At 39.7% G+C, this 57671-nt stretch carries 50 protein-coding genes (1 of these 50 running past the window's edge); 25 read left to right on the forward strand and 25 right to left on the reverse strand.

Translation table 11 applies throughout. The annotated features are described in order from the left end of the window. Positions 1-97 precede the first annotated feature (97 nt). Together Q0954_RS00005 and Q0954_RS00010 are read left to right on the forward strand one after the other, a co-directional pair. Positions 98-568, forward strand: coding sequence for an SRPBCC domain-containing protein (locus tag Q0954_RS00005; protein WP_299452034.1), 471 nt, complete (start codon positions 98-100; stop codon positions 566-568). Positions 569-1002: 434 nt separating this feature from the next. After that, positions 1003-2205: a pentapeptide repeat-containing protein gene (locus Q0954_RS00010; RefSeq protein WP_299452036.1), complete on the forward strand. Its 1203-nt coding sequence runs from the start codon at positions 1003-1005 to the stop codon at positions 2203-2205. A gap of 4 nt (positions 2206-2209) precedes the next feature. Here the strand turns inward: Q0954_RS00010 and Q0954_RS00015 are convergent, their stop codons facing one another. Continuing rightward, positions 2210-2608: a hypothetical protein gene (locus Q0954_RS00015; protein WP_299452039.1), complete on the reverse strand. Its 399-nt coding sequence runs from the start codon at positions 2606-2608 to the stop codon at positions 2210-2212. A gap of 27 nt (positions 2609-2635) precedes the next feature. Then, entirely contained in the window at positions 2636-3061 is a 426-nt protein-coding gene (locus Q0954_RS00020) for a hypothetical protein (protein ID WP_299452042.1), read from the reverse strand. A 236-nt stretch (positions 3062-3297) separates the two neighbouring features. On the opposite strand from Q0954_RS00020, the gene Q0954_RS00025 reads away from it, so the two are divergent. Both Q0954_RS00025 and Q0954_RS00030 read left to right on the forward strand, forming a co-directional pair. Beyond that, the gene (locus Q0954_RS00025; protein WP_299452045.1) at positions 3298-3864 is read left to right on the forward strand and encodes a hypothetical protein; all 567 of its coding nucleotides are present in this window, start codon (positions 3298-3300) and stop codon (positions 3862-3864) included. Positions 3865-4136: 272 nt separating this feature from the next. Further along, positions 4137-4556, forward strand: coding sequence for a cytochrome c (locus Q0954_RS00030; RefSeq protein WP_299452047.1), 420 nt, complete (start codon positions 4137-4139; stop codon positions 4554-4556). 72 nt (positions 4557-4628) lie between these two features. Here Q0954_RS00030 and Q0954_RS00035 read toward each other — a convergent pair whose 3' ends face one another. After that, the gene (locus tag Q0954_RS00035; RefSeq protein ID WP_299452050.1) at positions 4629-5054 is read right to left on the reverse strand and encodes a DUF1573 domain-containing protein; all 426 of its coding nucleotides are present in this window, start codon (positions 5052-5054) and stop codon (positions 4629-4631) included. Positions 5055-5540: 486 nt separating this feature from the next. Here Q0954_RS00035 and Q0954_RS00040 point away from each other — a divergent pair, with 486 nt between their 5' ends. From Q0954_RS00040 to Q0954_RS00065, 6 genes are all read left to right on the forward strand, one after another. After that, positions 5541-7508, forward strand: coding sequence for an endonuclease (locus Q0954_RS00040; protein ID WP_299452052.1), 1968 nt, complete (start codon positions 5541-5543; stop codon positions 7506-7508). Between the two features lie 605 nt (positions 7509-8113). Continuing rightward, positions 8114-9307, forward strand: a complete 1194-nt coding sequence (locus Q0954_RS00045; RefSeq protein ID WP_299452055.1) for a serine hydrolase — start codon at positions 8114-8116, stop codon at positions 9305-9307. Between the two features lie 357 nt (positions 9308-9664). Continuing rightward, complete coding sequence (locus Q0954_RS00050) at positions 9665-13036, forward strand: PAS domain S-box protein (RefSeq protein ID WP_299452057.1); 3372 nt, start codon at positions 9665-9667, stop codon at positions 13034-13036. A gap of 132 nt (positions 13037-13168) precedes the next feature. Further along, a complete protein-coding gene (locus tag Q0954_RS00055; protein WP_299452058.1) occupies positions 13169-13936 on the forward strand; it encodes a tetratricopeptide repeat protein in 768 nt (255 codons plus the stop codon). 107 nt (positions 13937-14043) lie between these two features. After that, complete coding sequence (gene ribH / locus Q0954_RS00060; protein WP_299452059.1) at positions 14044-14520, forward strand: 6,7-dimethyl-8-ribityllumazine synthase; 477 nt, start codon at positions 14044-14046, stop codon at positions 14518-14520. Positions 14521-14599: 79 nt separating this feature from the next. Continuing rightward, on the forward strand, positions 14600-15928 hold the full coding sequence (locus tag Q0954_RS00065) for an aspartate kinase (protein WP_299452061.1): 1329 nt from the start codon (positions 14600-14602) through the stop codon (positions 15926-15928). Between the two features lie 443 nt (positions 15929-16371). Here the strand turns inward: Q0954_RS00065 and Q0954_RS00070 are convergent, their stop codons facing one another. The 4 genes from Q0954_RS00070 to Q0954_RS00085 all read right to left on the reverse strand — a co-directional run bounded on the left by Q0954_RS00070 (position 16372) and on the right by Q0954_RS00085 (position 19189). Continuing rightward, positions 16372-16917 (reverse strand): hypothetical protein, encoded by a 546-nt coding sequence (locus tag Q0954_RS00070; protein ID WP_299452064.1) that lies wholly within the window; start codon positions 16915-16917, stop codon positions 16372-16374. A gap of 11 nt (positions 16918-16928) precedes the next feature. After that, entirely contained in the window at positions 16929-17504 is a 576-nt protein-coding gene (locus Q0954_RS00075) for a hypothetical protein (protein ID WP_299452066.1), read from the reverse strand. Positions 17505-17611: 107 nt separating this feature from the next. Then, positions 17612-18175 carry a hypothetical protein gene (locus Q0954_RS00080; protein WP_299452069.1) on the reverse strand — a complete coding sequence of 188 codons (564 nt, stop codon included), beginning with the start codon at positions 18173-18175 and terminating at the stop codon, positions 17612-17614. A 39-nt stretch (positions 18176-18214) separates the two neighbouring features. Further along, positions 18215-19189 (reverse strand): ADP-ribosylglycohydrolase family protein, encoded by a 975-nt coding sequence (locus Q0954_RS00085; protein WP_299452070.1) that lies wholly within the window; start codon positions 19187-19189, stop codon positions 18215-18217. A gap of 879 nt (positions 19190-20068) precedes the next feature. Here Q0954_RS00085 and Q0954_RS00090 point away from each other — a divergent pair. Continuing rightward, complete coding sequence (locus Q0954_RS00090) at positions 20069-20500, forward strand: hypothetical protein (RefSeq protein ID WP_299452073.1); 432 nt, start codon at positions 20069-20071, stop codon at positions 20498-20500. A gap of 67 nt (positions 20501-20567) precedes the next feature. Here Q0954_RS00090 and Q0954_RS00095 read toward each other — a convergent pair whose 3' ends face one another. Together Q0954_RS00095 and Q0954_RS00100 are read right to left on the reverse strand one after the other, a co-directional pair. After that, on the reverse strand, positions 20568-21350 hold the full coding sequence (locus Q0954_RS00095; RefSeq protein WP_299452076.1) for a hypothetical protein: 783 nt from the start codon (positions 21348-21350) through the stop codon (positions 20568-20570). 23 nt (positions 21351-21373) lie between these two features. Beyond that, positions 21374-23092, reverse strand: coding sequence for a D-Ala-D-Ala carboxypeptidase family metallohydrolase (locus Q0954_RS00100; RefSeq protein WP_299452078.1), 1719 nt, complete (start codon positions 23090-23092; stop codon positions 21374-21376). Between the two features lie 234 nt (positions 23093-23326). Between Q0954_RS00100 and Q0954_RS00105 the strand changes: the two genes are divergently transcribed. Further along, entirely contained in the window at positions 23327-24451 is a 1125-nt protein-coding gene (locus Q0954_RS00105; RefSeq protein ID WP_299452080.1) for a 5-(carboxyamino)imidazole ribonucleotide synthase, read from the forward strand. 137 nt (positions 24452-24588) lie between these two features. Here Q0954_RS00105 and Q0954_RS00110 read toward each other — a convergent pair whose 3' ends face one another. Then, positions 24589-24849: a GlsB/YeaQ/YmgE family stress response membrane protein gene (locus tag Q0954_RS00110; protein ID WP_299452083.1), complete on the reverse strand. Its 261-nt coding sequence runs from the start codon at positions 24847-24849 to the stop codon at positions 24589-24591. Between the two features lie 1184 nt (positions 24850-26033). Here Q0954_RS00110 and Q0954_RS00115 point away from each other — a divergent pair. Then, positions 26034-28580 carry a C10 family peptidase gene (locus Q0954_RS00115; protein ID WP_299452085.1) on the forward strand — a complete coding sequence of 849 codons (2547 nt, stop codon included), beginning with the start codon at positions 26034-26036 and terminating at the stop codon, positions 28578-28580. A gap of 136 nt (positions 28581-28716) precedes the next feature. On the opposite strand, the gene Q0954_RS00120 is transcribed toward Q0954_RS00115, so the two are convergent. From Q0954_RS00120 to Q0954_RS00130, 3 genes are read right to left on the reverse strand one after another with little or no spacing between them, the layout of a single operon-like run. Next, the gene (locus tag Q0954_RS00120) at positions 28717-29232 is read right to left on the reverse strand and encodes a hypothetical protein (protein ID WP_299452088.1); all 516 of its coding nucleotides are present in this window, start codon (positions 29230-29232) and stop codon (positions 28717-28719) included. A 19-nt stretch (positions 29233-29251) separates the two neighbouring features. Continuing rightward, entirely contained in the window at positions 29252-29749 is a 498-nt protein-coding gene (locus Q0954_RS00125; RefSeq protein WP_299452090.1) for a hypothetical protein, read from the reverse strand. Between the two features lie 17 nt (positions 29750-29766). Next, entirely contained in the window at positions 29767-30258 is a 492-nt protein-coding gene (locus tag Q0954_RS00130) for a KilA-N domain-containing protein (protein WP_299452092.1), read from the reverse strand. A 59-nt stretch (positions 30259-30317) separates the two neighbouring features. Here Q0954_RS00130 and Q0954_RS00135 point away from each other — a divergent pair, with 59 nt between their 5' ends. Then, positions 30318-30890 carry a helix-turn-helix transcriptional regulator gene (locus Q0954_RS00135; protein WP_299452094.1) on the forward strand — a complete coding sequence of 191 codons (573 nt, stop codon included), beginning with the start codon at positions 30318-30320 and terminating at the stop codon, positions 30888-30890. On the opposite strand, the gene Q0954_RS00140 is transcribed toward Q0954_RS00135, so the two are convergent. Beyond that, on the reverse strand, positions 30852-32012 hold the full coding sequence (locus Q0954_RS00140) for a hypothetical protein (RefSeq protein ID WP_299452096.1): 1161 nt from the start codon (positions 32010-32012) through the stop codon (positions 30852-30854). The genes Q0954_RS00135 and Q0954_RS00140 overlap by 39 nt on opposite strands. Before the next feature lie 798 nt (positions 32013-32810). Here Q0954_RS00140 and Q0954_RS00145 point away from each other — a divergent pair. Beyond that, positions 32811-34148: a hypothetical protein gene (locus tag Q0954_RS00145; protein ID WP_299452099.1), complete on the forward strand. Its 1338-nt coding sequence runs from the start codon at positions 32811-32813 to the stop codon at positions 34146-34148. Positions 34149-34341: 193 nt separating this feature from the next. Here Q0954_RS00145 and Q0954_RS00150 read toward each other — a convergent pair whose 3' ends face one another. After that, a complete protein-coding gene (locus tag Q0954_RS00150; RefSeq protein WP_299452101.1) occupies positions 34342-35394 on the reverse strand; it encodes a hypothetical protein in 1053 nt (350 codons plus the stop codon). Beyond that, a complete protein-coding gene (locus Q0954_RS00155; RefSeq protein WP_299452104.1) occupies positions 35391-36518 on the reverse strand; it encodes an aminotransferase class V-fold PLP-dependent enzyme in 1128 nt (375 codons plus the stop codon). Before Q0954_RS00155 ends, Q0954_RS00150 begins: the two co-directional genes overlap by 4 nt. A 612-nt stretch (positions 36519-37130) precedes the next feature. Here Q0954_RS00155 and Q0954_RS00160 point away from each other — a divergent pair. Both Q0954_RS00160 and Q0954_RS00165 read left to right on the forward strand, forming a co-directional pair. Further along, positions 37131-37556 (forward strand): hypothetical protein, encoded by a 426-nt coding sequence (locus Q0954_RS00160; RefSeq protein WP_299452106.1) that lies wholly within the window; start codon positions 37131-37133, stop codon positions 37554-37556. Positions 37557-37922: 366 nt separating this feature from the next. Next, positions 37923-38468: a hypothetical protein gene (locus tag Q0954_RS00165; protein ID WP_299452108.1), complete on the forward strand. Its 546-nt coding sequence runs from the start codon at positions 37923-37925 to the stop codon at positions 38466-38468. Positions 38469-38769: 301 nt separating this feature from the next. Here Q0954_RS00165 and Q0954_RS00170 read toward each other — a convergent pair whose 3' ends face one another. Together Q0954_RS00170 and Q0954_RS00175 are read right to left on the reverse strand one after the other, a co-directional pair. Then, positions 38770-39468, reverse strand: a complete 699-nt coding sequence (locus Q0954_RS00170; protein ID WP_299452109.1) for a TIGR02117 family protein — start codon at positions 39466-39468, stop codon at positions 38770-38772. Further along, entirely contained in the window at positions 39465-39821 is a 357-nt protein-coding gene (locus Q0954_RS00175; RefSeq protein ID WP_299452111.1) for an MmcQ/YjbR family DNA-binding protein, read from the reverse strand. The genes Q0954_RS00170 and Q0954_RS00175 overlap by 4 nt, the downstream gene beginning before the upstream one ends. A 190-nt stretch (positions 39822-40011) precedes the next feature. On the opposite strand from Q0954_RS00175, the gene Q0954_RS00180 reads away from it, so the two are divergent. From Q0954_RS00180 to Q0954_RS00210, 7 genes are all read left to right on the forward strand, one after another. After that, a complete protein-coding gene (locus Q0954_RS00180; protein WP_299452114.1) occupies positions 40012-42480 on the forward strand; it encodes a zinc-dependent metalloprotease in 2469 nt (822 codons plus the stop codon). Between the two features lie 151 nt (positions 42481-42631). After that, positions 42632-43468 carry a hypothetical protein gene (locus Q0954_RS00185; protein WP_299452116.1) on the forward strand — a complete coding sequence of 279 codons (837 nt, stop codon included), beginning with the start codon at positions 42632-42634 and terminating at the stop codon, positions 43466-43468. Between the two features lie 379 nt (positions 43469-43847). Continuing rightward, positions 43848-44282 (forward strand): hypothetical protein, encoded by a 435-nt coding sequence (locus tag Q0954_RS00190; RefSeq protein ID WP_299452119.1) that lies wholly within the window; start codon positions 43848-43850, stop codon positions 44280-44282. Between the two features lie 235 nt (positions 44283-44517). After that, entirely contained in the window at positions 44518-44874 is a 357-nt protein-coding gene (locus tag Q0954_RS00195; RefSeq protein ID WP_299452122.1) for a DUF6686 family protein, read from the forward strand. 235 nt (positions 44875-45109) lie between these two features. Then, positions 45110-46345, forward strand: coding sequence for a pitrilysin family protein (locus Q0954_RS00200; RefSeq protein WP_299452124.1), 1236 nt, complete (start codon positions 45110-45112; stop codon positions 46343-46345). Between the two features lie 102 nt (positions 46346-46447). Beyond that, positions 46448-46930, forward strand: a complete 483-nt coding sequence (gene ispF, locus Q0954_RS00205) for a 2-C-methyl-D-erythritol 2,4-cyclodiphosphate synthase (protein WP_299452427.1) — start codon at positions 46448-46450, stop codon at positions 46928-46930. A gap of 159 nt (positions 46931-47089) precedes the next feature. Next, positions 47090-47500 carry a lipocalin family protein gene (locus tag Q0954_RS00210; protein WP_299452126.1) on the forward strand — a complete coding sequence of 137 codons (411 nt, stop codon included), beginning with the start codon at positions 47090-47092 and terminating at the stop codon, positions 47498-47500. A gap of 89 nt (positions 47501-47589) precedes the next feature. Here Q0954_RS00210 and Q0954_RS00215 read toward each other — a convergent pair whose 3' ends face one another. From Q0954_RS00215 to Q0954_RS00245, 7 genes are all read right to left on the reverse strand, one after another. After that, entirely contained in the window at positions 47590-49251 is a 1662-nt protein-coding gene (locus Q0954_RS00215; RefSeq protein ID WP_299452129.1) for a serine/threonine-protein kinase, read from the reverse strand. Between the two features lie 115 nt (positions 49252-49366). Continuing rightward, the gene (locus tag Q0954_RS00220; RefSeq protein ID WP_299452130.1) at positions 49367-50839 is read right to left on the reverse strand and encodes a protein kinase; all 1473 of its coding nucleotides are present in this window, start codon (positions 50837-50839) and stop codon (positions 49367-49369) included. Positions 50840-50939: 100 nt separating this feature from the next. Continuing rightward, a complete protein-coding gene (locus tag Q0954_RS00225; protein WP_299452131.1) occupies positions 50940-52562 on the reverse strand; it encodes a Stp1/IreP family PP2C-type Ser/Thr phosphatase in 1623 nt (540 codons plus the stop codon). Positions 52563-52588: 26 nt separating this feature from the next. Beyond that, positions 52589-54262 (reverse strand): FHA domain-containing protein, encoded by a 1674-nt coding sequence (locus Q0954_RS00230; protein WP_299452132.1) that lies wholly within the window; start codon positions 54260-54262, stop codon positions 52589-52591. A gap of 14 nt (positions 54263-54276) precedes the next feature. After that, entirely contained in the window at positions 54277-54957 is a 681-nt protein-coding gene (locus tag Q0954_RS00235; protein WP_299452133.1) for an FHA domain-containing protein, read from the reverse strand. A 391-nt stretch (positions 54958-55348) separates the two neighbouring features. Further along, entirely contained in the window at positions 55349-55861 is a 513-nt protein-coding gene (gene purE, locus Q0954_RS00240; protein WP_299452135.1) for a 5-(carboxyamino)imidazole ribonucleotide mutase, read from the reverse strand. A gap of 622 nt (positions 55862-56483) precedes the next feature. Then, entirely contained in the window at positions 56484-57425 is a 942-nt protein-coding gene (locus Q0954_RS00245; protein ID WP_299452137.1) for a hydrogen peroxide-inducible genes activator, read from the reverse strand. Between the two features lie 136 nt (positions 57426-57561). Between Q0954_RS00245 and Q0954_RS00250 the strand changes: the two genes are divergently transcribed. After that, on the forward strand, positions 57562-57671 hold the start of the coding sequence (locus tag Q0954_RS00250; protein ID WP_299452138.1) for a DNA starvation/stationary phase protection protein. The gene runs 376 nt beyond the window's last position; only the first 110 of its 486 coding nucleotides appear in the window; the start codon lies at positions 57562-57564; its stop codon lies off the right edge, out of view.

Below are 57671 nucleotides of genomic sequence, written 5' to 3' on the forward strand. Positions count from 1 at the left end.
ATTTTTGCTAAAAGTGTTTTTATTTCTTTTTGCTTATACACTAAAAAGGGTTGAGGCATAAGCCGCAACTTGAATTAATTACTAAAATTATAGACCCATGACAAGTCAAGCTACACAACAAAATGGACAAGCAGTGAAGGTAAAACATACTTTTAAACTGCAATATAGTGTGAAAGTAAACATAGCGGCACCCGCAGAAAAAATATGGGGTTTGCTTACCAATGCAGCCGATTTTCCGAAATGGAACTCCACTGTAGAAAAAATAGAAGGGCAGATTGCACTGAATGAAAAGATCACTGTATCTGTAAAATTGAGTAAACGCCCTTTTCATCTAAAAGTGAGCGAATTGGTACCCAATAAAAAAATGGTGTGGCAAAGCGGGGCAGCCGCTTTCAAAGGGGTGAGAACTTATACACTGACCGATTGTGCGGATGGAACAGTGGATTTTGAAATGGAGGAGGTGTTTAGTGGCTTTATGCTTCCACTCATTGCGGGCAGTTTACCTGATTTTACCCAGGCTTTCGAAGATTTTGCGGCTGACCTAAAAATGGCTTCAGAAGCCGGTTGAGTTGTATTTTTTGGCTCTTATTAAGCATCCTGCGGATACATTTTAGGAGTGTACGAAGTTTTTAAAATCTTTGATATACAGGTGTTTATGTGTAAATCAAAGTGATAAGTGTAGGGGCAATCCCTTGCTGTAATGCAATGGAAGTTCTCGATTTATCGGAATGGTTGCCCTAGTGAAGAGCAAACCTAAGCATACAATAACCCTTCAGCCCAATTCTTTATAAGAGCCTTTTTTTTAATTGTCTCAAACAAAAAAATAGTGATGAGCCAAGGGGGTCATTCAGCTCAATGTTATACGTCAAGTAGCCAAACAAGTGCTGGAGGTGTGGGAGCGTAGTAAAACAGAAGTAGAGCAAGGGCAGGTAAATCTTGATGATTAAGCCGTATTTTCTCTGAAACTTTTTATATTGCTTCCAACATCTACGGCAAACGGTTATGAAACACATCGAAGAAAAATTTACAGTACTTAAGCATTCTTTCTTGTCTAAAAATCCTGATGAGAGCTATCGACTCAATCAGTCAGCGCAAGCGTTGGTTATTTTGAGCGACCTGTTTGCGGCAAAAGAGTTATCGCTTGATGAGGTGGTTTTTTTAACCCAATTGGTAGAAGCCGAAACCGACGAACTAGGAATGGAGTTGAGCGAACGCATGAGTTTTTTTATGCCCGATCTGCTCGATCAACAGTTTATTCATGTGGCGAAGGTTCATACACATATAGCGCCCAATGTGTTGATGAAAAACACATTTGTTGCGTATATTTCTATATTGGCGTATGCACACCCCCGCTATAATTTTGTACCTGTCGAGCCTGCTTTGCGCGATAAGTTTACCTTTATGCTTAAAATGACCAAACCTTTGCGTTTAAACTTGCAATATCAAAACTTAAGCAATGCTAATTTGTCGTACTGTGATTTGAGGGGGGCTTTGCTGAACCATGCCAATCTTGAAAATACGATTTTGTTGAGTGCCAATCTTGAAAGTGCCCACCTGACCTCTGCCAATTTTCAGGGAGCCAATCTACGCAAAGCTAACTTAAACAATGTACAGGCACATTTCACCTCTTTTTATGCGGCTACTATGACCGATACTCAACTGGAAAACGCTCAGTTGACAGAGGCCGATTTGCGCAAAGCTAACTTGGCAGGGAGCAATCTCAGTGGAGCATATTTGTACGAAACCAACCTACAGGATGCCGACTTACGCTTGATAAAAGCCCACTATTCGCGTTGGCACGACGCAGACCTTACCCAGGCAAATCTTGCCAACAGTGATTTATTTCAGGCAGACTTGCGTTATGCACTATTGAAAGCTGCCAATTTGCAAGGAGTCAACCTCAAAGAGGCCTATTTAGACCATGCCAACCTGGTGGAGGCAAACCTAAGCGACACTAAAGCTGAAGGGGCGCACTTTCATAATGTAGACCTGACTGGAGCAAACCTCGAATATGCAGATTTTGCTGGGGTAGACTTGTCCATGTCTTGCCTGAAGGATACTTTGCTTGCCCAAACCAATATGGCAGCTACCAACTTAAATCAAAGCGATATGAGGGTACGTAATGTAAAACAGTCGGTGTTTACCGGAGCTACCATGGCCGATAATACACGAGAGTTTTTGGTGCGTAAAGGAGGGTTAATGTAAATCACTATTTTTTTAAATAAAGATGGTGTTTAAAATCCAATACCTGGTATTTGAGCGTCACTACTTTTAGCGCATCTGCGTAGGCAACCAACAAATCTTTGTCAGTGCTTTGTTGTGCCGTAAACTCAGTCAAAAACTCGGTTTTTTGTTTACTTGTAGTAGCAGAGATCAACAGTAGCATATTTTGATTTTTGTACTTTTCTTCAAAAAACTTAAGTTGTGTGCTCCAGTGGTTGTACAGTGTAGGACTTATGATTGACAAGCTCATAAACTTGGGGGTAGTTTGGATTTGAAAAAATGGGTTTTGTTTGATTTGATTGGTATCAGGCAAGGGAGGAGTTTGGGCTTGAGTAGCCAGGTGGCATACAATGTAAATGAAGCAAAAAATGATTAAACGGTTCATAGGGAGATTTTAGGGTGAACAATGAGCTTATTCCTGAATAATGGCCTTTGCTTGGCAAGTATCGGCAAAACTACCAGGCGTAACCTGTACTATATATATCAACTCTATAAAACGTTCAGTACTTTCTTTTTTAGTAAAAACGGTACCGTTTCCGCTAAAAGTATACGCCGCAAAGCTTTGGGCAGGAAAAGCGACCCGGTTGCCAGTAACCACCCCCTCTATTTTTGCCCCACTGTTATAAAAATTTTCTAAAATAATAAGGGAGTCTGTATCGCTGGCAGACCTAACAATTTGCATAGAGTAATCCTGGTTTGCCTTAGACGGGTTACAAGTTTCTGACACACTATAGCGTCCAATAAACTTGTCGCGAGGATCGTCGGAAAACGGAGAAGGAGGCGAACAACTGACCCAAAGACTGAAGATGACGCCATAGATGCCTTGTGAAATTTTCATAGATTTTATATCAAACGTTATTAAATGCCGTGGTGTGGCTAAAATTCGTAACTAAAACCCGTATCTCCAAGCAAATGAAAGCCCTTGTAAAGCCTTGTTTTTTTGTAAGTATGACCAAAAATATCAAATTAGCCTATTTTGTGCTGAATATGTGATACACTAGTAGGCCTATCGAAAAATTTAGTTCGAATTCACTATCTTAGCTTTCTCTAAACCATACCTCCAATATTACGAACATGAAAAAGCTTGCTTTAGCATTATTATACCTGATATTTTTGACTGGTTGCGGAAAGTCATCAGAAGAATCTGGCTCTGCTGCTAAAGATTCAATAGAAAAGATGGGGACAAATACTAAAAAAGTGAAAAATGAACAGATGGATGCTGGGATGGTTAAGAACCGGATTTTTGCTTTTGGAGTAAACCTCAAAGATTGTGATGCTTTGACTTACTCGGAGTATTGGGCGATGATGAAATTTAACAACGACAATACTGTAGAAGCCATAACAGCTGAGGCTATGAACACTGGGGGAACTGATTTTTTTGAATTGAGAACTACCTCCAAGGGCACTTATAAGGTAGAGCATAACATTCTGACCATTCAATTTACCTCAGTGACCGAAGAAAAGATAAAGCAAGGAAAAACTGTAGAAAGCAAAGAAAAAAAACAAGAGATTAACTGGAGTTTTAAGATGACCAAATGTGAAGATGGCAGGTTACAACTTAAAAGTAACATGGAAGGCAAAAACGCTTTGGGGGTAAAAGCTGAGCCAGGCGACAATAGCAGTTGGGCGCTGAAGATGTAATACTTTGACCACACAATACTCTCCAAAACTACCTACACAACCATACCCCCGTTTTTATCGGCTAGTGCATTGGGGATTAAATAAGTTACCCAACCAATACTTTAACCATTAAACTGACTTGGCAGCATTTGTATTACAACCAATAAGTTTAACTATTTATCGGCTTTCGGCGTTGTAGTGTTGATACTTAAATTAAGCGCGATGAGTTATGTTTTGCCCAAAAAGATCGTATGGTGTTATTAGAAAACATAACTAAAACCCATCATGAAATTATGAAACAAAATTTTACATTATGCCTGTTTTTGATGGCAGTGACTGTTACATTATTTTCGTTTACTGACAATGACGCTCAAACCGACCTCAAAAAAAGCATGGAACGAGGCAAGCGTATTTATGGCAGTTATTGCCAAACTTGCCACATGCAAAACGGTTTGGGCATAGAAGGTGTTTTTCCTCCTTTGGCAAAGTCTGACTACTTGATGGCAGACCGACAGCGTTCTATTCACCAAATACTGAATGGAGCATCGGGCAAAATGGTAGTCAATGGCAAAACCTATAACGGCAACATGCCCCCACAAGGACTTACTGCCAAACAAACAGCTGATGTGCTCAACTACATTATGAATAGTTGGGGCAACAAGGCCGAAATTGTAACAGTGGGCGAGGTAAAAGCTGCTCAAAAGAAGAAGTAAAGCAGTAAGAAAACCAATATTTTAAAGGCTAAGAGTGTATCATACATTCTTAGCCTTTTTTGTGGTATAAGGTTATTTTTTGACTACCTCTCCATTGATAGACAGTACCGTTTTGGTTTGCTGGGCGTTAGAGGTCAAGGTAATAGTTTTGTTAAAACTCCCTGGTTTTGCTGCATTATATACAGCCGTTACTTCTCCCTTTTGACCTGGTCTGATGGGTTGTTTGGGATAGTTGGCTACAGTACATCCGCAAGAACCCACCGCACTTGTAATAACTAAAGGCTCGTTTCCGGTATTTACAAAGCTAAAAGTAGCCTTTGCTGGCTTGTTTTGCGTTATTTTGCCAAACGAGTAGGTGGTCTTTTGCCATTGAAAAGATGCTTTGCCAGTGTTGATGGTAGCCTTCTGGGGTGTATTAAACGCCATTTGTTGGGCAAATACGGTAAGTCCTGCTAATAAGATAAGAGAAAGTGCAAGTGTTAATTTTTGTTTTATCATGACTAAAAAATGTTTTGGTTATTTGATGACTCAAAGGTATGAATGTCTATACAAAGGTGGAGTTAATGATTTTTGAATATATGTTAATGGGCTGTTAATAGAAGATAGTGGGGCAGTAGATAGCTTTTTTACCCCTAAAGCTATTCTTTGTTAAGAAATAAAAGTACACGATTGACTTCATAATTTGTTAACATAAAAGCAGCGTTAAATTAACTGACTTGCCAGTTTAAATGCTTATAATATTAATTTTGTATGTTGTGTGTTTTTGTGAAATATAATTTTGTTGAAAATGCAAATATTAATTTAATGTTATGTAAATGCCTGTGATTACATAAATTTTTAATAATTCATGTTAAAATGTTACATCGAATAAAGTAAGTGACTAAATAGTTTTGAGCAACCAAATCCTACAGAAGTTAGGAAGTAAACCGACTTTTAAATTTGCACTTGAGGCATTCCGAACCTGCCTCTTAAACTCAAAACCCAATGAAACATTTTAAACATCTGACACTTACGCTTATATGCTTGCTGTTAAGCATGCTTACCTGGGCACAAACCCCTCCCTCCAACCTTGATGGAGCATCGTTACGTAGTTGGCTCAAAGCCAATTATTATGAGGGCAAACATCATACACTAGGGTATACCGAGGCCCGCAGAAAAATGTATAACTACATTGATAACAAAAACAGTAAAATTAGCGGAGTATACTCCGGGTATGCCAAGAGCTGGTCTTATGGAGGTACCAGTACCAACCCTGACCCTATCAACTGTGAACATACTGTGCCTCAAAGCTTTTTTGGAAAAGCCGAACCTATGAAGTCTGATATTCACCACCTGTTTCCCACCTACAAAAACTGGAATAGCGTTCGTTCTAACTACGCTTTCGCTGAAATTGACGACAATCAAACCACCCAATGGATGCGACACACAAGTTCCCAATCCAGTCGTCCCTCCTCCGGTATAAATGAATACAGCGAATATGCCAACGGTAAATTTGAACCGCGCGAAGATCACAAAGGAAATGTGGCTCGCGCGGTTTTTTATTTTTTCACCATGTATCCTACCCAAGCTGGCAATATTACTTCAGTAGGTAATCTCAACACCTTATATCAATGGCATTTGGACGATCCGGTAGACGCTGCCGAAATTGCCCGCAACAACGCTATAGAACAGTACCAGGGCGACCGCAACCCTTACATAGACCAGCCTCACCTGGTAGCACGTGCCTGGGGGTTTACCGATGCCAGCAATGGTGGAGGCGGAACAGCGGCTTATTGTGCCTCTAAAGGCAATAGTGTGGCTGATGAATGGATTGGGCAAGTAGCAGTTGCCAGCATTTATAAATCATCGGGTGCCAATGGTGGTTATGCCGATTTTACCTCAGAGTCAACGAGTTTGACACAAGGTGCTACTGTAAATTTGACCATCAAACCAGCCTGGTCAGGGAGTATATATAGCGAGGGGTATGCAGTTTGGGTAGATTTTAACCAAGATGGCGATTTTACCGATAGCGGCGAGCAAGTATTTACTCATTCGGCCACCAGTGCAAGCGTAGTTACAGGCTCTTTTACGGTGCCTGCCTCGGCAGTTGTAGGTGCTACCCGTATGCGTGTATCCATGAAATACAACGGGATACCTACTTGTTGTGAGGCAATCTCTTATGGCGAGGTAGAAGACTATACTGTAAATATTGGAGCAGGCAGTGGAAGCAGCAACAGTGGTGGTGCAGGAGGAAGTGGCTCACCTGATTTATTTATTTCTGAATATGTAGAGGGCACCTCTTACAATAAAGGCGTTGAAATTGCCAATCTTACTGGTGCCACAGTGAGCTTAAGTGGCTATTCTTTGCGCAAGCAAGCCAATGGTTCAGGTAGCTGGCAAGTACTCAATCTAAGTGGTTCATTGGCAAGCGGTACCGTGTATACTTTGGCAAACGCCTCTGCGACTTTCTCGGCAGATCTGAAAACCAGCCACACTGTACTTAATTTTAATGGAAACGATGCCATTGCTTTGTTTAAAGGGGAGACACTCATTGATATAGTAGGGGCGTATGGTGATAGAAACTATTTTGGGCAAGAAGTAACTCTAGAGCGTAAGTCATCAGCGTATACCCCCTCTTCTGCTTACAACCCTGACCACTGGGCACGGCACGGACAAAATACTTTTTCTTACTTTGGGCATATAGGCGGAGCCAGCCACCGTACTACAGTGCAGCCAATTGCTACAAACAGTGAGGCAAGGGTTTTTCCCGTGCCTGCGAGCACTCGGGTAACCATACAACTAAGCCAGGCCGCCAAGATAGTAGTAACAAATATGCAAGGTCAGGTAGTGTACCAAAGCTCCCACAAACGCCATGTCTTTGGCATAAACGTAAGTGCTTGGAAAAAAGGTGTTTATGTATTGGCTATTCAAAACAGCAAAACCACTACGACCCAACGCTTGATAGTTCGTTAAGCTGTATTTTTCGAAGAGTTTTTTGATATAAGTTTTTATGAAAAAATAAATCAAAAACATTGATTTTATCCCTAAATGTTAAATGATGACATTTTTTTAGTAAAATCATTGCGTAACTTTGCCTAAATTTAATGATGTACTTTACTTATATTAAAGTCTCCAGTAATACAACATACAACGAGGACAAAAACTTTATTGGGACTTTTTAATTAGAAAACCGCACTAAAACTCAGTATTTGGTGCGGTTTTTTTTGTATTTACTCAAAGTATTCCTACAAAAAATACTCCTCAAAATCTCCCATAAATCATTTCAAATATTACTTTTGTTATCAGTAGTATGTACCAAGACAAAATTAAATACACCTAATATGCAAGTATAACTATCATATTATGAGAGAGTTATCTTTGCTTGTAGCTTATAGCTTGCTGCTACTTATAACTTATTTTAATACACACTGATCGTTTACGGCACAATGCCAGGCAGTTAACCTTTCTCAATGATAAACAAGCACTTAACCCTGACTCTTTTGAGTCAATTATTGATATTGATATTTTTTGTCCAATGCACCCCAAACGTCGAGTCAAGGCAAAACAACATTGCGCCAGTGTTTAAACAGGCCATTGCCAGGCAAGTACTCCACAACAATCTGTCAGATCATAAGCCTATGAAAAAAGCCGATAGTTTGGTCAACGCTTATCTGGACACTTTTCAGCTTAAGGGAGCTTCGATGGCTATTGTCAAAGATGGGCAACTGGTATATGCCAAGGGGTATGGTTATGCCGATAAAGAAGCAGGGGTAAAAGTGCATCCAGGGCATAAGTTTCGCATTGCCAGTGTCTCGAAACTGGTGACAGCAGTAGCAGTAATGAAATTGATTGATGAAAAAAAACTGGCGTTGAATGATACCGTATTTGGCAAAGCAGGAATTTTGAACGATTCGCTCTATACCACAGCAGTAGACCAGCGGATGTACCAGATTACAGTCAGACAATTGCTTAACCACACCGCAGGTTGGTGTCGTAAATGTGTGGGCGACCCCATATTCAGACCTTTAGAGGTAGCGCGTAAACTTGGTATTAAATCGCCTCCTTCTCTCAATGATGTAACCCGTTTTGTGTTTGCCCGGAAGCTATGGTATGCACCTGGGAGTCATTTTGGCTACTCTAACTATGGTTACGCTATTTTAGGCGAAGTTGTAGCCAAAATAGCCGGAGTATCTTATGAAAAATATGTGCAAGGTTTATTGGCAAAACTGGATATAAAAGGGATGAGGTTAAGCAAAAACCTATTAAAAGACCGCGCCCCACTGGAGGTAAAGTATTACGAGGGAAAAGATGTGCCTAAAGCTCGCTCAGTATATAACCCTCGTCAGAAAGTTTTGCGTATGTATGGAGGCAACAATCTGGATGCACTGGCAGGGGCGGGTGCCTGGATTGCCTCTCCGGTAGATTTAATGAAATTGGTTACTGCCATTGATGGGTTTGATAATGTGCCTGACATTTTGAGCAAAGACATTGTGCATCAAATGATGACCCCTGATGACGAAGAAGGGAAACAAGTGTTGGGTTGGCGTTGGTGCTCGCCACGTGGGTGTTGGCGCACTGGTAGCTTGGGTGGCTCAGATGCTGTAGTAACTACCTTGAAGAACGGTATTAGTTGGGCTTTTGTGACCAATACCAGTATTGACAGTAGGTCAGGAGTAAGGGAAATTTACGGAGTAATGGCACAAGTATTAAAGGCAACCAAAAGCCAGTTGCCTGATGTAAACTATTTTGGACTGAAGCCCCCACAAAAATAACGGTTGGTTTGAGCGAGCATCAGAGAAGTAATGCCAGCTGGCAGTGTACACAGGATTAGATAATGCCCAAATGACAATACCATAAAAACCAGTATTCAATAACCTGGATTGTTAAATTTGCTGATTTGGAAGCGTGTGAATAGTTTTTTGGCGTAAAGTGTTTATATACAGTTAGTTATGTTGGGAAGGGTGGCATCCTGTTGGGGCAAACAGGTAAACAGTATTACTTTACTTGATTTGCTACCATTACTCAGGTATGATTTTAGTTTATACCAGTAAAGCCTAATAGCCTGCAAAGGATATGGACTATTCACTAAAAAGCATTATATTTCCTGTATTATAAACAGAGAGACTCTTATGGCAAAGAAAGGTGAGAACAAAGAGATAAAAGTAACTACACAGAAAAGCTCAAGTACTATACGGCAGCGGATTATTCGAAGCTTTGCAGTGCTTGCAGTGGTTATGGTGGTTTTTACTGCCGTAACACTCAACGAGTTAAATAAAATCTCTCGGATCAATGCCTACATCGACAATACCATTAACCCCACCAAAGTACATCTTCAGGCACTTAATGAAATGGTAAACCGCAGCTCTATATTTTTGCAGGTGTACATGATTTTTGAAAATAACAACCGAAAGGTAGAAGGCGATTATAAGCAAAAGCGAGCAAGCATCTGGAAAAAAGAAATCAAGCAAATTTATGATACACTGGCGGTGTATGAGCAAAAGTGGCAAAACCTGGACATGAAGCTCAAGTACCTCAACTTGCAAACCACCCTCCAAAAGCTCGAAAACAGCCAGATTTTGATAGAAGAAGTAATAGCCAAGCGCAGCGATGACATTTATAACCTTGAGAACATAGAAAATCTGGCAAATCACCAAAACGATGTATTACTTACCCCACAAACCAGCAGTCGGGAAGATGCTTTCAGTAAGAGGGTGTTACCTTTGATCAATCAAGTGCACAATGAAGTGCTAGAACTACAGGGTATTCAGAACCGAGAGCTGGAAATGAAACACGGGCAAATTGCTCACCTCTGGAATGTTTTCTGGATGTTGTTTGTAGCGCTTGGGGTGGTATTGTTTGTCATCATGCTTTACCTGATCCGCGATTTGTCTCATAAAATTCTGCGGAATATTTATCAATTGCGTGACTATGTGCGCATGCTACGAAGGGGAGAACTGCCCAAATACCTGAAGTCGCTGGAAGACGAAACCAGTGAGATTGTAGAAGAATTACAGTTGGTGACCTATCACTTGCAAAAAACAAAAGACTTTTCGTTGCAAATTGCTGATGGCAACCTGGAAAGCAAACTGGATGTTTTTGAGGAGCATAGCGAAATGGGCGAAGCATTTAATCAAATGCAAGAAGGGCTCAAACAGATTGCTATTAAAGACCAAGAGCGCAAGTGGGTAAACGAAGGTTTGACCAAGTTTAACAGCATTGTGCGTGAAAGTAGGCAAATACAAGACCTTGCCGATGAAGTAATATCAAACCTGGTAAAGTATCTTAATGCTAATCAGGGAGGTATATTTGTGCTCAATGACAAAGACTATGATGCTCCTTGTATGGAACTTACCTCGGTGTATGCCTTTGACCGTAAGCGTTTCCTGAAAAGGCAGATTTATTTGGGGCAAGGGCTTGCCGGGCAAAGCTGGCAGGAGAAAGATGCGGTATATTTGCAAGAGGTTCCTTCTGGATACACACTGGTAAACTCTGGGTTAGGCAGCGCCAACCCACGTAGTATTTTGGTCATTCCTATGATTGTAAACGAAGATGATGTGGTAGGCATTATCGAACTGGCTTCTTTTCATTTGTTTAAGGATTATGAGATAGAATTTGTAAAAAAACTTGCTGAGAACATTGGTGCCAGCGTGACTACTCTTAAAAATAACTATGAAGCTCAACTCCTGTTGAACGAAGCCCAGGAAACAGCCAAAAAATTAAAGCGAAAAGAAGAAGAAAGTGCCTTGAGTCTGCAAGAGTTGGTAACTACTCAAGAAGAAATGAAAAAGAGCCAGGCAGAACTGACTGGTCAAATGACTGCCATTAATACTACGCTTGCCACGGCTGAGTTTGATATGCAAGGCACCATTCTTAATGCCAATAATCTTTTTCTTGAGATGTTTGGTTATAGCATTTACGACATCAAAGACGGCCACCATTCTATTTTTGTTGACCCCAAAGAAGTAGACAAGCCCCGTTATAAAAAGTTTTGGCTGGAACTTCAGGAAGGTTTGCCCCAAACCGAAGAGTTTAAAAGAATTACCAAAGACGGACGTGAAATCTGGTTAAATGCTTCTTATACTCCTGTAAAAGATGTAAAAGGGCGCCCTTATAAAGTCATAGAGCTTGCCATAGATATTACTGAGCAAAAGCAGTTGAGTATGGACTTTAAAGGAGAACTGGAGGCCATTAATAAAACCAACGCGGTGGTAGAATATGACACCGAGGGCTATATATCAAATGCGAATAATATCTTTTTACAGTTGATGGGCTATCGTTTAAACGAAATTAAAGGTAAACACCACTCTGTACTGGTAGATACTAAAGACCCTGCCACGGTGCAGTATATGCAAGATTGGAAAAAGCTGGCCAGAGGCAAGAGCCTTACTGGAGAGTTCCAGTACATCAATAAGTCGGGCGAAAAAGTATGGGTGAGAAGTAGCTATAACCCTATCTTAGACTTGAATGGGCAGCCTTATAAAATACTGAACTTTGCTCAGGATATAAACGATGTAAAGACGTATGAAACAGAGCTAAAAGAGAATGCTTCTATTTTGCAGAAACAAAAAACCGAGCTAGAGCAAAATCAGTTGGCTTTGACTGGACAAATGACTGCTATCAACACTGCACTTGCCACGGCAGAGTTTGACATGGAGGGTAACATACTTGAAGTGAACAACATCTTTTTAGATGCGCTTAAATATAATGTATATGAGCTCAAAGAGCATAAAGATATTTTGCTGTTGGAAGAGGGAGCAGAGGATATGGCAACTTATAAGAAGTTTTGGAGCGAGTTAAGAAGAGGCATTCCTCAAATAGGAGAGTTTAAGAGGGTAGCCAAAGACGGACAGGCTGTTTGGTTGAACGCTACCTTTACCCCTGTAAAAGACATTACTGGAGTACCTTACAAGGTGATTCAACTGGCAACTGTGATTACCCAGCAAAAGGTTCAAAACATGGACTACGAAGGGCAAATGTCTGCCATTAACAAATCGAATCTGGTGATAGAGTTTGATATGAAAGGGTACATCTTGCATGCCAATCAGCGTTTTCTTGACCTGATGCAATATAAATTGATAGAGTTGGTAAATAAAAATCACAATATTTTTGTAGATGATTTTACCAAAACCTCTGATGATTATAAAACTTTATGGGAAAAACTCTTTAATGGAGAGTACGTAAGTGGGCGTTTCAGAAGGGTAAAAAAAGATGGTACTGAAATATGGTTTAGTGGAACTTATAATCCAATATTTGATCTGAATGGAGAGCCTTACAAGATTGTAAAGTTTGCTCAAGACATTACAGAAGTGAAATATTTTGAAGTAAAAGCCCGCCAAAACACCCGAAAACTTAAGAAAAGAACCGACGAATTGCTCAAAGCGAATAAAGCTATTGAAGAAATTCGAATGAGAGATCAGGCAAAAATTGAAGAAAAAGAGGAGGAAATAGCAAAGTTGAAGGCAAAAATTGAAGAATTATCAAAAAATGATGGACATAACTAAGGCTTTTTGTTAGATTTGCGCCCCATTTTGGGCTCATTCTATGCTTATTTATCAACAAATTATTATTTATTAGCATTGTTAATTGAGTCCTTATTACTAACTTTGCATTTCAAAAAAGAAACGTGTTGAGTAATGGCTGGAAATAAAAGACCCAACAGAAAAGGAAAACCTTCTACTAACAAAGGTAAAAAAGAGCTCCATACACAAGAAGGAGACACTACTACTCAAATATTTGAGAACCTGGAAAGTGCAGATACTTTGCAGGAACGCTTGCTAGGAACAGAAACTTTCCTCAAGAGAAACCAACGTATCATTACTATAGTGCTCGGTGTATTGGTTGTAGCAGTAGCTGGCTATCTTGTAATGAACTACCTGCAAGGCGAAAAGGAAAGAAAAGCTCAAGAAGAAATCTTCTTTGCTCAACGATATTATGAAATAGACTCCTTGAACCGTGTAGTGAATGGTTTTGGAACCAGACCTGGTGCCAAGGCTATCAACGAAGACTACTCTGGCACCAAAGCCGGAAACCTTGCGGCTTTTTATACAGGCGTAGCTTACCTTAAGCAAGGCAAATTTCAAGAAGCAGTCAACTATCTAGAGGAGTTCAGTACTTCAGATTTATTGGTGCAAGCCCGTGCCTATTCATTAGTCGCTGATGCCTACCAAGAGTTGAAACAGTATGACAAGGCTATTTTGAACTACAAAAAAGCTATAGATCATGAACCAAATAAGTTTTTTACCCCTCCTTATCTAATGAAGTTAGCACTTGTATATGAGTTGCAAAATAAACCCAAAGCAGCAATCGCTACTTATGAGCGTTTATTGAAGGATTACCCAAACGCCTCAGATGCAAACAATGCCAAGAAATACAAGGGCAAGCTTTTAGCTCAGAAAAAATAGGGAGAGATATAATTATTACCTTAAAAAGGTTGAAAGGTATCATCTACCTCTCAACCTTTTTTTGTTTATATACACATCTGTTTTCCTGAATTTAAGAAATAATAAGCATGGCATCATCTTTAAAAAACTTGAGTGAATACTCTCAAAAAAATTTGAGTGACATTAGCAATAAGCGTTTTGCCATTGTAGTGGCAGAGTGGAATGAAGAAGTAACAGGAGCATTGCTGGACGGAGCAATAGCTACTTTGACTAAAGAAGGAGCTAAAGACGATCATATTGTGGTAAAAACTGTACCTGGTAGCTTTGAGCTAACCCTGGGAGCACAGTGGATGGCACAAGACCCTAAAATAGATGCGGTGATATGTATAGGCTGCATTATTCAGGGCGAAACACGACATTTTGACTTTATTTCTCAGGCGGTGGCTACTGGCATTACCGATGTATCGCTGAAGTACGGCAAACCCGTGATTTTTGGGGTGCTTACTCCTGATACTCAGCAACAGGCTTTAGACCGGGCAGGTGGCAAACACGGAAATAAAGGCGATGAAGCGGCAATTACAGCCATCAAAATGTTAGGGTTTTAGAACAGCAATTTAATTATGGGGCTATTTGCCCCGTAAATCTCAAATACACTTCAAACCTTTAAAATAAAAACACACAGAAATGAAAGTGCTTAAATTTGGAGGCACTTCGGTAGGAAAACCGGAGCGCATGCGCCACATTGCTCAGTTGATTAATAACTCAGATAAGCAAGTAGTGGTACTTTCGGCATTGTCGGGTACAACCAATAGTTTGGTAAATATTGCCAATCATTTGACTTACGGGCGAAATAAGGAAGCCCTGGAAGAAATTGAGCAGCTACGAAAACACTACGAAGCTTTTATCAAGGAGTTGTATAAACAGGACAAGACTTACCAGAAGGGGCTCCAAATTGTTTCGGCGCATTTCGGTTTTATAGAAACCATCATAGAGATGGAAGGAGCTGGTTTTACGCTCAAAAAAGAAAGAGAATTACTTGCACAAGGCGAATTGTTGTCTACCAAGTTGTTTCAAAACTACCTGAATGAAGTCAACGTTCCAGCCGTGTTGTTGTCAGCGCTTGATTTTATGCGCATCGACGAATACAACGAACCTCGTTTGGGCGTGATTGAGCAAAAACTCAAAGAAATAATCGCACGATACCCACAAGATACGCTATTTATTACCCAAGGATATATATGCAAAAATGCCAACAATGAAGTAGACAACCTTAAGCGGGGTGGCAGTGATTTTACCGCGTCGTTGTTGGGGGCTGCATTGCGGGCTGCCGAAATACAAATATGGACAGACATTGACGGGATGCATAACAATGACCCCCGCATTGTAGAAAAGACTTTTCCTATAGCTGAGCTATCGTTTGAAGAAGCCGCAGAGTTGGCTTATTTTGGGGCAAAAATTTTACACCCAGCTACCATTCATCCGGCAAAAAAATACAATATTCCGGTACGACTCAAAAACACCATGCAACCAGAGGCAGAAGGAACCATTATCAGAAATATTCCGGATGAAGAGGAACAGGTAAAGGCAGTTGCAGCAAAAGATGGCATAGTGGCAATCAAAATTAAGTCGAGCCGAATGCTGTTGGCTTATGGTTTTTTACGCAAAATATTTGAGGTGTTTGAGCAATACAAAACACCTATTGACATGATTACCACCTCAGAAGTGGCAGTATCTATTACCATCGATGATGACACTTTTTTGCACGAAATAACTGAGGAAATCAAGAAAATAGCCACTATAGAAGTAGACGAAAACCAAAGCATTGTGTGTGTGGTGGGTTATTTTCCTTTCAATAGGGGAGGGCTTGCCGTAGAGGTATTCGAAGCAGTAAAAGGCATTCCTGTTCACATGATTTCTTATGGTGCCAGTTCGCACAACATTTCGTTATTGATAGACACTCAAGACAAAGAAGCATTTTTGACTGCGTTGAATAACAATTTGTTTTTGAAATAGCATAATTCAAACTAAAAAAAGCTTCAGGGATTTACTTTCTGAAGCTTTTTTTATGCCTGCTCTCAAACAAAGTTTGTTTTCGCTCTTAGGAATTGTTCAAAAATAAATTTACACTCTGAGGGGTGATTTTTCGCCTTGATACTTCGTTATTTTTATTACCCGTAGCGCTGCTATGGGCGCAAAAAATAGCCTCGTCTCAAAACAAAACCTCTACCTCAAGAATGGTAATTTAATTTCTCACCATTCCTTAGGAATGGTGTAAAAATAAATTTCTATAGTAACGCTAAAATATTTTGTTGCTAGACGAGGTACGGCAATATCCAGTGGATATTGAGCGAGCTTGAGGGATGGTCGGCTAATAGCATCGCTATTCGGCTATTTTTTAACAAAGTATAGCAACAAAAGATGAGGTTAAGAATGCGTATTTATTTTGGTACCATTCCTTAGTCTTGGCTTAAGTCGTTGGCCTTGGAAATTGCCCCAAGGTTTTCCCAAAAAACTAATTTGACACCTTTCTTTTTAAATTTTACCATAATGATAGCCACTTGCTTGTGCTGAAAAAGGTAAATATTCTTTGGGCGCTTCTTAGCAATGGCGTACAGGTCTGGAAAGCGTCCAAACTCTCGGTTTTTGTCTCCAAACCCTTTTTCTTTGAGATCCTGAGGTATAGGTTTAATTTTATCGAGGTGTTTGTCTATGATCAACTTAAGGTTGTGGGCGTTATAGCCAAAATCATGGGGTTGATCTTTTTTGTTTTTGATTCCTTCTATAATCATATCACCTATGGTATGATCTTGACCTTTGGGTGTGTCTGATAAGTGTTTTACACTTCCTTGGTAAAGGTAGTTTTTGAGCTTGTCAAACTGTTGGGTTTCCACAAGTTGATAAATCTTCTTGAGTAGTTTTGCTGGAGTTTTTGCCTTGCTTTGGGCTTTTATACCTGTACTACCTACAAATGCAAGTAATAAAACAACATAGTAATATTTCATTTTCATGATGGTTATTTCTCACCTCCATCTGTTGTTTTAACTGAGTTTTTTTTAGACTCACTTGTGCCACTGTTTTTGTTGGTGATACGCTTCAACCCTTCCCAAAATACCAATTGATACCCTTTGCCTATTTTTGCCATCAGGATATGCGCTCCTTTATGGTCAAAAATATAAATATCTTGTGGGCGTTGTTCCGAAATGGTTTTAAGGTCAGGAAACTGGGCAAATTCTCTGTTTTTTTCGAACAAGCGCTCTCTTAATTTTTGAGGAATGGGTACAATCCTATCTGAGTATTTGTCAATAACAAGCTTGAGCCCTTGAGCATTATAAGAAAAATCGCCGCTACCTCTTCCCTTTTGAATGCCTTTTAAAAGTAATTCACGCAGGGTTTTACCGGTCATGCCTGTGTGCTCTTCGGATACTTTGCCATTGTAGAGAAACTTTTTGAGTTTGTCATATTTTTTGGCTTCGGCAAGTTTATATACTATTTTGAGTAGTTTGAGAGGCGTTTTTGCCCGGCGTTGTGCCATTGTTGTAGAAGTGCCTAATAACAAGATGAGCATTAAAAAACTGAGCTTTTTCATCATTGATAAGTTTTATATAAATATAAATTGTTTTGATTAGATGGATGTATCGAAAATAACCTTGTTGCGTGTATACCTGTCCAGCAAAACGGCTTTACTGTGTATAACGGTTACTTCCCTCCATTTACTACTTTAGGTTCTGTACTGTTTTTATTGTCTTCTATGATATTTGACAAGCCTTCCCAAATGACCAGAACAAACCTCTTTTTCTTTAGCTTTGCCATGAGTATATGCACCCCTTTATGGTCAAAAATATACAAATCATTTGGGCGGTTATCTGCCAGGTACTTTAGATCAGCAAATTGGGCAAATCCATCATTTTCTTCTCCAAACAACTCATCAATCAATTTTTTAGAAATAGGCGCAATTCGTTCAGCGTGTTTGGTAATGATTGCATTGAGCCCTTGGGCATTGTAAGCCGCTACTCCGATTGTTTTTTTACCTTGTATGCCTTCCAGTATCAATTGCCCCATTGTTTTATTAGCCATTTCTTTTATAGGCGCATTGGTGATTTTTCCCTGATAAAGGTATTTATTTAGTTTTTTGTACTTTTTTTCTTTGGCAAGTTTATGAATAGTTTTGAGCAAGTCTAATGGAGTTTTTGCGTGTTTTTGGGCATAGCCCATTGTTCCACAAAATATGGTAATGAGTAAAATAACACTGAGTTTTTTCATAATGGTAAGTATTGTTTCTCAGTAAAACGTTAGAATTATCTAATTGGTTGAAGTATGGCTTGCTACACTGTGGTAAAATTGCTCGCTCAAGGCAATAATATCATCTTTGCGAGCTACCTGACTTTTCCAGGTGGTTGGAATGGCTTCATAGCCATAGTATAGCCCTGCCAATGCGCCAGTCATTGCCCCAATTGTGTCGGCATCTTCCCCCAGGTTAACGGTTTTGAGCACTGCCTCTTGGTAGTTGTTGGTGTTGAGCAGGCACCAAAAACAAGCCTCTATGGAGTCTACCACATACGCTGTAGAAGAGATAGATTCTACGGGGAGTTGCTTAAGGTTACCATCCAGCACCCGTTGGTAGTAGGCAGCTTCTTGCTGAAGGTTTTCTCTTTCTTTGATAAAGTCGTTCAGGGTTTGAGTCGTGGCTGCGTATGCCTTGGCAATGTCAATATCACCACCTCGCATAAGCCATATGGCCATCTCAGAGAAGATAAATGCGCCAATTATAGAACGCAAATGGCGATTGGTCAATGAGGAGAGTTGTTCTATATATATAAACCGTTCGCTGATAGACAAAGTACGGGTATGAAACCCCAAAGGTAGGGTATAGTTGAGTGCCCCATTGCCATTATCCATTTCATCGTTGCCACCAGCTTCGGAAAGCTCAGTGCCATTCTTAATGCGTTGGATTGCTTTGGCTACAATCACCCCCACATCAAATACTTCTCCATCGGCTGTCCAGTAGTTATGATACAGCCAATCTACAAACTTTTTGGCAATGTCGTGTAAGTTAAACCCTGTAAGCAAGCTTTCGGCTACGCAAAATGTCAGCGAACCATCAGTCGACCATATTCCAGCAGATTTTCCATATATTCCTCCTTTACGCATGCCTGTTACTGGGTTTTCGCTCAGCTTTTGTCTGCTTTGAAACTCTGCCGGAATACCCAGTGCATCGCCTGTTGCCAAGCCCATAAAAAAACCCTTGACACGATCTAAACTAATATCAGAAACCATATTTTTGATTGTTTAAAAACAGCAAAGGAGGCAAGCATTTTTGTATATCAGCCCCCTGTCTTGACGCAATAAGGTAGGTAATTTGAGCAAAATGAAAAAAACTTTGGGCAATTATTTAGGTAAAAACAGCTTTCTGGTTTTGTTGATAGACATGATCATTTCACCCTAAAAAATTTACTACATATACTTAGTATTTAGCCAAGACCAAGTGTATCCTTAAAATTAACCTTAATTGAGTACTAGGTTGAGTGATAGTATTCAAGAAGAAGGAAAGGCTTTTGTTGAAGCAGCTAAAATACAAAAAATAGTCACTTGGGCTATGTAATAAGCAATTTGTTGTACGATTGTTTAGAATTTGTTTGGCAGTAACAGTGTATGATATAACAGAGTTGTTCCATGTACTTACTCTACCCAGCTTTTACCTTCGTTGAGCTCAGCACAGTAAAACTGTAGCTTCTGTTTTTTAAAAATACTCTCCTCACTTCGTCTGTTCCGAGCTTGTCCTCGAAGGTTGTGTGTCTTCACCAATTGATAAATTCCGCTATACGGAGCCGATCGAAACCCTAAAATAAGTTGTTTTTTAGGGTTGTGGGTGGTTTGATTTGTGGAGACACAAATCAGGGCGAAAAATAGTAGGGTAGAGTACCAGGTACTCATCTGTAAATAATACAAATATACCAAGGTGCATTAGGGATGTTACCTGATGGTTGATTAGTAATATTACCTATTCTTGATTGGTATAAGAAAATAGGATAAAATTTATATGAAAAAATAAAACTTTATGCTCCCTTTTTAGCGTACCATGCTCTAAATAATAGCAATTAACCAGACACCTTACAACCAACCATACTATGGCAACCAAAATTTTAAATTAAGACTATGATGAGTACATTTATTTTAACTTTAGTAACAGCAGCCTTCACCTTCACATCCCCTACCTTAAACAGTAACAACAACACAAGAGTCAACCAAAACTATTTATACCAACATTGGGTAATGTCTCCTTCGGAGTCTGTCAAGGGAGTAATAGTATACCGCCCTTATGAAGTGGCAGAGCAGAAGAAAGTACCCAATCGTTTGTTGTATACAGGGCTTACTTTCGAAAAAGGAGGGAAGCTTCTTAAGCACAGATGGAGAAAGCATGGGAGTAACCGTGGCCCTTCATTTGATAAATATAACTGGCACTGGACACAAAGAAATCGTGTAGCCATTCTCAATATTGCCAGTAAGGTAGGCAACGGGTTAGACTATAGAGTTGAGCAGTTGGATAAAAACATGTTGAAAATACGTAAGATAAGGAAGCGCCGTTAGGCTCCCAATATAAATAAAGTAATACCATTGAAGGCAAGCCTTTTGGCTTGCCTTCAATGGTTAACCTCTACCTGGGGCGGCCAGTGCCTTTAAAATACCTGATATATTTACCGCTCCACACCGTACCCCGGTGGGTAATATAATACCCACTGCGTACACTTCTTTTTACTCTTTTTATTACTCCATTCACTTTTTTAATCCCACGATAACCTGCATCAATAAAGTAATACCTGAGGTGCCCATTGATGGTATCTATTTTACTTACTACCATTGCATGCCCAATACTCTGTATGTTGCGGGTTTTGCCCTTACCTATAAATACATAATCGCCCAGGCGTATATCGTTTACTTTGGTGCTGTATGCCCCATGCTTTTGCAACACATCGGCCATCTTGCCGCTCATCGATTTTAGTTTATTGGCATACAAGCGTTTTGGGGTAAAAAACTGATCGTATTTTACCAGTTCATGGGGTTGTAAATAGCCTCTTTGTTGTTTGATCTTACGTGCTTTGTCTGATTGGGCAGTAGAGTTTACCTCTCGAACAAAATAAGAACAATCTAACTTTTTACCTTTGGCTTTTGCCTTGGGGTCAGCTCCATAAGTACGTTGGTCGCGAGGGTTTTCGTAAGCTTCTTGTGCCAACAACGCCCTTTTTTTACCTGCAGTAGCGTCATAAGGAATTTCTATTGTTTTTACAGGAGGTTTTACCTCTTTTTGAGCCGAAGGAGCCACTATGGTAGTAGAAGCAACAGAGTCTTTGGGAGTGACTACAGGTGGATGTTGAGTAGTGGTTGATCCGTGGCAGCCCCAAAGACTGCCCACCATCAACCAAATAAATACATTTTTCAAAGCTTGTGATTAGGTTAGGTTTTTTAACTTAAGTCCCAGCGGGCTTTAGTACCCCTAATGTCATAATGTACAAATGTTTTGTAAAGCCCCAGCCCGCCTTGGGTCATTTTTCCGGCTTTAGTCAACGCTTCTATTTTGGCGTGTACTTGTTTAGGAGTATATCCTTTAACGACTATATCGGCAGCTTTAGCATACAAATGCTGGCTATTTGCTTTGCCCCCTACTGCCTTGTTATGGCTTGGGGTGCGATAAGAGGAATTAATGGTAATGCCTGCCCCCATTTCGCTGCGTAATATTTCCAGTTGTTTCATAAGGTTTTGTACATTGGGGTAATACTCAGGAGGTACTGCAGTGCCATCATTACAATCAAACTCTGATGCCTTGAAGTTGGTAGAAGTAGGCACACTGTTTTTACCTTTGGTTTTCTTGTCTTTTTCTTCGGTTTTTACCAATGACACATACTTGGCCGATACCCAGCGGTGGTCGCCAATGCGGTGCCACCCGTTTTTGGTTTCTAATATGGTAATTTGCGAGCCATTTTTGATCGCTTGACCATTTTTTCCAAAATTGGCTCCTGCCCCCTTGCGTACATTCAGTGAACTTGCTGTTACAATTCCTTTCTTAAGAGAAGCCTGCTTTTTTTGTCCGTCTAACAACGCATCTACCTTTTTCTTTTGTATTTGGGTGGCTGCATAGGTACGGCTAATCCAGGGAACAGCGCCTAACTCATCGCTTATTCGTTGCAATACTTTTTTATCAAACGACGCCAACGCACTGCCTCCGTGGTTGGTCATTACATACGCCAGGTTATCGCGGTGCAGCCAAGGCATTTTATCAAACACCTGTAGTATGTGCGAGGCATGCGACTTTGCCAATGGTACCAGGGCTGTGCCCAAGGCAATCATATCTATTTTGCCGCTGCTATATTTTTTATAGACAGTTTCTACTGGATTGCTAGTGGTTTTTTTTGTAGTGGTGGTTCCTTTGTCAGGAGTAGTAGTGGTGAATTTAGCCCCGTTTTTATCGGCATACCTGCCAATAAACCCCATTTGCTTTTTTACATCGGCTTCATAGCTTTTGTCGCTTACTCCGCCATCGTCTACCTGGTAGCGACTTCCGCGTTCATTGACAAAGTTTTCGAGTAGTTCGTCTGAGGTACGCGCCGAGAGGTAGTCTTCTGCCATTAAGTGATAATACATGGCTACTCCCATATCACCATCTTTTACTTTGCTCACAAATGATGCAGTGCTGTTGTTATATTCGCCAATGTTAAACGGGTTTTTTGACGCGCTTCGTCCTGTCATCCCCAGGTGAGACTCAAATTGAGCCTGGGCAAGGGCAAACTCTACTGGTACTACCTTGCTTATGTCTTTGCCATAGTGTAAGTAGCTCCAGCGGGCAGCGTTGGCAAACATGCTTCCGGTAATTTTGGTTTTTCCACCCCATTTGCTTCCAGCACGATCGAGGTATACTTGGGCGCGTTTTTCATACTCCTCAAAGTATTTTTTTTCTTCGGCGGTGAGTTCACTTTGGTCTACCGGGGTGTTGTAGGCTTTCTCGAATTGGCTAAACGTCCATTTTTCTGTTTTAGAAGGCGTGTTTTTTCGCTGTATTACCGCTCCACGAGTAGCCTTATGAGTAGTTTGTTTGGCTTGAATAGTTTGGTTGTGCACGGTGTGCGATTTAGACTTATTTTGTGTGTTTGTACCCACATTTTGGGTTTTCATTATTTGATCAGGCATAATTACTTATAGGTATTTAACGAAAGGTATTGTTGTTTTACTTAGGCGAGCAATCTAGTATTTTATTACTAAAAAAATCAGTTTTCGAGTTTAAGTTTATGTGTTTTTTTCTTGTTTGATATGGGCGCTATTATGCGATAATTTGGGCGAATCCCCTGTTTTTTGCCTAAATTTGCCCCAATTGTCACGTTGTATATAGCCTGAAAAACAGGTACAAATCATTAAATTAACAAAATGCAAAAAGTAGGTATATTAGGAGGTGGCCAACTGGGGCGTATGTTGATCCAGGCAGGCATTGATTTCGACCTTGATATTAGTGTGTTAGACCCTGACCCCAACGCTCCCTGTAAATTGTTTGCCAACAGGTTTGAAGTAGGTAAGCTCACTGATTTTGATACGGTGTATCGGTTTGGGCAAACTGTAGATGTGCTTACCATAGAGATAGAAAGTGTAAATGTAGATGCACTGGAGAAACTGCATCAGGAAGGAAAAAAAGTTTTCCCTCAACCCCAGGTCATTCGAACTATTCAAGACAAACGTTTGCAGAAGCAGTTTTATCAAAAACATCAAATTCCTTCGCCTGAGTTTGTGCTCATTGACAATAAGGGGCAGTTGAATGACCATGCTGACTTCTTGCCTGCTTTTCAGAAATTGGGCAAAGATGGGTATGATGGCAGAGGAGTTCAAAAACTCAACAGCCCGGCTGATTTTGAGCGTGGTTTTGAAAAGCCCAGCTTGCTCGAAAAACTGGTAGATATTGATAAGGAAATTTCGGTCATTGTAGCACGTAACGAAAGTGGAGACATGCGCACTTTCCCTGTGGTAGAGCTGGTGTTTCATCCTGAACATAATTTGGTAGACTACTTGTTGGCGCCTGCCCAAATTACTCCCGAACAAGTCGCCCAAGCTGAAGCGTTGGCAAAAGAGGTGATGCTTAAGCTAGATATGGTAGGTTTGCTGGCGATAGAACTGTTTTTGACCAAAGAAGGCAACATTTTAGTAAATGAAGTGGCTCCTCGACCTCATAATAGCGGGCATCATACTATCAAAGCCAATGGAACCTCACAATATGAGCAACTGTGGCGGGCTATTTTAAATTTACCTTTGGGAGATACCAGTGCGCAAAGTTTGGCAGCAATGGTAAATGTGTTGGGGGCAAGCGGGCATACTGGCAATGCGCACTATGAGGGTGTAAACGAAACTTTGGGGGTAAAGGGGGCTTATTTGCATTTGTATGGTAAAAAACTGACCAAACCTTCGCGCAAAATGGGGCACGTGACTATTCTTGATCAAACGCTGCAAGGGCTCGAAGAAAAGATTGACCTGATTAAGGGCAGTATTAAAGTAGTGAGTAAATAACGCTTGAACCAACTGGTTTGTTGTTGGGGCAAAACTATCGCTGGTTTTGCTTACAAAAGGCGCACGCCACCAAATATTTTTCTTTTGGTGGCGTATGCCTTTTTTTATTGATAGAGTTGGTTATTTTGTTGTCTTATTTAACGCCTCAGCGATTTAATAATAAACAGTAGGACTACAGCACCACCCACTGCGGTAAATATACTGGGAAGGCTCAAACCTCCAACTGTTGCTCCTGATATTTTGAGTACAGAACCAAGCCAGCCTCCTAAAAAACTACCAGCTATACCAATTAATATAGTACCTGGCAATCCGGTGCCTATGCCACCAATTAGTTTACTTGCGATCCATCCAGAAAGTGCCCCTAATAGCATCCATACTATAATACTTGCGATTGTCATAATTATATAAATTTAGAGTTTGTTTGTGATATAGTAAATATTTACCTGACTTACACCAGGTAGTTGTTAAGTTACTAAAAAAAATGCCTATACGAGAGCAAAAAGTAATTTAATACTTCTTATTGTTATTATTTGTTAGTTAATCAGCTGATTGTATTGGCTATAATTTTTTTCCTTCCCTTATAAATCTTGCTTTTAAAACCCTTATTTGAGATAAAACGAGCAGCATTGAAGTATTTTGGGTAGGTGTGTGGTCAAACGCATTGATTGATGTTTGGTGCCCACTTCTGGTTCATTGTTTTGTTGCTCCTAAAAATACAACAAAGAGTTGCCCCAATTGTTTTTGCATCTAAACTTTGACAGCCCATTGTCAAGGTAAAATCAGTCGCTATTTTATGCAATACTCCAGCGTCAAAAAATCAGTAAATAAACAAGGCATTCAGGCGATAATTCCGGCAGATGGCAAAACTGCAGAATTGACTTCGGTAGTAGCTGTTTAAGGCAACTAAAGGGTACGTAAAAACGCTTGTCTTTTTCTGATTATTTGCTTTCGATAAAATACACATTAATTGTACTTATCCGCTATAAAAATTTTTACTCTGTAATTGGATTAATTAGGTAGTTTATTGCAGTAATGGAGTCAATGATACTATAATAGTTGAGATTAATTACTACTTCGGAGGGTTTTTGTTAAAAAAGTGTAAATATTTTAGCCTCTTAATGTATGACTACGCTCCTTTTTTCAATAGCTTTGCAAAACGATTCGGAATAAAGAATATTTTATTTTTTGACTAAATTTAGTTTGCAAAAGAAGTAATTTGAAATAAAAATTTGTAGTTTATTAAGATTTGGGTTTTAGGCGTATATATGTTGATAAACCATTTCAAAACTACTTTTCCGGTATAAGCCGGGTATTTTATTTAACTAATTCTATTCTGTTATTTTTTTAGAAAATATAACACCAGCTATTGATTATAAGACGAGCTATGGACAAGTAATAATTGAGGGAATTATAAGCAGCATTGAGCGAGGGATTGACTTCGCATAGCCAGGCTTAAAAAAATGTACTTGACGATTATTTGTTGAATGTAGACGATGCTTTATCAAAACACTGTTACTTGTTATTTTTCAGAAAAATAATGCGCTAAAACTAATTAACCCTTAACAAACAAAACACTCTTAGAATGAAGCGATTATTTACTACTCTTTTTATGAGCTTATTGCTCATAGGAAACCTTGCTGCTGACCCTATCCAAAAGTCGACAGCAGTTAGTGTTGCACTCAACTGGCTTTCTAGCCAAAACGGAAACCAAAGAACTACAGGAGCACAAAAAACAGTAAAAAGCTGTGAAGCTGTAGTGTACAAAGGTATGACAGTATACTACCTTGTGTCTTACAACGAAGGTGGTTATGTGATTGTATCTGCTGATGATAAAGCCAAGCCTGTATTGGGCTATTCAGAAACGAATCCTTTGGACAATTCTTTCCAAAATCCGGTGATTCAGAACTGGATGAAAAACTACAAGATTTATGTATACGACCTGGTAAAAACCCAACAAAAAACCAGAAGAACTTCTTACAAAGCTGCCTGGAGCCGTTTGACTCGCAACGAGTCTAAGCGTATAAAAACCGAGGTAGAGCCTATGATGCCTGACATCTTGTATAGCCAGGGACGTGGCTGGAACGCTCAGTGTCCAGAAGACGAAAAAGGACCTGCCGGACGTGCTTTGGTTGGTTGTGTGGCTACTGCTATGGGCCAAGTAATGAGATTTTGGGAGCACCCACGCCAAGGACAAGGTTCAAGAACTTATAACCATAATACGTATGGTGAATTGTCGGCTGATTTTGGTAACACTATTTACAACTGGTCGGCTATGTCAAAGTCAACCGCTGACGAGCACAACGCACAGTTGTTGTACCACTGTGGAGTTTCGGTAAGAATGAATTATAGCGGAGAGTCTTCTGGAGCATATTCTAGAGACGTAGTAACTGCCCTAAAAAACTATTTCCGTTACGACCGTGGCATTAATATGATCTACAAGAGCCGTTACTCTGCTGAGGAGTGGGGAAATAAAATGAAAGAAGAGCTTTCAGAAGGACGTCCTGTATTGTATTCGGCAAGAAGCACCTTAACTACCAATGCGGGTCACTTGTTTGCTTTGGATGGCTACGAGGTAACCAACGAAGGCGACTATTTTCATATTAACTGGGGATGGGCTGGACGCTCTAACGGTTATTTTTACCTAACCGAGATGATTACACACGGTGGCGACCACAACTGGGTAGAAAGCAATGCGGCTATCATTGGTATCAAGCCGGTAAATGCTGCTCCTGAGTTTACTTCTGCTCCTGCCGCAAGTATTGCTGCCAACCAAACTTTTGTTTATAATGTAACTGTAATGGACGCAGACGGTGACGATGTAACACTTGAATTGACTTCGGCTCCGGCTTGGTTAACTCTTGCCAAAGAAAACGGACAGTATGTATTACGTGGTACTCCTGATGCTGGTCAGGCAGGTGCTGCTCAGGTAGTAATTGTTGCCAACGATGGCAAAGAGTCTGTAGAGCAAACATTTAGTATCTGGATCAAGGCTACCTCTAAAATGGTTGATTTTGAAACCAACGACTTTACCCAAGCTGCTTTCTCTTTTACCGACGATAAACAATGGGAACTTACCCAAGCGGTATCAATGGCTGGTTATGGAGTAAAATCTTTGACTATTGCCGATAACCAAAGTACTGAAGTAGCTATTACTGAAACTTTCAACGAAGGTGCTGCGGTAGCGTTCAACTTTAAGGTTTCTTCTGAAAGAAGCTACGACTTCTTACGATTCTTTATCGACGGAGAAGAGCAAGGTAAATGGAGTGGCGATATCAACTGGACAAGCATTAGTTTTGCTGTACCTGCGGGTGAGCATACCTTGACCTGGGCTTATACCAAAGACGGTTCTCAGAAAAGAGGTGACGATGCTGCTTACTTAGACAACATCGAGTTGATTAACCCACAAACTAACCCAGCTCCAAAAACAGCCATTGACTTTGAAACTACTGATTTTAGCCAAGAGGCTTTCTCTTTTAGTGGTACCAACAATGACTTCAAATGGGAAGTAACTCAAGTAGCTACTGGTTATGCTGCCAAATCGCAAACCATTACACACAATGAAAAAGTGAGCATGTCAATCACCAAAACTTTTGGCGAAAATGGTGCGGTATTCTTTGACAGAAAGGTTTCTTCTGAAGGCAACTACGATTTCTTAGAGTTTTATGTAGATGGTCAATTGCAAGAAAAATGGAGTGGCAATGTAGACTGGAGCCGTGTAAACTTTAGCGTGGCTGCTGGTGAGCACACCCTTACCTGGACCTACAACAAAGACTACTCTGTATCTTCGGGCGACGATGCTGCCTGGGTTGATAACATCGAATTGGTAGGTGTAAACAATGGTTCTGACCAACGTTTGACTGCTCCTACTACCGTAACTACTTTGAAGCAAAACTTCCCTAACCCTGCTCAGTACAGCACTCAAATCGGTTTTGAGTTGGCCGAAGCTGGTAAAGTAAAGGTAGACGTGTTGAACTTGTCAGGTAAAGTAGTAACTACTGTGTTGAACCAGGCTTTAGAGGCTGGCGCACACCGTGTACAGTTGAACACCACTGGCTTGCAAAAAGGTATTTACATTTACCGTTTGGCAGTAGCTGGTAAAGTATTTACTAAAACAATGGTAGTGAAGTAATAAGCTTTCATTAAACACTGGGTTTTAAAAGCTCAAGTGACGATATACCAAACAAAAAGGGCACGTTCTGAACGTGCCCTTTTTGTTTTTTACTGTTGTTAGTCTTTGGGTTTACATCAGCCAAAGCAACTATGGTTTACATAAGGTGTAGCAAGCGCGCTACAAAAAGCCCATTTTTGTCGTGGCAGCCCCAAAGCTTACCCCCCGATTTGTAATAATTGTCAAAGTCTTGTTTTGTCCAATCAAGCACCAATACTGCCTTGCCGTTTTCAAGCATTACCCTGTATTTGGTTATACCCCTTGTTTTGGCTATTCTATCAGCTTTGGCTTTGCCCGTAATGGCAGGGCGCAAAAGCGAAGGAGCTACATTATAGTCGTTGGGTTCGGGCGGTAGCAGTGGAGGTGGGTTATAGTTTACCCCGGTATACACCTTTTGCAAATCGGTTTGGATGGCAGCCTTGAGCCTTTTGACCAGGTCTACATCGTACACCATAAAAGCATACTTTGGTGGCTTGCCCGCATAAGCCCACGTGAGTCTATGTAGCAGGTCATCAAGTCGTTGCAGGATGTGATCCAAGCTGGCAAAGTTTTCGGCTAACTGCTGTATAGCTGTAGTGGTGGGTTGAGCTTTTTTATTTACTTTGTTTTTCATTGTTATCACATTATAAGTGCTATTGATTGTCTTGCATCAAGTGCAAAAAACGAATGATAAAAACGCCTTCGTCAGAGAAGTTACCCCATAGTTTACCCATCGATTCTTGGTATGCCTGTACGTCTGCTTGGGTCCAATTGGTAAACAACGCATATTCGTTGTGGAGCTTTATAGCTCTAAAGTCGGTAATTCCTTGGGCTTCGGCAATGGCTATAGCTTGTTCAATACTGGTTATTTGTTTAGGTCTTGCCAGGGGGCGCAGGTGCGAATGATCTTCTTGAGGCAATGCCTTATAATGAAGCCTGGCGTTTTGCAGGTCTTGTTTGATGGCTTGCTTCAGTTGGTGTAAAAAATCATAATCGCCCACCAAAAAATAATTGGGTTGTGGGCTACCATTATAAGCCAACATCATTCTATGCAACAAGTTGTCAAACATTTCTAATAGTTCGGCTTCGCTGCCAAAGGTTTCAATTACTTGCTGTATGGCAGTAGTAGTGTTGGTTTTAGGGTTTTGCATAAGGGTAGTGTAGTGGTTTAAACATTGAAAGGTTTGTCGTTGGTTTGATTGTTTTCATCAGGCCTTTGGTAAAGCCTCAACTCTTCAAATAATTTATCATGTTTGTCTTCTAGTTGGTCATAATCTTTCCGGAGCACTTTATAACGTACCTCAAGGTCACCTGTGAGTATTTGTTTGATAATGGTGTCGCACCAAACCGCAAAATCAGGATTTATCCATCGGGCAAACAATACCACCAAATCAGGATGGAAGTAGGTGCCTTGAGTGATCCCTGTTTTTGAGTGATCACTTTTTGAAAAGTTACCTTTAAAGGTTTTTACTACATCGCTGTAGTCCAATTGGTGGTATTTACAAAAAGCTTTTACATATTCGGTAAAATACTTCGACTTGATGAAGTTATCCAGCCTTTTAGCTTTCATTACTTTTATGGTTTGAGTAGCGTTTATCCAGCCGTCGGGTGTAAACACTATTTCTTTCCCCAAGAAGGTTTTTTGTAGTTGGTTGTTCATCGATAGTATTTTTATTTTTTTGATAAATAGATGTGTAGGACATCATTAATTGCAGAGATATGATTTTTGTTAATCATTGCTATATTTGTGTTAAGTGTATATTTTTAGATGAGTTTGGTACAAATATATACTGTTTTAGATTTAAAAATACTAAAAAGGTTTTTATTTTTATAAATCAGTTGTTTTTGGCTGAAAAAAGTAATGAAGGTATGTTAGAAGAAGTAGCTAAAAGAATAACGTCTGCAAGGAAAAGCTTAGGACTGGGGCAAAAAGAACTGGAAAGGGAGCTTAACCTTTCTAAGGGTACTATAACAAAAATAGAAAACCTTACCAGAAAGATAGATTCTCATACACTCATAGCTTTGTATAATAAGTTTGATGTATCTCCCAACTATATACTTCTGGGCTTGGGGGAGATGATATTGGAACAAAGTAGTAGTGAGCAGGGGTGTGAAAATACTAAAAATAGAACGCTTGCCCACCTCTCCGACTATATTGAAAGGCTCTTGGAAGATATATCAACTATAAAGGAAGAGCGAGATGAGTACAAGAAAACCTTGGCAAAAATATATGACAATACAGAAAAGGGAGGCTCAGGTGTCTCGCCGGAGGGTAAAAGTGGCATTGCTTAATATCCAGTCACAAACCTGTTTGGCTTTTTCATCTTCAGTAAGGTCATCCCCCTGCTCTAAAGTGTCATCCTTTTGGGTAGTATGAATCACTTTCAAACTTCTTATTTTAGCGGTATTTTGATCCATATTCTCTGAACTTGACAAGTGCAATTGTGCTAGTTTTTTTGTTTGGTTTTTATACCTTTTAAAAACAACGAACAGAATAATTAATAAAAACACCATCGATAGAAAACCCGCCAACCTTAGAGTAGCCACTGTTTGTAACTGTTGTTTTGCCAAAATAGCTTTTTGATCAAGTTCGGCTTGTAATAAGTCTTTTTTATGGAGTAATGCTTTTCTTGACTCTAGGTACAAGTCGTGATCTTCTTTTATAATCTCCCTTAAGTTGCTATCGAGCAAATCATTTACTTTTTGACATACCAAGCTAAGTTGAGGTAGCTTTTTTTGTCTAAAAAGTAACAAGCCTTTAGCGTGTAATAATAAGACCTGATTGTATAAATTACTGTCAGCTACATTTAAGTACTGATTTGCTGACTCGAGGTCTCCTTTCTTGAGATAACATTGAGCCATATACAGTGAAACATTACATCTATCTTCATTTTTATTTCTAAGTTTTTGTGATTTTTTATAATAGAGCACAGCAGCATTATACCGACCAAACATCTCGTTTGTTTTTGCAATAGTAAAAAAGTGATTGGCTTTAAGTTTTTTGTTATTCTTTACTGCCATTATCTTATCATACGCTTTACCAAGGTAGTATTGGGCAGAGTCTAATTTATTACGTTTCGCATAAGCCTTGCCTATCACTGTATATGTATTATATGAATACTTAGAGTTTAGTTGGCTTTTAACCACCTCTTGCCCCAATGCTATAGCTTTTACTGGTTGATTTAATCTCAAATAGTTATGGGCAATATTAGCTTGTACATACAGTTTCCAAGCTTTATCAAGTGGAGAAATAGCAATGGATGATGTATAAAATTTATTACTTTTGTTATATTCTTTATTTAACCCATATATATACCCTAGCAGAAAGCTCGCTTTTCTTTTTTCTTTATTGTTACTTGCTAAAGTAGTAGACTTGAAAGCAACTATTTTCGCACTATCAATGTCTTTTTGCATAAGAAAATAGGCTTTCCGGTACAAGTTGTTAAAGTTAGTTTGTACGCCTTTTTGAGCCAGAGCTACAAAAGTTGTGGCAAGGAGCAGAGCTAAGGTTAAAAATTTAATTCTCATTTTAAATTAAAGCTTTGTAATGTAATTTAGTTGATAATGTCTTTGATCACATTTTATTTGAATAATGTTTTAGCTTATTCGGGTAGCAATTCTTAAATTTTAATTATTATGCTTAACCCAAAAATAACTTATTTTTTTCTATTGCCAAGTCGAAGTTATTGAATAAAAAGCAAATGCAATCAATAAAAGGTGGTTGCTGTGAGAATGGTAGCAATCTGCCCCCAAAAACTACTACTAGTACCAATGCAGCAGTTATGGCAGACTTCAATGAATATTACAAAAAAAATGATAGTTAGTTAAATTAAAACACCCCTTACGTACGATGCTTTTGACACCGAAAAATGACCTTTTAACTAACAAGTTCATAAGCCGCTGAAAATAAGTATACTATGAATTTGTTAGTTGCCTATGGAGCAGGGTGTACCTAGAGCCTTGCACCTAGTCCCTGGAACCTTGTCAGGGTATCCACTTCTTAAACATGGAAGAGTTTTTTACAAGTGTATTTGAGGCGTTGCAATAAAAAAACGGTGTGATGGCGGGGAGGTATACTGGTAGCTGCCCCACCTAAAATATATGGGCAGCAGGGGCGTTAGCCAAGCAGTGCGAGGCCTTAGACAATAAACCAAATGTTTGCTTTTTCTGTTATAGTCTTGTATTTTCCCTTTCGTTTAAAATTGAAGATGGATGAGCGATTTTGACCAAATATTACAGAACTATGTGCGTCAGATTCTCAAAATTCAGCAAGAACGCGCCGAAGCTCCTTTGCAAACCGAAGAGCTGAAACGGATTGCCGAAAACCTGGGATTGAGTGAAAATGATTGGCAACATATACAAGGCACGTTTGATGCGTCGCTTGCCCGTGGTAAAAGTTTTGTGCAATACAAAAGCTGGCACAACGCCATAAAAGAGCTACAGTTGGCCGTAAAAATTAACCCTGCCCACGCCGATGCGCTCTATCACCTGGCAGTGGCCTATTGGCAACGCAACCGCAAGAAGGGCAAAAAAACTGACATGAAACAAGCCGAAGTATACGCGCGCCGTTGTGTACAGGCAGACTATGCCCACGATGCGGCTTTGCGTTTGATTAGTCGCCTCGAAAAACAAAAAACACCCAAAACCAGCAAACAAAGCATCGTGTTGATCGCTCTGGTGTTGCTTACTACTTTGGGGGTGTCGGGGTATATTATATGGGACATGAGCCGCAATAAGTTGCCAATGAATAAATTGCCTGTGCATGCCACCCCACCTCGCCCCAAGCCCAAAAACACCGAGCCTGTGATTGTAAAAACTCCGGATAACCGCAATGTGATTGATTTGCCTGTGGTGTTGCACAATGGTAATGACAATGCCACGGGGTTGGCGCTCGACCTAGAGAGCTCATTGTATCGTCGGGGCGACTATGAAATGTTGTATCAACTCAGGGGAAGCATTAAAAGCGAGGTGTTTGAGGTGTCGCAGCTTACCCTGCGCTTAAAGCTGGTTGACCGCAACGGGGAGGTAAAGTTTGAGAAAGACTTTGAAGTGTTAAACGCAGACAAAGATGTGCCTATACGCCCCAACGATTACATTCCTTTTGCCAAGATATTCAGACAACAAACCTTTCCTCCTCATTTTAAAGATGCCTTGCTAAGCGTGGTGAAAATTTCTAAAACGTCGCCGGAAGGCAAATACGAACCTGCCAAACTGGTGCCTTTGCAGTGGGAGCAATCACCCCCGGTGGGTATCAATATAGAGGTAAGGCAACGCGAAGAAACTATGATACCCAACAGCGATAAGTTTTCGCATGATTTTATACTTGAAGTGAAAAATACAGGAACGCTCACCATCAAAAGCCTAAAGGTAGATGTGCGTTGGTTTAACGATAAAGACAAGCTGGCGCATAACGAAGAAATGACCTTGGTAGCACCTGGCAATGCTATGTTGAAGCCACAGCAAACGCGTTTGAAAAAGGGGGAGTTTATGGTAGGGCTCAAAAAAGCCAACTACAAAGACTTTGACTTGATTATACTGGAGATAAAGTAGGTAATTGCGAATAATTCAAATTATTTTAGTGCGGTTAAACTACGCAGCTTTTTATACCTGCCAGGTTTTCAATACCTGGCAGGTATGGATATTTATCTTTATTATAGGTTTTAAAATACTTGACGCAAATATTAAATTTCAATTGCCTATACTAAAAAAACTATCAGGTCTAATGAGTGATTATAATAGTAAATTACTTCTGTTCTACGGTAGTAAGTTTAAGGTCTTGAAAGTAATCCCTTATTTCTTGCGAGTGAGGGTAAGCCACACCTATACAGCCCCCAAAGTCGGGGTGGGTTTTGGCTGCCATGAGCTGGTCTATTACCTCTTGGTTCCATTGTATGGTGTGGTCGGGCTGTATTTTGCCTACTTTAAGGGTAAGGTTTACCGGGCACACATATACATCGGGGTATACTACTCCAAACAAATACTCACCTGCTACACAATTGCCTACCTCGGCCGGAAACCCCATGACTTCTACTCCCCAGTTACCAAAATCTTCGCTTACGCTTAGTTGCACATTGCCTTCGTATTGGTCATACACTTTTTTCATGAGCTGATAGCAAGCAATGGTATCTTCTTTGGTTAGGCGCAAATGCTCATAAATGCCTTGCTTGTCGGCAAACCTATTCAAACGTATTACGTCGGCCTCTAGTGCTTCGCAATGGGCAAAGTAGCTTTGAAGGTGTTGCTCGGTCATGTTGGCACGGCTAATCGTAAAGGTGAGAATTACCTTAAATTTCCACTGGCGTTTTGCCGAAAATTCTTTAATACGTGCTGTAGCTTTTTTTACTACCGAGGGTTGGGTCAAGCCCTTAAAATCTTTAGATTTATCTTCGGTACCGTGGCTGGTCATAATAATGGTTTTTACATTATTGTCTATGCACAAATCCAGCAACTCTTCGTAGTTGTCTTGCAGCAAGGGTCTGCCACTCGACCAGGCAGCATTGCCCATGTACCAGTCATCATTGTCTTTAAAAATGTTGGATCTTAAGTACTTGCCGTTTTCGGCAAAACTATCAGATACTATAGGAACCACCTTAAACCCATTGTGTTCAAGTCCTTTGATAATGACTTCGGCTTCTTCTGGTGTTTGTTTAAAATGGTTGAGGTGTGGTTTGTCGAGCCAACAAAACTCACACTTTGCTTTGCAGGTGTTCTTGCCAATGCGGGTATCTACAAAATATTGTAATTCAATTTTTGAGTGGTCTAAATGATCATCAAAAATAATAGGAAGCTTACTCATGCTAAAATTAATAAGTGATTAAGTATATGTACAAATTGCTCTAGTGCTACTTGGGGGGTGTCATACGCAGGCGATAGCCTGGTATAGCCGTGCCAGTGTGCATAGGCAATATCGTGTTGATCTAAAAATTGCTCGATAGTAGTAGTGGGTATTTCGGGGTGCTTGAACGATAAAATACCGGCTGTTTGTGTTTTTTCCAGTGGTTGTTGACCTGTATACATTGTACAGCCAGCGTTGCGTAAAGCATCAAACAAAAAGCTGATATCGGCATAAGCTTTTGACTCTATTTTTTGGGTAGATACCTGGAGAATGTGTTTGATGGCGGCATTTACTCCTGCAATAGAAGGAATATTGAGCGAACTATACTCAAACCGGGCTGCGCCAGGTTTAAAGTCAAAAGGCAATGTGGCAGGGGCAGACTCGGATTGTTGCATAGCACCTGCCCCTACGTATACTGGTTTGAGCTGAGGTATCAGCTCATCAGAACAATACAAAAAACCAGCACCTACCGGGCCTCTGAGCCACTTCCAGCTACAGGTAGTCAATGCTGACACTTTTGCTTTTTTTACATCTATATTTAGCAAGCCCGCACTTTGGGCAGCATCTACAAAAAACAATATGCCTTTTTGGGCGCATAACTCACCTATAGTATTGATGTCTGCCCTAAACCCTGACAAATACCCTACATGACTAAGCGCCACTAAGCGGGTTTTAGGAGTGATTTTTTTTGCAATATCCTCTACTGTATACTTGCCCTGTTGGGTAGGTATGCGTACAATCTCTATCCCTCGTGCCACCAGGTTAAGCCAAGGGTAAACATTGGAAGGAAACTCATTGTCGGGAATTAAAATACAGTCGCCTTTACGCCATTGTATGCCTTGCGCTACAATGTTTACCCCATGAGTGGTGTTGTCGGTAATGGCTGTTTCATGAGGGGCGCAGCCAAGCAAGGCGGCTATCTGATGCCGCAATGAAGGAATGAGTCTGGAGGCCTCTTGTTTGATGCCTGCTTTGCCCTGGTATTGCTGAGCCATGAGGGTGGTTTGCATGGCGTGAGCTGCCTGGGGCAATAGTCTGGATACGCCAGCAGTGTCTAAATAGACTTTATGGATGAAGCTATTCATTGTATTAGTATAATGGGTGTTTTAAGCAGAAATTAATGGCTTTATGTGATAAAAAAACAACACTTTGTTTTTGTGTAGCCACCTCTGGATAAGCGGGTATTATAAGTTTTGTAATGAGATAAAGGGTAATCATTTAAAGCATTTCTATCAAAAGTAATATTCATTCTCTGTTTCAATATTTTGGTGCAGATCGGTTTGTTTTAGAGAGCATTGCTCCAATTATTTTTTTGTGTAATATTATTTACAACTGGGTATCTTAAGCTCTTTTGCCTTGCAAAGTAACAGATAAATAATTAACAGTGCTACCTATGCAATGATAAAAAAACAGAATAAATGGCATATAATCATCTAAAAAGCATAATTATTTAGTTAAACAATAGTGTTTAACCCAACAAAAATAATTGAAATGCGTGTGTACAACTACTGGCCTCTATCGTTTTTATTTAGTCAACTATGCAATGTTTACCTACCCACTTAAACCCAATTCAAAATTATATGAGATCCGGACAGCAAGAGGTTTACTGTGCATTTTATGCCTCATTTTCTGTGTTTTAACTAGAAAAAATTACAGAAAAAAATTACAGAAAATCATTCACCAAAATTTTTATCATAATGTTACAAGAACTATTTAATTCAGATTTTTGCACAATAAGTTTTAATAAATCTCAGCAAAATATTCATATTGCCTGGCAAACTCCGCCAGTGGTGATGGAAAATCAGGATTTTAAAGACTCAATTACACAACTCATCTTCGTTATTGATGCTTATAAGCCCATAAGCTTAGTTATTAATGCCCAACAGTTTAACTTTACAATAGAGCCCGAACTTCAGGAGTGGTACCAGCAAAATATTATTCCCAAGTATATAGAGGCAAACATAAAAAAAATTGGAATTATTAAGCCACAGGATTTCGTGACGGGCTTATCTATGGAGCAGATGTTCAAAGCGGTGGCGTCGTCTGGTAAAATCAACCTGAGTTTTTTTAATGATATAGATGCTGTCAATGACTGGCTCAATAAACAAGAAATTGCTGCCTAACAATTGCTTGTTAAACACCCTTTGTGCTTTAAACCAATCGGCATTTGAGGGTAAAGTACACCAACAAAAATATTTAATGACCTTTGATAGTTTGAATACGATCAAAGGTTTTTTTGTGGGCTAAATTCTAATAATTGCAAAAAAATATCAATCATAAATGATTGTTTATGAGATGATTATATTTTTTACTGAAAACGAAAGCATTTTAAAATAAAGATATAGTATCAAAACTGAAATTAATTATTATATTTGCATATATAATAAATATTAAGCGATATGGATATACTTAATTTTTCACAGTTTGCATGGGCATATACATTTTGTCAAAATATGCAATTAAAGCTCAAAAAAAGACTTCAACCCAATTTGAATATTAAATTAGTGATTAATCATGTGGGTGAAAAATCCATTACAAGTATTATCATTCATAATAAAAATGAAGTCAAAAATAATAATAGAACTACTAAATTTAAGATTATACTAGATATAGTCCCTGAGCACATGTCATGGGGAGAGGTGTATCAAAGGTGGCTACAGCTTTATCAAAATAAAGAGTTGAACGAGTATTATGTATATGCACCTCATAGCAATGAGTTTTTTGCATGGCAACGTTTTCAACAGCAATTGGTGCCTTTGCCTAAGCAGCCTCGTTATGCCAGTGCTTTTCTGCGTATTCGTTTTGAACATTACGCCGATACATTGGAGGTTTTTACAACTGATCAGCAACCTTTTTTAAATTTTAAAGAGCAAGCCATTGCCATAGAAGAGGCACAAGACAAGGCCAGGGCGTACCAAGCCGCTTTGAGAGAGAAACAGTTATTGCTGGAGCAGGCTTATCAAAGGCTGGATATGCTCGAAAGGCATTATCAAACAAGCAAAAAGTACCAACATACGTATGCTACTGCCCCCTAAGAAAAACTACAAAAATAACTTAATCTACCAAACCTCATCTTTGATTATTGTACTTCTTCAAAAAATGGTTCAACAAACAAATATTACCCTCTTTGGGGTCACTTTATTTTTAGTGTTTTATGTACCAAGACAAAATTAAATATACCTAATATTTAAGTGTAATTATCATATTATGAGAGAGTTATCTTTACTTGTAGCTTATAGCTAATTGCACCGATATTCATCGGTATCTAAGGACTTGCTGCTACTTACTAAGTTATGTTATGCGCAAACACCTTGGTTGATGTTATCAGAATGTCCGTTATTTTAAATTGTACAGTACTCCTTGCTCAAATGGAGTCCAAACGCCCGTGTTGATGCCCATTTTTTTTAGCCCTCGGTTTGTCCAGTTGTTGCAGGTATTGAATAAATGGTAGCGTCCTTTTGCCCGAAAGAATAAGTCATGGTTGCCATAGCCTTTAGCTACCCAACGAAATTTTTGCTCTGGAGTGAGTGCAAACGATGCTAGTATATAACGAACCAATGCCTGGTATTGAGCAGAAGATATAACCAATGGGTATGTATTGAGCAAGTGGGGGTTTATGGTTCTATAAAAAGACAAATGCATGAGGCTTGGGGAAGGTACAAAGGTGGCTTTGAGTATTGTAATAAAGCGGGGACTATTGTGATGAGTCGATTGCAAAAAAAAGTCTTTGTCGCCCCAACCAAAGCTAATGTAGGGGTATTGTGCGTATTTTTTGAGGGTGGTAAGGGGTAGACATTTTTGCCAGTTTTTAACCGCATGTTGGGTGGGCAATACTATGTTGGTATGCACACCATTGCTTGTAATATAAATAGTGATGCCATTATCAGTACTTTGATTGATTGTTTGAGGTTTATGCGTGCCTGTAGTGATGATAGCACCGACTACTGCTCCTGCCAGGTATAACCCAACAAAAGCAACAAACAACAAAGTGCCCTGCCAACAATATCTTAAGGTTTTTTGTAACAATGCTTTCATTCCATTGTCTTGAGTTCTTCCTTTATTTTTTTTGGTAGTTTCGACACTACTAAATCATAGGAATGCTGTATCCATTGGCGAATTTCACTGTCGGGCATATCGCTGTTTACTTCAATTGTATTCCAGTGTTTTTTGCTCATATGATAGCCAGGTTTTACTGCATTGTATTGTTCGCGCAACTCTATGGCTTTTTCGGGTTCACATTTTACATTTACCCCGGCAAACGTTTCCATTCCTGTAAGGGCAAACATTTTACCCATTACTTTAAATACAAGAGTGTCTTCATCAAAAGGTAGCTCCTCGGTTACCCCTTTCATGGCAATGCAAAACTCTCTAAATTCTTCTATGTTCATTTTATGGTAAGTTTTGAAGTGATGATGGTTTATTTTACTACAAAAAAATAAAAACTTCTGGGGAAAAGTTAAACTATCGGTAGTTTTTGATAATTATTTGACAAATTTATAGGTTTAAAGTTATTTATAAAGGTAACATTGTTTGATAGCTCGTCATCTTTTTGGAACAAAGACTTAAACATCATCTATAATGTATAAAAAATTATTACTCCTGTCCATTTGTATCTGCTTATCTTTTGGGTTGTGGGCACAAGTACAAATAGGTACTCCTACCATTCAACAAAGAACCAGTGGAATGAAAAAAATTGAAGGTTATTTTCCTTTGTATTGGGACAAAGACAATGGCGGGTTATGGCTGGAAATAGACAAGTTTGATCAGGAAATCTTATATGTTCAGTCGCTTGCTGGTGGGGTGGGTTCTAATGACATTGGGCTAGACCGAGGGCAGTTGGGTAAGAGTCGGATTGTAAAATTTCGGCGAGTGGGTAATAAGGTTTTGATGGTGCAGCCTAACTATAAGTACAGAGCCAACACTAAAAATAAAGCGGAGAAACAAGCCGTTGAGTTGGCTTTTGCTCAGTCGGTTTTATGGGGTTTTCAGATAGCAGCAATCGAGGGCAACAAGGTGTTGGTAGAGGCGACTCGTTTCTTTCTGAGAGATGCTCATGGGGTTGCCAACCGTCTCAAATCAAAAAAACAAGGGTATTATCGCCTAGACAATACCCGTTCTGCTTTTTATTTGCCCCGTACCAAAAACTTTCCTAAAAATACTGAGGTAGAAGTGACCCTTACTTTTACCGGAAACGCCCAAGGCAAGTACATACGTAGTGTAGCACCTACGCCTGAGGCAGTTACTGTGCGTCAGCATTACTCTTTGGTAGCATTGCCAGACAATAAATACAAACCTCGACAGTTTGACCCAAGGGCTGGTTTTGGGCGCTTGTCTTATGTAGATTATGCCAGCTCACTCAATGATCGCATTGTAAAGAACATGATCCCACGCCACCGGCTTAAAAAGAAAAACCCTCAGGCTAAAGTAAGTGAGCCGATAAAACCTATTGTATATTATATTGACCCTGGCGTGCCTGAGCCTATCAGATCGGCTATGTTGGAAGGAGGGCGTTGGTGGAACCAGGCGTTTGAGGCAGCCGGATATAAAAACGCGTTTCAGGTAAAAGTTCTCCCCCCAGATGCTGACCCTATGGATGTACGCTATAATGTAGTAAATTGGGTACACCGCTCTACACGTGGTTGGTCTTATGGTGCTACAGTAAAAGACCCCCGTACTGGAGAAATTATCAAAGGGCATGTGACGTTGGGTTCGCTTAGGCTTCGCCAGGATTACCTGATTGCTGAGGGCTTGCTGGCACCCTATGCCAATGGTACTAAAATACCTGAAGATATGCAAAAAATAGCATTGGCTCGCTTACGCCAACTGGTTGCCCACGAAATAGGGCATACCCTTGGTTTGTCGCACAACTTTGCGTCTAGCGTAAACAAAAGAGCTTCGGTAATGGATTATCCTCATCCATTGGTCAAGGTAAAGGGCAATGGGAGGATAGACTGGTCTGATGTGTATGCTACCAACATAGGCGAGTGGGACAAGGTAGCCATTAAGTATGGTTACAGTGATTTTCCTCCAAATACTGATGAAAAAAAGGCTTTGAACAAAATACTTGATGACGCGATAAAACAAGGGTTGTATTATATTTCTGATGCCGATGCGCGCCCGATGGGTGGAGCTCACCCTTTGGCGCATCTTTGGGACAATGGTACCAGTGCTGCCGAAGAGCTTGACCGAATAATGAAGGTACGAGCTAAAGCACTGGCAAATTTTTCAGAGAAAAATATTAGAATGGGTGAGCCTATGTCTCACCTGGAAGATGTATTGGTACCAGTATATTTGCTGCATCGTTACCAAGTAGAAGCCGCGTCAAAGGTAGTGGGAGGTTTGTATTATACTTATGCTTTGCGAGGCGACCAACAGCAAGTAACCCGCATAGTTCCGGCAAAAGAACAGCAAAAGGCACTGAAGGCACTATTGGCTACTTTAGAGCCGGAGGCTTTGGTGTTGCCCGAAAAAACGCTTAAGATCATTCCACCAAAGGCTTATGGGTATGCTCGTAATCACGAAAACTTTAGAGCACATACTGGAGTAGCCTTTGACCCTTTGGCTGTTGCCGAAACAGCTGCTAGTATCACTCTTAAGATGTTGTTGCACCACGAAAGAGCGGCACGTTTGGTGCAATACCACGCTCGAAATGCTAAAAACCCTGGTTTACAGCAAGTAATCACTCAGTTGCTAGAGGTCACCCTAAAAAGTAGTATCAAACAAGGCTACCCTGGCGAAGTGCAAAAAGTAGTAAATAATACAGTGCTTTATCAACTTATACAGCTTGCCAACCATCCTAAGGCAGCCACTCAAGTGAAAGCCATTGCTACTTATGAATTACAGGAAATGAAAGAATGGTTAAAAAACAAGCAAATAGCTGTAAAAGACAAAGCCACTAAAGCGCACTACTTTTTTGCTGCGTTAGAGATTGAAAAGTTTCAGAAGGGCATCATTAAACACAAATTTACTGTGCCTTCTATGCCTCCGGCAGGCTCACCTATAGGTGGAGGCTTTAGCCCCAGCAATGCCTGTGGATTTAAAGAGTAGTTAATAATATTATTTTCTGCAAAACACACACTAGAGTATAGAAATTTGTATCAATGCTCTGGTGTGTATTTTGCCACAAACCCGGCTTATCTTAAATAGTTTTGATTGTTTTAGAGGCAAAGTAGGTTTGTTATATCACAAAGCATTTGTTATGAAATCCATTTTATACATCACCGACCTATACTATGAGGCAAAAGGGAGAAATTATCCTGAGGAAGATTTATACATTACTTCACAACTCAAAGAACATTTCAATCTATTAATCTGTCACCCTCAGCAAGCCATTGGATTTGTTGAAGTAGCCGACCTGATCATTGTAAGAAACTCAGGACCTGTGATTTATTATCAGGAATATTTCAATGAGTTTTTGTCGGCAGTAAATGAAGGCAGCGTGGCAATATTTAATTCTATGGATGGCAAAGCAGACATGCATGGTAAGCAATATTTGCTCGAACTCACCCAAAAAAAATACCCTGTTATTCCTACAATAGACAATATAGAGGAGTTATCGACATTGGGTAGTGCGCCTCACTACATACTCAAGCCCAAACTAGGGGCTGATTCGATAGGGATGAAAATTGTTGCCAAAAGCGCTATTTCACAGCACGACCTGACCGACATGCTTATTCAACCTTTTGTATCTTTTGTATATGAAGCCTCTTTTTATTACCTCAATGGTCAGTTTCAGTATGCTTTGTATGCACCTGACAAAAAGAAAAGGTGGGAGCTTCAAGAGTTTATCCCTAATGATACTGACCTTGCTTTTGCTCAAAAATTTATCGCCTGGAACAACATGGATTGGGGGATACAACGGGTAGATGCCTGTCGTTTGGACGATAGTAGTTGGTTGTTGTTAGAATTGGAAGACCTCAATCCATTTTTGTCGCTCGATAAACTGAGTGAAGTGCGTAAAAAAGACTTTATGGATAATTTTATTTCAGCTATTAGGCAACAACAAGAGTTTTTAGTGAGTAATGAAGAAGATTAATCTAAGGAATTGTTCAAAAATAAATTTACACTCTGAGGGGTGATTTTTCGCCTTGATACTTCGTTATTTTTATTGCCCGTAGCGCTGCTATGGGCGCAAAAAATAGCCTCGTCTCAAAACAAAACCTCTACCTCAAGAATGGTAATTTAATTTCTCACCATTCCTAAGGAATGGTGTAAAAATAAATTTCTATAGTAACGCTAAAATATTTTGTTGCTAGACGAGGTACGGCAATATCCAGTGGATGTTGAGCGAGCTTGAGGGATGGTCGGCTAATAGCAGCGCTATTCGGCTATTTTTTAACAAAGTATAGCCTCAAAAGATGAGGTTAAGAATGCGTATTTATTTTGGTACCATTCCTAAGTTAAATTTTTTTGCTATGAAAAAACTAATATGGATGCTAGGGCTTGTGCTATTGGTTGCCCAGCTAAGCTATGGACAAACTGATGGCACAAGTTTGAGTGGTATTTTTCAAACTGCGGTTCAAGGAGGGGTAAAACTCCCTTTTTACAACAATACAGATAGATCGTTGAGGGTAGATAAATCTGTAGCCATTACTTTTGCAGATTTCAAAAAAATGACTGCTAAGTCTACTCCTCAGGGCAAAACTTTATTTATTAAGTTAAATAAAGCAGGGAAAGCAAAACTTGCTCAAATGACCCAAAATAATCTACAAAAACCCTTGGTGATTGTTTTTGAGGGCGAAATTTTATCAGCACCGTTGGTGCAAGAAACCATTACGAGTGGTAACTTACAGATAACAGGCATAGATAAAAAAACTGCCCGTAAGTTTATCAAATCTTATAAAAAATAAAAATAGGAAGGGGTTTGCCAATATTTGCTTTGTTTGCTACTGTTTTTTATGCTTTGCAATGACATCTATCAGTGTTGTAAAGGAAGAAGTATTATATCTTTGTCTTGAAAAAATATAACTATTCAAGGTTGTTACACAATTTGTTTTTTTTGTAATGCTTGAAAACTTACATTTATTTGGACTGATTATAAATAATGCATACTTTTGTAATACCAACAGCATATAAAACACAACAATGAAGCAGAATATACCAAATCACTTTATAGAAGTTTACCAAACCCCAAACGGTGCGGTATACCAATCAAATAAAGATCGTTGTTTTTGGGTAGAATTTAATGGAGCGATGACTTCCTACAAAGTACTTTGCTTTTATAAATTCAAAAAAGCAGTAGATAACATAGATTTGGACTTAATGGCAAACAACTCTGACGCTGTTTATGATTATGAAATAATAGCACCATGCAGCTGTGAGCGTTGTTATGTGCTTACCCTTACCGAAATTGCCGAACTCAAAGAATTACTTTCTGGTGCCAAAGTAATGCTTGAACTGAACAGCATACTGTACGAACGTTTGTACTCTGTATTGGTTTAGTAAAATACATCCCACGCCTGTGCTTCTCACGCTATCAGGCGTCTGCCTTTTTGCTATATTTTCCTGCCTTTTACTTGTATACTTTCCCTAACTCCCTTTCTGCGAGTACATTATTTTCTTAGTTAAAATATAGTACCTCAAAACACGACTTTTTAAATCTGATTTCGTTTTATTGTGTAGCAATACTTTAAAAGCACTATTACACACACATCCATCAAATGATACTTTGGCGTTTATGATTGAATATCAATGCTTTACACTAAAAAATGGCTTGCAAGTATACCTACACCAAGACACTACTACTCCAGTAGCGGCGGTCAATATACTATATAATGTGGGCTCGAAAGATGAGGACGAAAACAAAACAGGGTTTGCCCATTTATTTGAGCACTTAATGTTTGGTGGGTCTAAAAATATTCCATCTTATGATGAACCTTTACAGCGGGTAGGAGGTGAAAACAATGCTTACACTACACCTGATATTACTAACTATTACATCACACTACCTATTGCCAATATAGAAACTGCTTTTTGGCTGGAGTCTGACCGTATGATGAGTTTATCGTTTGATCCTGAGGTGTTAGAAGTGCAACGAAAGGTAGTAATAGAAGAGTTTAAGCAAAGGTATTTGAACCAACCTTATGGAGATGTATGGCTCAAGCTACGTCCATTGGCTTATCAGGTACACCCTTACCGTTGGGCAACTATAGGCAAAGACATTTCGCACATAGAGCGTGCTACAATGCAAGACGTAAAAGATTTTTTTAGAAAGTTTTACCTTCCCAACAACGCTATTTTGGCAGTAGCCGGCAATATAGATAAAGCACAGCTACAGTACCTTGCCGAGAAATGGTTTGGTGACATTCCGGCGGGCACTGACTATCAGCGGAAGCTACCTAAAGAACCTCTGCAAACAAAGGCCAGGTATGCCGAAGTTACTGGCGATGTGCCAATGAACGCGCTTTATAAGGTGTACCACATGGCACCTAAAAACCACCCTGATTATTATGCTACAGATTTGCTCAGTGATGTATTGGGGCGAGGCAAGTCATCAAGACTGTATACCAAGTTGGTCAAAGAGAAGAAAATATTTAATTCTGTCAATGCTTATATTACCGGGTCGGTAGAGCCAGGCTTGTTGGTGGTACATGGCAACCTCAACGAAGGCGTGTCGCTGGAAGAGGGCGATGAAGCAGTACAAAAAATCATTGCTGAGCTCAAAAATCATAAAATACAAGAACAAGAGTTGAGCAAAGTGAAAAATCAGGCAGAGTCTACTTTGGTGTTTTCAGAGGTAGAGGTGCTTACCAGAATCATGAACCTTAGTTTTGCGGCATTATTGGGCAATGCCAATGCAGTAAACAATGAATCTGAGAAAATACAAGCGGTACATTCTCAGCAGATGATGGACATAGCCAATCAGATTTTGGTACCCGAAAATAGCAGTACCCTTTATTATAGAAAAGCCTGACAAGTGGGTTGGTTTGTTCATCTTTACCAATACATTGTGTAGGATATTTGATTAATGTTGCTAAAATATTGATATTCGTTGCATTAATCATTTAAAAAAAATATTGTGAAAATACGTGTAGGTCAAGGTTATGATGTACATCAGCTGCAAGAAGGGGCTGATTTTTGGCTGGGTGGAATCAAAATTCCTCACACTCATGGTGCAGTTGGGCATTCAGACGCTGATGTGCTCATACATACTATTTGTGATGCTTTACTGGGGGCAGCAAATATGCGTGATATAGGGTATCACTTTTCTGACAAAGACCCTCAATACAAAGGGATTGATAGTAAAATACTGCTGAAGGATGTGATAAAATTACTGAAGGATGCCAATTATGAAATAGGAAATATAGATGCGGTAGTTTGTTTGCAAGCCCCAAAAATAGGGCAATACATCCCAGAAATGCAGCAGTGTTTGGCCGATGTAATGAGTATCTCTGTGGATGATGTGTCTGTAAAAGCCACTACAACAGAACGCTTGGGCTTTGTTGGACGTAAAGAAGGAGTAGCGGCTATGGCTACAGTGTTAATTTCAAAAAAATAGACAACTTGTTTTGCTTACTTTGAGTAAATAATGCAAGTATATGTTTGATTGCATAACGCTATAAAAATCAGGTTTTCCTATAATTCGGAAAACAGACTACGTATTTAATTGATTTTTTTAGTTATTTTTGCTTTGATATATTTAAAATTTCGAGAAATTATGAAAAAGAATTATTTTTCTTTATTACTAATGACCCTTGTTTGTGTTTTTGCTTTTACAGCTTGCAAAAAAGGTGGTGATAATGATCCAGGCACAAGTGATTTGCTAGTTGCTAAGCAACCTTGGACAATTTCAAAAGTGACCGACCAAAACAACACAGAAGTTACTACCTTTCAGGGTAAAACAGTGACTTTCAGTGCTGATGGTTCGTATACTCATACCTTAGGGAGCGCTACCGAATCAGGTACTTACACTGTTACTGGCAATACTATTACTTTTACTCCTGCCAGTGGTACTGCTTATGCAGCTAGTTTTACCGATGTAAACGTTACTTCATCTGAGTTAACTTTTAAAATGACCGTTGAGAGCACCAAAACAGGTACTACTACCTACTCAGTCACCATGCAGTAGTGTGAGCCATATATTATATATAAAAAAACGTCTTTTGTGAGCTACTCAAAAGACGTTTTTTTATGCTGCGTATTCAACAATCCTATAGGTTAATTCTCTTCTTCTTTTTTTTCCTGGGCTGTTTTAATTTCCTCAGCAATCTTTTTAATTTTCTGGTTGAGTGAGTCTAGCTGAGCAGGCGGGCTTAGGTCTTGTGGGTTTGCCGACTTTCGTATGCACTGAAAGCGAGCAGCTTCTATGTTACGTTTTATCTTAAAAGTAACTGGTACTTTGGGTTCTTTAGCTAAGTCGCCGTACTTGTGTACATATTCTTCCAACTCAGCTCCGGCGGCATTAAAGTATTTTATAGCAATCACTACATCCTTAAACTTTACATCTGAGCGATTGTTTACCAAAGTAACTTCTACTGTCATTCCTTCGGCAAGCTCGTCTTCTTCGAGTAGTCTACCATCTACTACTAGCCCTCTCATCAAAGAATCGGTACGCTTTCGCTGGATTGTTTTTAGTGTGTCCTGCAAATGTTTTTTGATTGAATTCAGACTATCAATGATAGCTTCTTGTGCCTCAATCTTTTTTTTCTTCTCTTCGTCCTCTTTATCTTTTTCCTTGTCTTCCTCTTTTGTCTTGTTCTGATCTTCTCCTGTTTTTGGATCTTTCTTTATCACTTCCTGATCCTTACCAGTAGTGTTTTTTCGGTTATCGGCTATGCCTTTTTTAGGGGCATCATCTCCCATAAATTCACTATAAATAACAAAGCCTACAAGCCCTACTAAAACAAATATCAAAATATACAAAGGGGCATAAGAGACTCTTTTGGGGTGGGTATTTTTTTTCCTCTGTTTTTGACTGGCAGCACTGGTATTACGTGCAATGGCATCTGTAGCCTTTACCTGGGTAGGTCTTAAGTTTTGCGTGGTAGTATCTCCTGTGACCTCTTCTTGTTTGAGCAATGCTTCTTTAAACTCAGCGCAACTCTGAAAACGTTCTGCTGGATTTTTTGCCGTGGCTTTGTCAATCAATTGTTGCATTCGTTCCGAAATGGCACCATTGAACTGCTTCAAAGGAGGCAAAGGGTCATTTACTATCTTATTGAACACATCAAACTCAGTAAGTTGAGTTTCGTCATAGGGCGCTTTTCCTGTAAGCATTTCAAACAAGGTAACTCCTAGTGAGTATATGTCAGTTCGCTGATCTATTTCTTTCCCTTGTACTTGTTCGGGGCTCATGTACATCACTGTACCTAGTTGAGCACCGGGTTTGGTAAGGTTGTTTTTGTTTTCTTTTAAAATTTTAGCAATCCCAAAGTCCAACACTTTGGCGCTGGCATCTTGAGTGATGATAATGTTTGAGGGTTTTATATCGCGGTGAATCACGCCTTGTTTGTGGGCGTACTCCATACCAGCCAATATAAGCGAAAAGTAATAACGAACCTGTTCTTCAGGAATAGGGCACTTCTTGATAAACCTATCAAGTGCTTCGCCTTGTGCATATTCCATAATTAGAAACAAGCCTTTTTCGTTTTCTAAGTAATCATATAGGGTAATAATATTGATATGCTGAAGGTTGGACAGGGTGGTTGCTTCTTGCCGAAAACGCTGTTTTACTTGCTCGTTGTTTACCAACAATGGGTTAAGGGCTTTAATGGCTACTTTTCTGCCAAGCTGAGTATGGGTTGCCTGGAATACAGTTCCTACACCCCCTTCGCCTATGAGTGAATCTATATGATAATTAAGAATTTTTTCCCCGATCATTACATAATAAAGTTTAAAGTGCTTTTAGTTGGGTTATGATGCCTGAAATAAATATACCTCACCTCTGTAGTTTTCATAACAAAACAACTGAAGTGAGGCAAGTCATTTATGAGGGTTAATATCTGGGAGCATTTAATGGAATCACCAATTCTTTTCCTTCATAAATAGGTTTCTCTTCTTCTATCAACATTCCCTGTTCGTCGTATTGTCGCTTTGCATTTGCCAGCGAAATTCCATTGGCGTATAGAATTATTTTTGGGTTGATACGATATTTACGGGATACATGATAAATATTTTCGTTTGCTTTCAGTTTATAAATGTCACGCACCAATATTTTTAACCCAGTACGAGGGCGAATTTTATCAGTACGTTTTATATCATTCATTTTTTCGAGGGTTTCTAAAGGTACATAATACCTTTTTGCCAACCATTCGAGGGTTTCGCCATAACCTGCTTTATGAATAAATACCTTAGTGCTGTCATTTGCTTTGCCTATGGTCATACGGCGAATACTGTCGCTTACTCGTTGTGCTTTGTTGGCTCTCTTGATAGAGTCTTGCATAGAGCGAATAGAGCTGGTATCCTGGATATTAAATACTACTGCTGTATTGACAAATTTTTTGGTGTTGTCTTTGGCATAACTGTAAATAAGCATCACACCCACCAACCCTATGAGAATATACAAAGGCAAATTTATCACCTTTACATTTTCAGCATAAACTTCAGATTCTTCTTCCAGGTCGTCAGGGTAAACAACAGGAGTAGGGGGAGTTTTGATCGAGTTGAGTGATTCTGTATGCTTTTTCAACGCCTCTATAAAGCCTTCCAGTGTCGCAAAACGTTGTGCAGGGTCTTTTGCTAAAGCCTTTTGCAGTATGGTTTTCAACCCAGCACTGGTGTTTTTCAGAGGCAAAGATGTTTGAATAATATCTTTCTGTAGTTGAGCAAGTGTTTTTCCTTCGTAAGGTTGATTGCCATGCAGCATAAAGTGAAAAATCACCGCCAATGCATACACATCACTTGCTTGGTTGGTGGCTTGCCCACGGGCTTGTTCAGGGCTGATATAAGCTGCCAATTCTACATTCTGTAGTTTTAAATTTTCGGTTAAAAAAACATTGCTCAAAGCCGATGCTAATAATTTTACTTCTTGGTCTTGAGACACAAAAATATGATTGGGGCTGATAGCACCATTGATCAATTGGTTTTGATGCGCATATTGGTAGGCTTCTAATATTTTCATAAACAGACCCATTGCCTCTGCTTCATTCATTGCGCCCTGGCGATAAATATGGTGAGTAAGCGAATGGTCTTCCAGGTACTCATATATTAGGTAAAGGTCATTGCCTTGCTCCAGGCAATCATACAAAGTGGCAATATAGGGATGTTGCACAGCAGCAAGTTTTTTTACTTCTTCCATAAAAGAAGCCTTTGCCTCAGGGTTATAGTCCAGTAATGGGTTAAGGGTTTTAATCAATACTTTTTTGGGAAATTGAATGTGTGTACCCACGTAAGAACGAAAGACCTGATTCTCCTGGACTAATTCTTCTATGCGGTAGTTTAATATGTTGTTGTTATTATTCTCGCCCATTACATTTTGGTTTAAAAGCAAAAATACAACTTATTTTTATAACGCTGACTTTTAGCTTTCTAAATTTTACTTGGCAGAAGTAAATTGAATACTTCTCTGTTTATTGTTTTAATTTTGCTGATTCTTCGGCAATAGTTTTTTGTGCTTTTTGTTTCAAATCATCTAGTTTATCTATCACCTTTTTGGGGTTTTCTTTAGGTATAATTAGCTTCTTAATATTCTTTGTTTCGATTTCATCGGCAGACTTTAGCCCATTTACCTCCAGTATCCACTCAAGTTTTGAGCCCTGCTCTTCGGCAAGCTTTTTTAAGTCCTTGGTTTTTTCGGTTACCTGCACCGTGATGTGGTTAAACTTATTACGTAGACTGTCTAATTTAAGCAAAGTATTGTTCAAGGATTTTTGGGTAGAATTAATAAAGTCCTGAGCATCTTTTATCCGCTTTTTTGCTGCATTGTACTTGTTTTTGGCGTTATTAATAGTTTCTTCCCCATCTTGCCACCACTTCTTTGTTTTGTCTACTATACCTGTATTTATAATGCCCTCTTTCACAGCGTATTTATATAACCATTGAGCTCCATAAAACACCACTATTACCAATACCAACCTACCCAATACCTGCATAATGGGAGAGTCTATGTCTAGCCTAAAGCCTGATCCTCTGTTGCGACGTTTTCGTGAACCACGACTATCCTGATAGTCTTCTTCATCATCTTCATAATGATCATAGTCACGTTTAGCGCGAGGTTCTTGTCGTTTTGGGTTGGGTGTTTTTGGGGTAGGAGGGTAGGCTTCTGATTCGGGTGATGGTATAAAGTCAGAAGAAGATGTACCCTGCGATACATCTTCTGGTGAAAAGTCATTAAACCCAGCATTTGCATCATCGGCAGACGATACATCAGAAAAACCACTGGTAGGTGGCGGGTTATTAATCAGTGTGCCACCTAATATACTCTTTTGCTCGCCTGAGTCAAATTTATGCTTATCAGGCAAGTTATAAAATTCAATTAATTGTACAGTAGTATTGTCATAACCTCCCAGGTTGTTGGCCATCTGTACCAGTTTTATAGCCTTGTGCTCTACATCTATCGGAGAGTTAAGTGTGCCTTCTATACTTTTGTCGTGCACCAAGCCATTGAGCCCGTCGGTACAAAGTAAAAATATATCGTTTTTGTCAGGTATAATAGGCGAAAAAGACACTTCTACTTCTGTTACAGGTTGGGTACCCAACGCTCGTAACAATTCGTTGCGACGGGGGTGTGTTTCTGCTTCTTCATCACTTATTACCCCCTGGTCTACCAAAGCCTGTACAAACGAATGGTCTTTAGTTACCCTGGATATACCACCTTGGTTTAAACGATAAAGGCGGCTGTCGCCTACATGCCCATAGTATACCTGATCATTGCGTACCAACATTAACACACAAGTGGTGCCCATACCTTGCATTCCGGGGGCTTTCTGAGCTGCTTGAAAAATCTGTTGGTTAGCATATTGTATTGCCTGACTGATAGCTTCTATTGGATTAGGGTAGTATTGGTGTTGAAAAAAGGTTTTGATGCTGTTTACAGCCATCCGCGAAGCTGTAGAGCCTCCGGCAGCGCCACCCATGCCATCACACACCACAAAAACATATCCATTGGAGGTTTCATAATACCCCATAGAATCTTCGTTTTGCTTTCTTACATGCCCTATATCGGTATGGCTACCAAAATGAAAGTTTTTCATATCGTTATAACGTTCCTTCCATCTGTTTAAATATGAAACTTAAGGTTTGCCGCACCTAATTTAATCATATCCCCAGATTTTAAAATTGTTCTTGACACCCGTGAGCCATTTACAAAAGTACCGTTGGTACTGCCCAGGTCGGTGAGGTAAAAACTACCTTTTTCTATGGTAATGGTAGCGTGTTGTCCTGATACTGTTTGAGTAGGTATGGTGATGTCATTGTCTTCTGATCGTCCGATAAACATTTTAGGTTTATTGAGCGAAAAGCTATGGCTAAAGCTCCCTGCCGAAACCATCAAAGTGGGTGCACCACCGCCACCAGAGATAACGGTACGTTTCATGTCAAACTTAGGGTCAATCGGGGTTGGCTGATGGTTTTGTGCGTTGAGTTGCTGAGCCCTTACTTGTTCCTGCAAGCGAATGTTTTGTTCTTCAAGCGATTTAAGACGTTGGTCAGTTGCGGCACTTTGTTTGGCTGCTTCCTCCTGTTGTTTTCTAATCATAGCCTCCTGTTTTTGGCGTTGAGCAGCTTCGGCCGCAATTCTTGCTTGTTCAGCCGCTTCGGCTTCTTCTTCGGCTGCAATGCGTTCTTCTTCGGCACGTCGCACATTGCGGCTGTGCACAAACCACACCAATATGCCTAGCAAAGCGCCTGCTGCAATGATGATAAAAATACCGTATTTACGAAAAAAGTTACCACCCGTATTTGGGCGCAAAGGTGAAAAGTAAGTGACCCGTTTGCTCTCGTTTTTATAGCGAATTTCAAAGCTATGTTCGTTTCCGTCAGCTGCAGCTTCAGTGTCAAAGGTAAGCATTACGTTAATGCCTTGGTTTTCTATGATCTCTTCTCTAATAGAGAAAAAATCGCTGATGGCGCGTTGAATTTCGCTGGAAGTTTTTACTATTCTACTTCTTTCGCCTTTGGGTATCCCTTCAAACTCTACAGTAGTGCTAATGCGACTTAAGTCATCGGGTGGCTTGTTGTCTAATTGGTAAGTAACTGAGTAGACAGGAATCTTAAAGTGATTAGCTCTTTTGATGCATTCAGTAGAACTGAATGAGCTTCCTTTGTTCTTACCTGCTGACAATACCATCAATATTTTTTGCCCTTCCAACTCGGTTTCATCCAGTACTTCAAGCGCATGATAGATAGAGGCATGTACCTTAGATACAGGAGTATTGCTGGTATCTTGTTGGGTTGCAATTTTATTTCTGATTTCGTCAATAAAGTAGGCAAAGTTATTGGTGAAATCCGGCGACAAATAAGATAGTTGATCACTGTCAGAAAAGTAGGCGATTTGAATTTTATCGTCAGGTGTAAGTACCCCCAAACTATTGGTCAGGGCACGCTTTACACTGGCAATAGGGTTGCCGTTCATTACTGCTGATGCGTCTACCAAAAACAGGATTGCCCGATTTTTCTTTTTAGCAATACTATCTTTTTTTTCGGGAGCTGTCAGGTTAAAAGAAATAGGTTCGGTGGGGTTTTTCTCATCTAATACTTTAAAGTCGTCTTTTACGGCTTTATCGGCACCTACCAATTGTAGTTCTACTTTTAATTCAGGAAAAGCTGCAGTATCTATTTTTGTAACATTGATACGTTGAGCATACGATTGCGAACCGAGTAAACCAAAGCCTGCCACTAACCAAAGCAAGCAAGCATACTTCTTAAGCACGTTTTTCATCATTGTAAATTCCATTAGTTAAAAGTTTATTAGGCAATACTTCTGAATTTGAAAATAGTTTCTCCTATACGTATCACATCACCATCTTTGAGCGTACCTTCTTCTACAAATATATCATTGATAAAGGTTCCATTGGTAGAAAACTCATCCCTGAATTTGAAGTGCCCCATGCGGTGTAATATGGTCAAGTGTTTACCCGATACCGCCTGATCGCCCGAAATAGTAATGTCACAAGCACCATCAGCACCTATAATGTTGCGTCCTTCATATAATTTAAAATCTACACCATTTTCGTCTATAGTAAAAGACACCAACCAGCCTACCATTTTACGTCCCTGTTGCTGGGGTACTTGTGGAAAGTTGGGTTGTGGGTCAAATCCTCCGCCTCCACCAAAAATCTGAGTACGACTTAAATCTCCACCTCCACCACCAGAGTTACCAAAAATCTCGGTTTGTGGCGAACCTCCTCCAAACATACCTCCTCCTCCGCCAGTGTCAAGCTTGGTTTTGTCTAAACCACCAAAGCCACCCCCTTGGCCAGGATTAAAGTCGTTGTCATCGTCAAAACCCTGATTGCCCATGTTAGGCAGAGAAGGAGGCATTTCCTGAACATTGCCACCACCCTGTCCATCTTCGCAATAGGGGCATTCGTCAAGGTTAGATGGAAAAAAGTAGCCGTTATCGCAGCCACAAGGTTTAAATTCGCTCATAGTTTTAAATCATTAATTGGTGTTTGATTGCGTAGGTGTTATCTAGTAGCAAGCTTCAAGCGAAGTGTTATTTATTTTTTTATCTCTTTGCAAAGCATAAAAATAGACTCTTTTTATATATGTATACTTGAAGCTTGTTGCTAAATGCTTGTAACTTAAACAAAAATGGTTTTGAGGATGGATTTTGACTAATTGCCTGAATACCAACATTAATCAATCCTGTAAATCCTAAAATCACTTTCATCTTAGTATAACTAAATATAATTCAAATTAATTGAAAAAATCAGATTTTAAAAGCTTTCAATTGTTTTAGGTAGTTTAGGTAAAGCTCAGGGCTCATCTAAACTTGAAATATTGTGGGTTAGATCGCTATTTGATTTTACAACTGATGCTAAAATTCATCTTTACCACCCAACTCTAGTGCGTCTTTTTTTACTTTATTGGCAAGGCTTGTTTTATAGTTTTGTAGGCTGACTTGTACATTGAGGTCAAAAGCACCTACCATTTGGGCTGCCAGAATACCCGCATTTTTGGCAGCATTGAGCGCCACCGTAGCTACTGGCACACCATTGGGCATTTGCAAAATTGACAATATGGAGTCCCAACCATCTATAGAGTTACTTGATTTTACAGGTACACCAATCACGGGCAGGGTAGTCATAGAGGCCACCATGCCAGGCAAATGAGCAGCTCCACCAGCCCCAGCTATAATAGCTTTAAGCCCTCTTGTGTGGGCACTTTCGGCATAGTTTACCATACGGTGAGGGGTACGGTGTGCTGATACAATGGTTATTTCATAAGCCACACCCAGTTCTTTGAGTATGTTGGCCGCTTCTTGCATCACGGGCAGGTCTGACTTGCTGCCCATAATGATACCTATTTGAGGAGTAGTAGTTTCGCTCATTTTATTTGTTTAAAATAATGCAAGTTGTAAGGCATCAATACTTGTTTGACTCCTTCATACCCAGTGTGTTTTGTAGCAAACTTATGGTCAGGTTACCCCTATAGCTAAGTTATAAGCTTGTTTTTGAGTGAGGCTCCAAAGGAATCATCAAGTGTAGATTTTTCCCACTGGTTAACCTTAACGCTTGCTTAAAGCCTGTCTTTGGAATTGAAAATTACTTTTTTAGCCCAGACTCTGACTTTTAAACAAGTCACTGGATACAAAAAATCCTACAACTCAATTGAAAGAAGTGTTTAAGACAGGACGCAAATATAGATGAATTGAGGGAAAGTTCACGAAGGATTACAAAATCGCTTTTTTAATCTGGCTTATAATTGGGCTTAAAGCAAGCGCTGTTTTACTGTTAGGGAGCAATTAAAAAATAGGATACCTGTTCTTTGCTAGCTTTTTTATTCTGAGACGCGGCACTTTTTAAAGTCATAGCAGCGCTACGGCTGCAAAAAGTAACAAAGTCTCAGGGCAAAAGAGCAGCTACAAAATGGGTAGGTTATTTCTTGTTTGCTCCCTTAAAAATAAAACAGCCAATTTTTGCCTACACCGTGAGCCTCACATTTACCAATAATTACCTCCATTCAGTTACTTTACCCTTATCTTTGTTGTGCATATCTTGTGGTATATTTTGGGCAATATGCTCGAACAACAAATCTAATAGTTTGATTTTGGCAAAGTTGCGTACATATACCAGGCTAACCTCACGTAAGGGCTTTTCGGGGTCAAAACGGCGTATTTGGGCTTGTTTGCCTGTCGGTAAATCCAGCGTGGCAAGTTCAGGCAGTAAGGTAAACCCACCTTCTACTTCTACCATTTTTTTGAGAGTTTCCAGTGAACCACTCCTGTAGTTAAAAGTTTGTTGTTTTTGGGCTTGTTCCTGATACCCACATAAGTTGGCCACCTGATTATAAAAGCAATGCCCATCATTTAGCATCCAAAGCTCTTCGCTGGCAATGTCTTTAGGGCGTAACTGTTGGTTGGTTAAAATAGGGTGGTCTTTGCTGGTATACACCATAATCTCTTCATAAAAAATAGGCTTTTCTACCATTCCTTTTTCCCGCAAAGGGGTGACCAGCAAACCTACGTCCAGCAAATCTTTTTGCAAATGATCTATGATTTCTTCGGTAAGTAGCTCATATACCTGGAGCTGTATACTGGGGTATTCTCTGGTAAAGCTACCCACAAATAAAGGCAGTAGATAGGGTGCTAATGTTGGAATAATACCTACCTTAAGTTCACCTGTTACATTGTTCTGAAACTGTTGTACAATGTCTTGAATTTTGCTTGATTCACGAAGCGTGTTTCGGGCTTGTTCAATAATCAATTTGCCCACATCAGTTGGTACTACTGGTTGTTTGCTGCGGTCAAATACAACGACTCCTAAATCTTCCTCCATCTTTTTGATTTGCATGCTGAGGGTAGGCTGTGTAACAAAACACTTCTCTGCAGCAGTAGCAAAGTGCCTGTAAGTGTCTACTGCTACTATATATTCAAGTTGTATAAGGCTTACCATAATATTGCTAATGATTTAATCTATTCACAAATATAGTTTACCTCTATGAAAACATAATAATTATTGATTTGATTTGTGAATCTATAAAAATTAGTTTTGTGATAAATAAAATCTATTAATTTAATATATATAACTCATGATAACAGCAGAACTAAACCTGATAGGCTTGGATAAAGAACAAGCCGGAAAGTTGGCAAATGACCTGAATCAATTATTGGCAAACTTCCAGATTCATTACCAAAACCT

The sequence above is a fragment of the uncultured Microscilla sp. genome (assembly GCF_947493425.1).
In the GTDB taxonomy this organism is placed as follows: Bacteria; Bacteroidota; Bacteroidia; order Cytophagales; family Microscillaceae; genus Microscilla.

Excerpts from the sequence above, each read along its gene's own strand:
- purE (WP_299452135.1), bottom strand. The coding sequence starts at position 55,861 with ATGAGCGAAACTACTACTCCTCAAATAGGTATCATTATGGGCAGCAAG.
- Q0954_RS00220 (WP_299452130.1), bottom strand. The coding sequence starts at position 50,839 with ATGGGCGAGAATAATAACAACAACATATTAAACTACCGCATAGAAGAA.
- Q0954_RS00050 (WP_299452057.1), top strand. The coding sequence starts at position 9,665 with ATGGCAAAGAAAGGTGAGAACAAAGAGATAAAAGTAACTACACAGAAA.
- Q0954_RS00155 (WP_299452104.1), bottom strand. The coding sequence starts at position 36,518 with ATGAATAGCTTCATCCATAAAGTCTATTTAGACACTGCTGGCGTATCC.
- Q0954_RS00035 (WP_299452050.1), bottom strand. The coding sequence starts at position 5,054 with ATGATAAAACAAAAATTAACACTTGCACTTTCTCTTATCTTATTAGCA.
- Q0954_RS00025 (WP_299452045.1), top strand. The coding sequence starts at position 3,298 with ATGAAAAAGCTTGCTTTAGCATTATTATACCTGATATTTTTGACTGGT.
- Q0954_RS00010 (WP_299452036.1), top strand. The coding sequence starts at position 1,003 with ATGAAACACATCGAAGAAAAATTTACAGTACTTAAGCATTCTTTCTTG.
- Q0954_RS00120 (WP_299452088.1), bottom strand. The coding sequence starts at position 29,232 with ATGAAAAACAAAGTAAATAAAAAAGCTCAACCCACCACTACAGCTATA.
- Q0954_RS00105 (WP_299452080.1), top strand. The coding sequence starts at position 23,327 with ATGCAAAAAGTAGGTATATTAGGAGGTGGCCAACTGGGGCGTATGTTG.
- Q0954_RS00015 (WP_299452039.1), bottom strand. The coding sequence starts at position 2,608 with ATGAACCGTTTAATCATTTTTTGCTTCATTTACATTGTATGCCACCTG.
- Q0954_RS00190 (WP_299452119.1), top strand. The coding sequence starts at position 43,848 with ATGAAAAAACTAATATGGATGCTAGGGCTTGTGCTATTGGTTGCCCAG.
- Q0954_RS00245 (WP_299452137.1), bottom strand. The coding sequence starts at position 57,425 with ATGGTAAGCCTTATACAACTTGAATATATAGTAGCAGTAGACACTTAC.
- Q0954_RS00115 (WP_299452085.1), top strand. The coding sequence starts at position 26,034 with ATGAAGCGATTATTTACTACTCTTTTTATGAGCTTATTGCTCATAGGA.
- Q0954_RS00225 (WP_299452131.1), bottom strand. The coding sequence starts at position 52,562 with ATGAAAAACTTTCATTTTGGTAGCCATACCGATATAGGGCATGTAAGA.
- Q0954_RS00230 (WP_299452132.1), bottom strand. The coding sequence starts at position 54,262 with ATGGAATTTACAATGATGAAAAACGTGCTTAAGAAGTATGCTTGCTTG.
- Q0954_RS00215 (WP_299452129.1), bottom strand. The coding sequence starts at position 49,251 with ATGATCGGGGAAAAAATTCTTAATTATCATATAGATTCACTCATAGGC.
- Q0954_RS00210 (WP_299452126.1), top strand. The coding sequence starts at position 47,090 with ATGAAAAAGAATTATTTTTCTTTATTACTAATGACCCTTGTTTGTGTT.
- Q0954_RS00070 (WP_299452064.1), bottom strand. The coding sequence starts at position 16,917 with ATGAAATATTACTATGTTGTTTTATTACTTGCATTTGTAGGTAGTACA.
- Q0954_RS00085 (WP_299452070.1), bottom strand. The coding sequence starts at position 19,189 with ATGGTTTCTGATATTAGTTTAGATCGTGTCAAGGGTTTTTTTATGGGC.
- Q0954_RS00150 (WP_299452101.1), bottom strand. The coding sequence starts at position 35,394 with ATGAGTAAGCTTCCTATTATTTTTGATGATCATTTAGACCACTCAAAA.
- Q0954_RS00065 (WP_299452061.1), top strand. The coding sequence starts at position 14,600 with ATGAAAGTGCTTAAATTTGGAGGCACTTCGGTAGGAAAACCGGAGCGC.
- Q0954_RS00110 (WP_299452083.1), bottom strand. The coding sequence starts at position 24,849 with ATGACAATCGCAAGTATTATAGTATGGATGCTATTAGGGGCACTTTCT.
- Q0954_RS00160 (WP_299452106.1), top strand. The coding sequence starts at position 37,131 with ATGTTACAAGAACTATTTAATTCAGATTTTTGCACAATAAGTTTTAAT.
- Q0954_RS00030 (WP_299452047.1), top strand. The coding sequence starts at position 4,137 with ATGAAACAAAATTTTACATTATGCCTGTTTTTGATGGCAGTGACTGTT.
- Q0954_RS00075 (WP_299452066.1), bottom strand. The coding sequence starts at position 17,504 with ATGATGAAAAAGCTCAGTTTTTTAATGCTCATCTTGTTATTAGGCACT.
- Q0954_RS00175 (WP_299452111.1), bottom strand. The coding sequence starts at position 39,821 with ATGAACATAGAAGAATTTAGAGAGTTTTGCATTGCCATGAAAGGGGTA.
- Q0954_RS00100 (WP_299452078.1), bottom strand. The coding sequence starts at position 23,092 with ATGCCTGATCAAATAATGAAAACCCAAAATGTGGGTACAAACACACAA.
- Q0954_RS00180 (WP_299452114.1), top strand. The coding sequence starts at position 40,012 with ATGTATAAAAAATTATTACTCCTGTCCATTTGTATCTGCTTATCTTTT.
- ribH (WP_299452059.1), top strand. The coding sequence starts at position 14,044 with ATGGCATCATCTTTAAAAAACTTGAGTGAATACTCTCAAAAAAATTTG.
- Q0954_RS00185 (WP_299452116.1), top strand. The coding sequence starts at position 42,632 with ATGAAATCCATTTTATACATCACCGACCTATACTATGAGGCAAAAGGG.
- Q0954_RS00040 (WP_299452052.1), top strand. The coding sequence starts at position 5,541 with ATGAAACATTTTAAACATCTGACACTTACGCTTATATGCTTGCTGTTA.
- Q0954_RS00080 (WP_299452069.1), bottom strand. The coding sequence starts at position 18,175 with ATGAAAAAACTCAGTGTTATTTTACTCATTACCATATTTTGTGGAACA.
- Q0954_RS00200 (WP_299452124.1), top strand. The coding sequence starts at position 45,110 with ATGATTGAATATCAATGCTTTACACTAAAAAATGGCTTGCAAGTATAC.
- Q0954_RS00135 (WP_299452094.1), top strand. The coding sequence starts at position 30,318 with ATGATTTTTGTTAATCATTGCTATATTTGTGTTAAGTGTATATTTTTA.
- Q0954_RS00125 (WP_299452090.1), bottom strand. The coding sequence starts at position 29,749 with ATGCAAAACCCTAAAACCAACACTACTACTGCCATACAGCAAGTAATT.
- Q0954_RS00090 (WP_299452073.1), top strand. The coding sequence starts at position 20,069 with ATGATGAGTACATTTATTTTAACTTTAGTAACAGCAGCCTTCACCTTC.
- Q0954_RS00020 (WP_299452042.1), bottom strand. The coding sequence starts at position 3,061 with ATGAAAATTTCACAAGGCATCTATGGCGTCATCTTCAGTCTTTGGGTC.
- Q0954_RS00145 (WP_299452099.1), top strand. The coding sequence starts at position 32,811 with ATGAGCGATTTTGACCAAATATTACAGAACTATGTGCGTCAGATTCTC.
- Q0954_RS00195 (WP_299452122.1), top strand. The coding sequence starts at position 44,518 with ATGAAGCAGAATATACCAAATCACTTTATAGAAGTTTACCAAACCCCA.
- Q0954_RS00170 (WP_299452109.1), bottom strand. The coding sequence starts at position 39,468 with ATGAAAGCATTGTTACAAAAAACCTTAAGATATTGTTGGCAGGGCACT.
- Q0954_RS00005 (WP_299452034.1), top strand. The coding sequence starts at position 98 with ATGACAAGTCAAGCTACACAACAAAATGGACAAGCAGTGAAGGTAAAA.
- Q0954_RS00235 (WP_299452133.1), bottom strand. The coding sequence starts at position 54,957 with ATGAGCGAATTTAAACCTTGTGGCTGCGATAACGGCTACTTTTTTCCA.
- Q0954_RS00140 (WP_299452096.1), bottom strand. The coding sequence starts at position 32,012 with ATGCAAAAAGACATTGATAGTGCGAAAATAGTTGCTTTCAAGTCTACT.
- Q0954_RS00130 (WP_299452092.1), bottom strand. The coding sequence starts at position 30,258 with ATGAACAACCAACTACAAAAAACCTTCTTGGGGAAAGAAATAGTGTTT.
- Q0954_RS00055 (WP_299452058.1), top strand. The coding sequence starts at position 13,169 with ATGGCTGGAAATAAAAGACCCAACAGAAAAGGAAAACCTTCTACTAAC.